Source organism: Micromonospora sp. B9E7, assembly GCF_039871815.1.
Taxonomy (GTDB): Bacteria; Actinomycetota; Actinomycetes; order Mycobacteriales; family Micromonosporaceae; genus Micromonospora.
This window is the reverse complement of record NZ_JBDPLX010000015.1, coordinates 1-57,671: the sequence shown is the minus strand read 5'-3', so window position 1 is coordinate 57,671 and position 57,671 is coordinate 1. Positions and strand designations below refer to the sequence as shown.

General features: G+C 70.5%; 48 protein-coding genes and 2 pseudogenes. 20 read left to right on the top strand and 30 right to left on the bottom strand.

From position 1 onward, the window contains the following. The first annotated feature begins 112 nt into the window (after nucleotides 1–112). The 3 genes from ABGB10_RS22620 (at nucleotide 113) to ABGB10_RS22610 (ending at nucleotide 2,634) form a co-directional block, all read left to right on the top strand. Entirely contained in the window at nucleotides 113–424 is a 312-nt protein-coding gene (locus ABGB10_RS22620) for a hypothetical protein (protein ID WP_347662894.1), read from the top strand. A gap of 107 nt (nucleotides 425–531) precedes the next feature. Then, nucleotides 532–1,188: a response regulator transcription factor gene (locus tag ABGB10_RS22615; protein ID WP_088990531.1), complete on the top strand. Its 657-nt coding sequence runs from the start codon at nucleotides 532–534 to the stop codon at nucleotides 1,186–1,188. Nucleotides 1,189–1,197: 9 nt separating this feature from the next. Beyond that, on the top strand, nucleotides 1,198–2,634 hold the full coding sequence (locus tag ABGB10_RS22610) for a HAMP domain-containing sensor histidine kinase (protein ID WP_347662893.1): 1,437 nt from the start codon (nucleotides 1,198–1,200) through the stop codon (nucleotides 2,632–2,634). A 10-nt stretch (nucleotides 2,635–2,644) separates the two neighbouring features. Here the strand turns inward: ABGB10_RS22610 and ABGB10_RS22605 are convergent, their stop codons facing one another. From ABGB10_RS22605 to ABGB10_RS22590, 4 genes are all read right to left on the bottom strand, one after another. Next, on the bottom strand, nucleotides 2,645–3,550 hold the full coding sequence (locus tag ABGB10_RS22605) for a TAXI family TRAP transporter solute-binding subunit (protein WP_347663019.1): 906 nt from the start codon (nucleotides 3,548–3,550) through the stop codon (nucleotides 2,645–2,647). 240 nt (nucleotides 3,551–3,790) lie between these two features. Then, entirely contained in the window at nucleotides 3,791–4,501 is a 711-nt protein-coding gene (locus tag ABGB10_RS22600; protein ID WP_347662892.1) for a hypothetical protein, read from the bottom strand. Nucleotides 4,502–4,607: 106 nt separating this feature from the next. Continuing rightward, nucleotides 4,608–5,405 carry a peroxide stress protein YaaA gene (yaaA, locus tag ABGB10_RS22595; RefSeq protein WP_347662891.1) on the bottom strand — a complete coding sequence of 266 codons (798 nt, stop codon included), beginning with the start codon at nucleotides 5,403–5,405 and terminating at the stop codon, nucleotides 4,608–4,610. Between the two features lie 52 nt (nucleotides 5,406–5,457). Then, nucleotides 5,458–7,113 carry a hypothetical protein gene (locus ABGB10_RS22590; protein ID WP_347662890.1) on the bottom strand — a complete coding sequence of 552 codons (1,656 nt, stop codon included), beginning with the start codon at nucleotides 7,111–7,113 and terminating at the stop codon, nucleotides 5,458–5,460. A 121-nt stretch (nucleotides 7,114–7,234) separates the two neighbouring features. Here ABGB10_RS22590 and ABGB10_RS22585 point away from each other — a divergent pair, with 121 nt between their 5' ends. The 4 genes from ABGB10_RS22585 (at nucleotide 7,235) to ABGB10_RS22570 (ending at nucleotide 9,777) form a co-directional block, all read left to right on the top strand. Continuing rightward, nucleotides 7,235–8,275, top strand: coding sequence for a phosphatase domain-containing protein (locus ABGB10_RS22585; protein ID WP_347662889.1), 1,041 nt, complete (start codon nucleotides 7,235–7,237; stop codon nucleotides 8,273–8,275). 223 nt (nucleotides 8,276–8,498) lie between these two features. Next, the gene (locus ABGB10_RS22580) at nucleotides 8,499–8,888 is read left to right on the top strand and encodes a hypothetical protein (RefSeq protein WP_347662888.1); all 390 of its coding nucleotides are present in this window, start codon (nucleotides 8,499–8,501) and stop codon (nucleotides 8,886–8,888) included. Between the two features lie 11 nt (nucleotides 8,889–8,899). After that, nucleotides 8,900–9,421 carry a hypothetical protein gene (locus tag ABGB10_RS22575; protein WP_347662887.1) on the top strand — a complete coding sequence of 174 codons (522 nt, stop codon included), beginning with the start codon at nucleotides 8,900–8,902 and terminating at the stop codon, nucleotides 9,419–9,421. 11 nt (nucleotides 9,422–9,432) lie between these two features. Next, entirely contained in the window at nucleotides 9,433–9,777 is a 345-nt protein-coding gene (locus tag ABGB10_RS22570; protein WP_347662886.1) for a hypothetical protein, read from the top strand. Nucleotides 9,778–10,411: 634 nt separating this feature from the next. Here the strand turns inward: ABGB10_RS22570 and glgB are convergent. Both glgB and ABGB10_RS22560 read right to left on the bottom strand, forming a co-directional pair. Continuing rightward, entirely contained in the window at nucleotides 10,412–12,514 is a 2,103-nt protein-coding gene (gene glgB, locus ABGB10_RS22565; protein WP_347662885.1) for a 1,4-alpha-glucan branching protein GlgB, read from the bottom strand. Then, nucleotides 12,502–14,727 carry a maltotransferase domain-containing protein gene (locus ABGB10_RS22560; RefSeq protein ID WP_347662884.1) on the bottom strand — a complete coding sequence of 742 codons (2,226 nt, stop codon included), beginning with the start codon at nucleotides 14,725–14,727 and terminating at the stop codon, nucleotides 12,502–12,504. The genes glgB and ABGB10_RS22560 overlap by 13 nt, the downstream gene beginning before the upstream one ends. Before the next feature lie 281 nt (nucleotides 14,728–15,008). Between ABGB10_RS22560 and ABGB10_RS22555 the strand changes: the two genes are divergently transcribed. After that, complete coding sequence (locus ABGB10_RS22555; RefSeq protein ID WP_347662883.1) at nucleotides 15,009–15,197, top strand: hypothetical protein; 189 nt, start codon at nucleotides 15,009–15,011, stop codon at nucleotides 15,195–15,197. Between the two features lie 55 nt (nucleotides 15,198–15,252). Here the strand turns inward: ABGB10_RS22555 and ABGB10_RS22550 are convergent, their stop codons facing one another. Continuing rightward, nucleotides 15,253–15,822 (bottom strand): TetR/AcrR family transcriptional regulator, encoded by a 570-nt coding sequence (locus tag ABGB10_RS22550; RefSeq protein WP_347662882.1) that lies wholly within the window; start codon nucleotides 15,820–15,822, stop codon nucleotides 15,253–15,255. Between the two features lie 99 nt (nucleotides 15,823–15,921). Between ABGB10_RS22550 and ABGB10_RS22545 the strand changes: the two genes are divergently transcribed. After that, nucleotides 15,922–16,338 carry a nuclear transport factor 2 family protein gene (locus tag ABGB10_RS22545; protein ID WP_347662881.1) on the top strand — a complete coding sequence of 139 codons (417 nt, stop codon included), beginning with the start codon at nucleotides 15,922–15,924 and terminating at the stop codon, nucleotides 16,336–16,338. Then, nucleotides 16,335–17,165 (top strand): ergot alkaloid biosynthesis protein, encoded by an 831-nt coding sequence (locus ABGB10_RS22540; protein ID WP_347662880.1) that lies wholly within the window; start codon nucleotides 16,335–16,337, stop codon nucleotides 17,163–17,165. Before ABGB10_RS22545 ends, ABGB10_RS22540 begins: the two co-directional genes overlap by 4 nt. Before the next feature lie 19 nt (nucleotides 17,166–17,184). On the opposite strand, the gene ABGB10_RS22535 is transcribed toward ABGB10_RS22540, so the two are convergent. Next, entirely contained in the window at nucleotides 17,185–18,435 is a 1,251-nt protein-coding gene (locus ABGB10_RS22535; protein WP_347662879.1) for a DUF222 domain-containing protein, read from the bottom strand. Nucleotides 18,436–18,543: 108 nt separating this feature from the next. On the opposite strand from ABGB10_RS22535, the gene ABGB10_RS22530 reads away from it, so the two are divergent. Then, nucleotides 18,544–19,488: an inositol-3-phosphate synthase gene (locus tag ABGB10_RS22530; RefSeq protein WP_347662878.1), complete on the top strand. Its 945-nt coding sequence runs from the start codon at nucleotides 18,544–18,546 to the stop codon at nucleotides 19,486–19,488. Here the strand turns inward: ABGB10_RS22530 and glgA are convergent. Next, on the bottom strand, nucleotides 19,460–20,692 hold the full coding sequence (gene glgA, locus ABGB10_RS22525; RefSeq protein ID WP_347662877.1) for a glycogen synthase: 1,233 nt from the start codon (nucleotides 20,690–20,692) through the stop codon (nucleotides 19,460–19,462). The genes ABGB10_RS22530 and glgA overlap by 29 nt on opposite strands. A 72-nt stretch (nucleotides 20,693–20,764) precedes the next feature. Here glgA and glgC point away from each other — a divergent pair, with 72 nt between their 5' ends. Both glgC and pgm read left to right on the top strand, forming a co-directional pair. After that, nucleotides 20,765–21,997, top strand: coding sequence for a glucose-1-phosphate adenylyltransferase (gene glgC, locus ABGB10_RS22520; protein ID WP_282261160.1), 1,233 nt, complete (start codon nucleotides 20,765–20,767; stop codon nucleotides 21,995–21,997). 31 nt (nucleotides 21,998–22,028) lie between these two features. Further along, a complete protein-coding gene (pgm, locus tag ABGB10_RS22515; protein WP_347662876.1) occupies nucleotides 22,029–23,672 on the top strand; it encodes a phosphoglucomutase (alpha-D-glucose-1,6-bisphosphate-dependent) in 1,644 nt (547 codons plus the stop codon). 28 nt (nucleotides 23,673–23,700) lie between these two features. Here pgm and ABGB10_RS22510 read toward each other — a convergent pair whose 3' ends face one another. The 4 genes and pseudogenes from ABGB10_RS22510 to ABGB10_RS22495 form a co-directional block, all read right to left on the bottom strand. After that, nucleotides 23,701–24,636 carry an NAD(+)/NADH kinase gene (locus tag ABGB10_RS22510; RefSeq protein WP_347662875.1) on the bottom strand — a complete coding sequence of 312 codons (936 nt, stop codon included), beginning with the start codon at nucleotides 24,634–24,636 and terminating at the stop codon, nucleotides 23,701–23,703. A gap of 91 nt (nucleotides 24,637–24,727) precedes the next feature. Next, nucleotides 24,728–27,832 carry a M14 family zinc carboxypeptidase gene (locus tag ABGB10_RS22505; protein WP_347662874.1) on the bottom strand — a complete coding sequence of 1,035 codons (3,105 nt, stop codon included), beginning with the start codon at nucleotides 27,830–27,832 and terminating at the stop codon, nucleotides 24,728–24,730. 379 nt (nucleotides 27,833–28,211) lie between these two features. Then, entirely contained in the window at nucleotides 28,212–28,370 is a 159-nt protein-coding gene (locus ABGB10_RS22500; protein WP_347662873.1) for a hypothetical protein, read from the bottom strand. Next, nucleotides 28,370–28,701: pseudogene (locus ABGB10_RS22495) on the bottom strand (hypothetical protein); the annotation flags it as partial. The pseudogene ABGB10_RS22495 and the gene ABGB10_RS22500, both read right to left, overlap by 1 nt. 352 nt (nucleotides 28,702–29,053) lie before the next feature. Here ABGB10_RS22495 and ABGB10_RS22490 point away from each other — a divergent pair. After that, on the top strand, nucleotides 29,054–30,283 hold the full coding sequence (locus ABGB10_RS22490) for a hypothetical protein (protein ID WP_347662872.1): 1,230 nt from the start codon (nucleotides 29,054–29,056) through the stop codon (nucleotides 30,281–30,283). Continuing rightward, the gene (locus tag ABGB10_RS22485) at nucleotides 30,280–31,536 is read left to right on the top strand and encodes a hypothetical protein (protein WP_347662871.1); all 1,257 of its coding nucleotides are present in this window, start codon (nucleotides 30,280–30,282) and stop codon (nucleotides 31,534–31,536) included. Before ABGB10_RS22490 ends, ABGB10_RS22485 begins: the two co-directional genes overlap by 4 nt. Nucleotides 31,537–31,559: 23 nt before the next feature. Here the strand turns inward: ABGB10_RS22485 and ABGB10_RS22480 are convergent, their stop codons facing one another. The 6 genes from ABGB10_RS22480 to ABGB10_RS22455 are packed head-to-tail and all read right to left on the bottom strand — an operon-like array spanning nucleotide 31,560 to nucleotide 38,120. Further along, nucleotides 31,560–32,639, bottom strand: a complete 1,080-nt coding sequence (locus ABGB10_RS22480) for a DegT/DnrJ/EryC1/StrS family aminotransferase (RefSeq protein WP_347662870.1) — start codon at nucleotides 32,637–32,639, stop codon at nucleotides 31,560–31,562. Between the two features lie 40 nt (nucleotides 32,640–32,679). Next, complete coding sequence (locus ABGB10_RS22475) at nucleotides 32,680–33,891, bottom strand: glycosyltransferase (protein WP_347662869.1); 1,212 nt, start codon at nucleotides 33,889–33,891, stop codon at nucleotides 32,680–32,682. Further along, a complete protein-coding gene (gmd, locus tag ABGB10_RS22470) occupies nucleotides 33,888–34,901 on the bottom strand; it encodes a GDP-mannose 4,6-dehydratase (RefSeq protein ID WP_347662868.1) in 1,014 nt (337 codons plus the stop codon). Before gmd ends, ABGB10_RS22475 begins: the two co-directional genes overlap by 4 nt. Next, complete coding sequence (locus ABGB10_RS22465) at nucleotides 34,889–35,689, bottom strand: acetyltransferase (RefSeq protein ID WP_347662867.1); 801 nt, start codon at nucleotides 35,687–35,689, stop codon at nucleotides 34,889–34,891. Before ABGB10_RS22465 ends, gmd begins: the two co-directional genes overlap by 13 nt. Before the next feature lie 27 nt (nucleotides 35,690–35,716). Then, entirely contained in the window at nucleotides 35,717–36,790 is a 1,074-nt protein-coding gene (gene wecB / locus ABGB10_RS22460; RefSeq protein ID WP_347662866.1) for a UDP-N-acetylglucosamine 2-epimerase (non-hydrolyzing), read from the bottom strand. Between the two features lie 25 nt (nucleotides 36,791–36,815). After that, on the bottom strand, nucleotides 36,816–38,120 hold the full coding sequence (locus tag ABGB10_RS22455) for a glycosyltransferase (RefSeq protein WP_347662865.1): 1,305 nt from the start codon (nucleotides 38,118–38,120) through the stop codon (nucleotides 36,816–36,818). Nucleotides 38,121–38,310: 190 nt separating this feature from the next. Between ABGB10_RS22455 and ABGB10_RS22450 the strand changes: the two genes are divergently transcribed. From ABGB10_RS22450 to wecB (ABGB10_RS22440), 3 genes are read left to right on the top strand one after another with little or no spacing between them, the layout of a single operon-like run. Then, the gene (locus tag ABGB10_RS22450) at nucleotides 38,311–39,351 is read left to right on the top strand and encodes an SDR family NAD(P)-dependent oxidoreductase (protein ID WP_347662864.1); all 1,041 of its coding nucleotides are present in this window, start codon (nucleotides 38,311–38,313) and stop codon (nucleotides 39,349–39,351) included. Beyond that, complete coding sequence (locus ABGB10_RS22445) at nucleotides 39,345–40,484, top strand: capsular biosynthesis protein (protein ID WP_347662863.1); 1,140 nt, start codon at nucleotides 39,345–39,347, stop codon at nucleotides 40,482–40,484. Before ABGB10_RS22450 ends, ABGB10_RS22445 begins: the two co-directional genes overlap by 7 nt. Further along, nucleotides 40,481–41,605 carry a UDP-N-acetylglucosamine 2-epimerase (non-hydrolyzing) gene (wecB, locus tag ABGB10_RS22440; protein WP_347662862.1) on the top strand — a complete coding sequence of 375 codons (1,125 nt, stop codon included), beginning with the start codon at nucleotides 40,481–40,483 and terminating at the stop codon, nucleotides 41,603–41,605. The genes ABGB10_RS22445 and wecB (ABGB10_RS22440) overlap by 4 nt, the downstream gene beginning before the upstream one ends. Before the next feature lie 206 nt (nucleotides 41,606–41,811). Here the strand turns inward: wecB (ABGB10_RS22440) and ABGB10_RS22435 are convergent, their stop codons facing one another. The 4 genes from ABGB10_RS22435 to ABGB10_RS22420 form a co-directional block, all read right to left on the bottom strand. After that, the gene (locus ABGB10_RS22435) at nucleotides 41,812–43,686 is read right to left on the bottom strand and encodes a nucleoside-diphosphate sugar epimerase/dehydratase (RefSeq protein WP_347662861.1); all 1,875 of its coding nucleotides are present in this window, start codon (nucleotides 43,684–43,686) and stop codon (nucleotides 41,812–41,814) included. Nucleotides 43,687–43,937: 251 nt separating this feature from the next. Continuing rightward, nucleotides 43,938–45,188, bottom strand: coding sequence for a glycosyltransferase family 4 protein (locus tag ABGB10_RS22430; protein ID WP_347662860.1), 1,251 nt, complete (start codon nucleotides 45,186–45,188; stop codon nucleotides 43,938–43,940). 99 nt (nucleotides 45,189–45,287) lie between these two features. After that, entirely contained in the window at nucleotides 45,288–46,391 is a 1,104-nt protein-coding gene (locus tag ABGB10_RS22425; RefSeq protein WP_347662859.1) for an NAD-dependent epimerase/dehydratase family protein, read from the bottom strand. Further along, the gene (locus ABGB10_RS22420) at nucleotides 46,360–47,367 is read right to left on the bottom strand and encodes a hypothetical protein (protein WP_347662858.1); all 1,008 of its coding nucleotides are present in this window, start codon (nucleotides 47,365–47,367) and stop codon (nucleotides 46,360–46,362) included. The genes ABGB10_RS22425 and ABGB10_RS22420 overlap by 32 nt, the downstream gene beginning before the upstream one ends. Before the next feature lie 176 nt (nucleotides 47,368–47,543). Between ABGB10_RS22420 and ABGB10_RS22415 the strand changes: the two genes are divergently transcribed. After that, entirely contained in the window at nucleotides 47,544–47,759 is a 216-nt protein-coding gene (locus ABGB10_RS22415; protein WP_347662857.1) for a hypothetical protein, read from the top strand. Here the strand turns inward: ABGB10_RS22415 and ABGB10_RS22410 are convergent. Next, a complete protein-coding gene (locus ABGB10_RS22410) occupies nucleotides 47,731–48,156 on the bottom strand; it encodes a hypothetical protein (RefSeq protein WP_347662856.1) in 426 nt (141 codons plus the stop codon). The genes ABGB10_RS22415 and ABGB10_RS22410 overlap by 29 nt on opposite strands. A gap of 407 nt (nucleotides 48,157–48,563) precedes the next feature. Beyond that, a complete protein-coding gene (locus ABGB10_RS22405) occupies nucleotides 48,564–50,987 on the bottom strand; it encodes a Tex family protein (protein WP_347662855.1) in 2,424 nt (807 codons plus the stop codon). Nucleotides 50,988–51,142: 155 nt separating this feature from the next. Here ABGB10_RS22405 and dgt point away from each other — a divergent pair, with 155 nt between their 5' ends. Beyond that, a complete protein-coding gene (gene dgt, locus ABGB10_RS22400; protein WP_347662854.1) occupies nucleotides 51,143–52,654 on the top strand; it encodes a dGTP triphosphohydrolase in 1,512 nt (503 codons plus the stop codon). 69 nt (nucleotides 52,655–52,723) lie between these two features. Here the strand turns inward: dgt and ABGB10_RS22395 are convergent, their stop codons facing one another. The 5 genes and pseudogenes from ABGB10_RS22395 to ABGB10_RS22375 form a co-directional block, all read right to left on the bottom strand. After that, on the bottom strand, nucleotides 52,724–53,866 hold the full coding sequence (locus tag ABGB10_RS22395; protein ID WP_347662853.1) for an MBL fold metallo-hydrolase: 1,143 nt from the start codon (nucleotides 53,864–53,866) through the stop codon (nucleotides 52,724–52,726). Nucleotides 53,867–53,978: 112 nt separating this feature from the next. Then, a complete protein-coding gene (locus tag ABGB10_RS22390; protein ID WP_347662852.1) occupies nucleotides 53,979–54,983 on the bottom strand; it encodes a serine hydrolase in 1,005 nt (334 codons plus the stop codon). 113 nt (nucleotides 54,984–55,096) lie between these two features. Next, the gene (locus tag ABGB10_RS22385; protein WP_347662851.1) at nucleotides 55,097–56,026 is read right to left on the bottom strand and encodes an SDR family NAD(P)-dependent oxidoreductase; all 930 of its coding nucleotides are present in this window, start codon (nucleotides 56,024–56,026) and stop codon (nucleotides 55,097–55,099) included. Between the two features lie 55 nt (nucleotides 56,027–56,081). After that, on the bottom strand, nucleotides 56,082–57,266 hold the full coding sequence (locus ABGB10_RS22380; protein WP_347662850.1) for a zinc-dependent alcohol dehydrogenase: 1,185 nt from the start codon (nucleotides 57,264–57,266) through the stop codon (nucleotides 56,082–56,084). Between the two features lie 286 nt (nucleotides 57,267–57,552). Beyond that, a pseudogene (locus ABGB10_RS22375) lies at nucleotides 57,553–57,671 on the bottom strand (IS30 family transposase); the annotation flags it as partial.

Sequence of the window (57,671 nt, the reverse complement as noted above, 5' to 3'; positions counted from 1 at the left end):
TCGGCAGCCTACGGTGCTGGTGTGGGCGCGCTGAGCGGTTTTCGTCGGTACCGCCGCGCTCGTCGCCCCCGGCCGGGCATGCTCAGGTCAAGGGCCGCGGAGGGGATGGGCGATGCAGAGCTACGACGACGACTGGACCGACAGCCAGCGCGCGCTGTACGACGAGTGCTACCGGGCCGGCGGTGAGTGGGCCGAGGACCCGGACACTCCGTCCGACGACGTCCAGTATGTGATCAACCTGGCCGAGGCGGACGACGACGCCTTCCAGGATGCCGAGATCGACTATCCGCCCCTGGTCGACGCGGTCACCCAGGCCAGCGGCGTCACCGTCACCAGCGTGCCGGCCAGCCACGAGGACCCGGGCTTCCGCGGCTTCACCGACGGCGTCCGGGACGCCACCGCCGACGACGTCTTCGGCCTCTAGGGTCTGCGTCGGAGCCCTTGGCCGGCACATCGCGGTAGGCGGCCTCCCACTTCGCGCACGCTTCTGCCACCATTCGCAGAACGGCGTTGCGACGGACGGGGGCACGGGTGCGGATCCTGCTGGTGGAGGACGACCGCCGGGTCGCCGGTGCGCTCTCCTCCGCCCTGACCCGCCGTGGGTACGAGGTCGAGCACGCGGCCACCGTCGCGGCCGCGCTCTCCGCTGCCCCGTGCGACCTGGTGTTGCTCGACCTGACCCTGCCCGACGGGGACGGCACGGACCTGTGCCGGGAGCTGCGCCGCCGCAGCAGCCAGCTCGGCATCATCGCGGTGACGGCGCGGGGCGAGGAACGGGATCGGGTGCTGGGTCTGCGCCTCGGCGCGGACGACTACGTCGTCAAGCCGTTCTCGATGGTGGAGTTGCAGGCCCGGATCGAGGCGGTGCTGCGTCGGGCCGCGAACGCCGCACCGGAGCGGCACCTCATCGAGGCCGGGTCGGTGCGCATCGACGTGGCCGCCCGGACGGTGACCGTGGACGGTCGCGCCGTCACGTTGACCCGCAAGGAGTTCGACGTGCTGCTCTCGTTGGCCCGCCAGCCCGGGGTGGCGGTGCCGCGCGATCGGATCCTGCTCGACGCGTGGGGCACCACCTGGGCCGACCGGCACACGGTCGAGGTGCACGTCGGGTCACTGCGCGGCAAGCTCGGTGACGCCCGCCTGGTGGAGACCGTCCGCGGCGTCGGCTACCGACTGCGCGACGCGTGAGGGGCTGACGTGCGCCGCCGACTGGTGATCAGCTACCTCCTGCTGATGGTGCTCGTCCTCATCGCGTTGGAGACACCGCTGGCCGTCACCATGGCCAGCCGGGAGACCGAACGGGTCCGTGCCGACCGGCTCGCCGACGCCACCCGGTTCGCCTCGCTGGCCGGGCCGGCGTTGCGCGACGGTGGGCCGGGCCCGATCGAGTCGGAGCTGACCAGCTACGACAACCTGTACGCGATCGCCGTCGCGGTCGTCGACCGGGACCGGAGCACCCCGGTCGCGTCGCCGAGGTGGCAGCCCGCCCCGGAGACGGCGACGGTTCTGGACATCGCGCTGTCCGGGCAGCAGACCAGCGCGCCCGAGTCGGTCTGGCCCTGGACGACCGGCCCGGTGGTGGTGGCCGCCCCGATCAACGACGGTGGTGAGGTGCTCGGCGCGGTGGTGATCGTGACCCCGTCCGACCAGATCCGCCGAGCTGTCGTCGCGTGGTGGCTGCTGCTCGCCCTGGCTGGTCTGCTCGCCGTGCTGGCCTGCGTGCTCACCGCGTTCGGGTTGGCCGGTTGGGTGCTGCGCCCGGTCACCGAACTGGACGCGGTCACCCACGAGATCGCCGAGGGTGACCGGGGGGCCCGGGTCCAGCACCGCCTGGGCCCTCCGGAGCTACGCCGCCTCGCGGCCAGTTTCAACCACATGGCCGACGTGGTGTCCGACGTGATGGATCGGCAGCGCGCCTTCGTCGCGCATGCCAGCCACCAACTGCGCAACCCGCTCACCGCGCTCCGGCTGCGGGTGGAGGAGCTGGGCCCCAGCCTCACCGACCCGGACGGCCGGTCCGAGCACCGGCTGGCTCTGGAGGAGACCGACCGGTTGGCGTTGGTGCTCGACGCGCTGCTCACCCTCGCCCGGGCCGAACGGGAGGAGAACGAGCGGGTCACCGTGGACGCAGCCGCCGTGGCCGCGTCCCGGGTGGCCGCGTGGGCGCCGCTGGCCCGGCACCGTTCGGTCGCGTTGCGGTTGGCCACGACCGACGCCCCGGCGTACGCCCAGACCGTGCCGACCGCCGTCGACCAGGCGCTGGACGCGTTGATCGACAATGCGGTGAAGTTCAGCGGGGCGGGCGGGGCGGTGACGGTGACCGTGGCCCGCCGCGACGACGGGGTGGCGCTGGAGGTACGCGATTCCGGCCCCGGTATGACCGAGAGTCAGCTCGGCCAGGCGACCGAGCGGTTCTGGCGAGCGCCGGACGCCCAGAACGTGGACGGCGCGGGGCTGGGCCTGACCATCGCCGCCGTGCTGGTGGACGCGTCCGACGGGCGGCTCACCATGCGCCCGGGGGAGTCACGTGGGCTGGTCGCCGCCCTGTGGTTCCCGGCGGCGGAGCCCGACCCGCCGGTGGAGCCCCTGGACGAGGAGTCGACTGCCGACCTGCGGCCCGCCCCGGCGCGGTGACGGCAGGTCGTCAGGGTTTCGCCGCGCGGTACCAGGCGGCGGCTCCGGGGTGCAGCGACAGCGGCGCGGTGACGATCGCCGAGCGGGGGCTCATCCGCCCCGCCGCCGGATGGGCGGCGGCCAGTTCGGCCCGGCGTTCCATCAACAACCTGGTCACCTGCCGGACCAACCGCTCCGGCAGGTTGGCCCGGACGATGAGGTAGTTCGGGTCGGCCACAGTGGTCACCGCGTCCACCCCGTACACCGAGCGGGGGATGTCCCGGGAGACGTAGACCTGGCCGTAGCGGTCGCGCAGCGGCTCGGTCCACTCGCTGAGGTCCACGATCCGGGTGGCGCTGCGCCAGGCCAACTCCTCGATGCCCCGCACTGGCAACCCGCCGGAGAAGAAGAACGCGTCGATCCGCCCGGAACGCAGCGCCGCCACCGAGTCGTCCAGCCCGAGCCGCTCCCGACGCACCTCGTCGCCGCCGAGCTGGGCCACCTCCAGCAGCCGGGTCGCGGTGATTTCGGTGCCCGAGCCGGGCGCGCCGACGGAGACGCGACGGCCGCGCAGGTCGGCGACCGTGCGCACCGGACCGCCACCGGTGCTGACCAGGTGCAGTTGGTCGTCGTACACCCGGGCGATGGCCTGGACCGTGGGGTTCTCCGCCGTGGTGGTGGGCAGCACGTCGGCCTGGGTGAAGCCCAGCTCGGCCGCGCCGGAACCGACCAGTTGGACGTTCTCCGCCGACGCGGCGGTGACCACCACGCTGGCCCGCACGTCGGGGAGTTCCCGGTTGAGGATCGCCGCCAGCGACTGGCCGAACGCGTAGTAGACGGCGGTGGGGCTGCCGGTGGCGATCCGGATCGTCGTCGGTGCGGTCGGGGCGTCCCGGCAGCTGGAGACGGCCAGGTTCGCGACCAGCAGCACCGTCATCAGGGCGGCCGGCCCCGCGCGGTGGTGGCCGGGCCGGCTGGACGAGGTACGACTCACGCGGTGCACTGTGCGCCGTCGCACCGGCGCGCGCAAGCCCCATGTGCGCCGTCGCACCGGTACGCGCAGGCTCCTTGTGTGCGCCGTCGCGCGGGCGCGCGCAGGCTCCTTGTGCGCCGTCGCGCGGGCGCGCGCAGGCTTCTTGTGCGCCGTCGCGTCGGGCGGGTGTGGCCGGCGCCCCGGTCAGCAGGCCGGCCGACGTGCCGACGGCGCGACCGCGCCCCGTGCCGTCGCCGGCCCGCGCGCCGGCTCCAGCGCCGCGCTGCTCAGGATCCGCGCCCGGTCCGGGCCGTCGGCCACGCTGACCAGAAAGCAGCCGGTGCCCGGGCGGAGCCGGGCCGGCACGTCGAGCACGGCGGCGCTCCGGATCAGCACCGCGGCCAGCTCGCGGTCGGTGAGCCGTACGCCGAGGATGTGCCGGCGGACGTGCCGCCCGGCGGCCAGCAGCGCCGACCGCCACGCCGCCGCCGCGAGCCGGCTCACCAACCGTCGCCGTGCCGGCGAGGCACCGGGCAGCGGCCCGCCGAGCAGCTCACGCCGCCCCTGCCACCAGCCCGCGTCCAACACCCGGGTGTACGCGTCCTGGTGCTCCTGCGGCACCCAGAGCCGGTGCAGCTCGTAGCGGCGGCGCAGACCGCCGACGACGACCTCGTGGGTGACCGGGACGTCCAGTCGGGCGAGCAACTGCCGCATCCGTTGCGCCGCGTCCTCCCGGTTGAACTCCACCCCCGGTGCGTGCGCCGGGCGTGTCGCGGTCGGCCGGGCGGTGGTCGGGGGTGGCGTGCAACGCAGCAGGCAGGCGGCCTCGAACGCGTCGCCCAGGGTCAGCCAGTCCAACGGAGGTGGCGGCGCCGGGGAGCGGGGCCGGTCGAGCAGGGCGGGTTCGGGGGTCAACGGAGGCTCCCTTGTCGGAGTCTGGGTGTCCCTACCGTGGCCCCTGCACCGTCGTTACGGAACTGCTCCGGCCCAGGCTTGAGCAAATCTTGCGGCTGCCGACCCGTCAGAGGTCGGTGACCACCAGATCCACCTGCCGGATCCGGCCCGGCGCGGTGGCCTGCTCCACGACGGTGTACTTCAGCTCGCCCAGCGTGCCGATCAGCTCGTCGGCGGTGCGGGGTCGGGCACCGGCGACGAGCAGGTCGCGGACCAGACGCCCCTTGGTCGCCTTGTTGAAGTGGCTGACCACCGAGCGGACCGGCACCCCGTCGACCTCCCGCTCGTGCAGCACCCGCACGGTGACGGTCCGCTCGGCCAGCGTCCCGCGCGGCGTCCAGGTGGCCGCGTACGCGCCGGAGCGCAGGTCCAGCACCGGACCTTTGCCGGCGGCGGCGTCCAACACCGGCGTCAGCTCCGTGCGCCAGTACGCCGACAACCCCCCGACACCCGGCAGGCGAGCGCCGATCGGGCAGCGGTACGGGGGGATCCGGTCGGCCAGGCGGACCACGCCCCACAGCCCGGAGCTGATCATGATCGACCGACGGGCCGCCCGTTGTCCTGCGGCCGGCAACGAGGCCAGGTCCAACGCCTCGTAGAGCACCCCGGTGTAGAGCCGCTCGGCCGGCGCGGTGGCCGCCTCCCGCAGTCGGGCGTTGCGGCGCAGCTCGCCCCGCTGACCCTCGCTGAGCCCGAGCGCCGCCCGTCCGGCCTCCTCGTCCGGCCCGGCGCAGAGCGCCACCAGCGCGTCCAGCACCCGCTCGCGGGCCGGGTTCAGCTCGGGCAGCGAGACCCGGTCCGGGGAAAAGCGTCGTCCGGTGCCGGCGTCGGCCTTCCCCTCGGAGGGCGGCAGCAGGATGAGCATGGGTCTCCTCGACGGTGCAACGGCGGCGGCCCGGCCAGCGTACGACCCGCCCCTACCGCCAGGGTCGTACCGGGGTGTCGGGGTGGTACACGCGATAGCCACCGACCTCGCGCACCGGTGCGGCGTCCGCCCGGTCGGCGAGCAGTCGGCGCAGCCGCCGATCCATCGGCGAGTCGACCTCCACCACGTAGCCCGGCCGTTCGGCCCGCCCCACCTGCCGCCAGTACGGCAGGTAGCGGTTCTGCCCGGGGGACAGGTCTCCGTCGAGCACCCCGCAGACCACCGTCTCGTCCGTGTTGAAGATCAGCCGGTTGCAGGTCCAGTAGTCCCCGTACACCTGGTGGGGGCCGTCGGCGCGCAGCGCGGCGGCCAACTCCCGGGCCTGGCGCTCCTCGGTCCGGGACGCCTCGGTGCCGGTTGCCGCGAAGAGCGCGGTGATCGCCAGCGCGGTCGCGGTCAGTGCGACCAGCACGGCGGTGGACAGCGCCCCGGTGAGCCGGCCGAGCGCGCCGACCGTGCCCCGCCAACCGGCCACCGCCACCACCCAGAGCGGCCAGAGCACCGCCGGCAGCGACAGTTGCAGCACCGACAGGTACCGGGCGTTGTCCAGTGGGCTGGTCGCGGCGAGCGGGCTGCGCACGTACGACAGCAGGGTCAACGCGGCACCGACGACCAGCGCGAGCTGCACGACCGGCCCGACCCGCGCCCCACGCGGTGCCGCAGCCGCCCGTCCAGCCCGCTCCCCGCGCGACGCCCCGGCTGCCCGGCGGTACGCGAACACCGCGAACACCGCGCCGGCCACCAGCAGCACCGGATACAACACCCCGAACCACTGCTGCCATCGACCGCAGCCGTCCACCGGGCAGAGCCCGTGCGCCAGCGGCACCCCCTCCAGCAGGCCGCCCCGGACCCGGTCGGACCACGGCGGCAGCGGCCCAGCCTTGGTGCTGATCTCCCGGAACACCGACAACGAGTCGTCACCCGGACCGGCCCGCAGGTTGTCGACGAGCATCGGCGCCACCCCGACGACGGCCCCCGCCACCAGCAGCAGACCGGACCAACCGAGCAGTTCCCGCCGTACCGCCCACACCAGGGCCAGACCGGCCACCGCCAGGTACGGCAGGATCAGCCAGTCCGACCAGAGGGACAGCCCGACGAGCAGGCCGAACGCCGCGACCGCGAGCCGCCGGCGATGGACCGTGCCGGCGGCCAACCCCACCGTGATCAGCAGCATCAGCAGCACCGCCGGCTTCACCTCGGGTCGGCCACCGACCACGGTGAGCTGGTCGCGCACCACCCGCTCGCCTCCGAGCACGAGCAGGCCCACGACGAAGGTGGCGAACCAGGGTGTGCAGATCCGGCGGGTCAACCGGTGGATCAGGTAGAGGAACAGCGCGTACAGCGCGAGCATCGGCAACCGCAGCACCGGCCAGCTCGGTCCGGCCACCGCCACCAGGGGAGCCGCCAGGTACGACTCCACCATCCCCATGTAGTGCTGGCCGTAGAGGAAGACCGGGCGTTCCCGGCCCTGCCCGATGTGCAGCGCGGCAAGGCCGAACGTCGCCTCGTCGCTGTTCGACACCGGCACCGTGAACAGGGTCAGGACCAGCCGGTAGACCACACCGGCCACCCCGAGCAACAGCGCGACGAGCGCCGGCCGGTCGAGTCGCGGGCGCCATCGCCCACGGTGCTGCTCTTGATCTGACACGACCACGCCCCCGTCGTCGTCCCGACGGAGTGTTTCACGTTCGGCGGGGTCGCCGGGGTGGATCGGCGCAGCCGGGACGGCTCACGTGGCCGTGGCTGTCGACGTGTGGCAGGGTTGGCCCGTGCCACCCACTCCCGCCGGCCAGCTGGCCGTTCCGAACCTGCACCGGGCTGCGCGGATCGAGGACGCCGTTCACCAGCTCGTGCAGCGTCGGCTGCGGCGCACCGGCTGGCGGGTCAACATCGTCGCGTACACCGGCTATGGCGCACCGGGCTGGGTGCGGGTGATGTGCCGGGTGCTGCTGGGGCGTCCGGACACCCGCCAGCGGGGTCGGCTGGACAAGGTCCGCGGCTGGCGCAGCTTCACCACGCTGCCCAACAAACACGTCACGGTGACCATCGAGGCGGGCGGGGTGCGGCACGAGACGCAGGCCGACCGCAGCGGCTTCGTCGACACCCTCGTCGAGGCCGACCTGCCGCCCGGGTGGGGCACCGTCCGCCTCAGCGTCCCGGACGCCGAACCCGTCGACGCGCCGGTGCGCATCCTCGACCCGGACGTCAAGTTCGGCATCCTCTCCGACATCGACGACACGGTGATGGTGACCGCGCTGCCCCGGCCGCTGCTCGCCGCCTGGAACACGTTCGTGCTCGACGAACACGCCCGCGCCGCCGTGCCGGGCATGGCGGTGCTCTACGAGCGGCTGGTCACCGCGCATCCCGGCGCGCCGGTCTTCTACCTCTCCACCGGCGCGTGGAACGTGGCCCCCACCCTGACCCGCTTCCTGTCCCGGCACCTCTACCCGGCCGGGCCGCTGCTGCTCACCGACTGGGGCCCGACCGCCGACCGCTGGTTCCGCAGCGGCATGGAACACAAGCGGTCCACCCTGGCCCGGCTGGCCAAGGAGTTCCCCGACGTGCGCTGGCTGCTGGTCGGCGACGACGGCCAGCACGACCAGGAGATCTACCGGGAGTTCGCCGCCGCCCACCCGGAGAACGTCGCCGGGGTGGCGATCCGCCGTCTCTCCCCGACGCAGTCGGTGCTGGCCGGCACCCTGCCCGCCCCGGCCGGACGCCCGTCGTCCGGGCCGGTGGGGCAGAAGTGGCTCTCCGCCCCGGACGGCGCCGGCCTCTGGCAGTTGCTGCGCGACGCCGGCCTGGTCTGACCCCGCAGCTCGCGGCCGTCAGCCGGGGGCCTGCGCGTCGCCAAGATCCGCGCAACATCAGCGTTGTTGGTGTCTCCCGCACGTCGGAGGCAGCAACATCCGGGAAGTTGCGCGGATCTCCATGCCTCCGAGCACCCAGGGACGCCGGGCAGCCTGGGGTTGCCGTACTGCGCTACGGTCCCATCCGACCCGCCGGAGCGGGAGGCGGGAAGCGGAGGCGGGGATGCTGAGGTACGCGCAGCCACGGTTGGCGTCGGACGAACGAATCCTGTTCTCCCAGCGGGGATACCTCCCCTTAGGTGCGACGCCGTTGAGCGCCCACGGGGCCCTACTCATCCTCACCACCGGGCGCTTGCTCTTCGCACCTTCTCGGATCTGGAAGATCCGCAACCCCGCAGAGGGCTGGGTCCGCGCCAAGTCGATGAGCCTGTCCGACGTGACGGCCGCAGAACCCGCATCCGGCGCGCGGTTGACGATCAGTTCCAGGTACGGCGACACCGTCTCCTTCTGCGCCATCCTCCCTACCGGCCCGGGCTTTGTCTGGCAGGTGCGCGACGCCGTTCCCTACCGGGACGAGACGGTTCGGCGGATCAGGCAGGCAATCCGCGAATGACTCTGATGCCGATGAGGAGTTGGGGTGCCTGGTTCGGTGGTCTGCTGCTGTGGGCCGTGTTCGGCTTCATGATGGTGATGTTCAGCAGGAATCCGGCGAACGGCTGGGGTGGGTTGTTGCTGGTCGCCGCGTTCTTCGTCGGCATCTGTCACCTCGTCACGCTCGCCACCATGTTCTCCTACGTGAAGGTGACTCCGGCTGCCCTTCTGGTGGTCAACCCGGGACTGTCGACCGCGATACCGTGGAGCCGCGTCCAGGAGGTGGTCGCGGAGCGTGGTCTCGTGGTCAGGGTCACCGGTGCCGAGGATGTCCACTGCTACGCGTTCCAGCCCTCCGTCGTCGGCCACCTGACGGGGTATCGAGGAGCCCATCGAGCGGTCAAGAAGATCGTCAGTTATGGGCAGCGGGTCGCCGTCGCCGCCGATGAGGGCGAGCCGGAAAGAGCGGTTACCTGGCGGCGCCACCTGCTGTGGTTGGTGGGTGGCTGGTCGGTCTTCGCGTTGCTCGTACCCTCGTTGGTCCGCGTCCTTTGAGGAGCAGGCAGATGCCTGACGAACAGGTGGCCGCGACCAGGCGGCGTACGTCCTACCGTCTGCACGTGTTGTCCTGGCGACTGGCGTTCCTGGCAGGCGTCCTTATCGCGTTGACCCAGGTGCTGAGCGCCAATCACGTCATTGGTCACCTGGCTTCGGTGATCGTGGTCGTTCCACTTGTCGCGGTCTTCTGTGGTTCCTTGTTCCTGGTGCTCGTGACCGGCGCGATTCAGGCAGCCCACTTTTCGGTCAACCCTCTCGGGAGAGGGGCGGTGCGGCGGCAGGTCCGGTTCAGTCGCATGCTTCTGGTGGATCTGGTGACCCTGCCGTGGAATCCCAATGCCCGCCGGCATTGACCTACGGCTGGGCGTCGCCGGCAGCAAGCCCACGGAGGCCACCTTGTGCGACCCGGGCATCATCGCGGGCTGGTCGATAGCGACAAGCCATGGCCTGTTCGTCAACCTCTACAGCCAGTACGTTGGTTGGCGATGGAACTTGCGTCGAGCGTGGTCCGAGGTCTCGGTCAGGTGCGCGACGTCGGCTACCTCATCGAGGTCGGGGGATCTGACGTTTGTGTACGACAGGGACTGAGCCCACGGCAGCCACCGTATGTGGACCGCCTTCCGCGTAGCAGCGCCAGTCGACCGTGTCGTCGTCCCCGGTTGCCTCAGACCCTTCTCCCCGGCGGGAGACGCCTGCGACGGTCCGGTGCACGGGGCACTCTGGCCAAGCTTTCCAGAGGACGCCCATGACGGTGTCCTGGGCGGCTTCGGCGACGACGGCGATGATCGTGGCGGCAGTGTCCCCGGGCCGGACCTGGACCGGGTCGCCGTGAAAACGGCCGTCACGTAAAGCTACGAAAACCTCGCCTCTGCTGGTGACCAGGCGTAGTCCTTCGGCATCGCCGAGGGCTGTCTGCACATCTCTCTCCACGATGGCGAGCGCGTGGTCGAGCAGCGGGTGTTCGGCCGGTGCCGGTGGCGGCATGGGTCAGCCCTGGCGGAGCCAGACGGCACCCAGCGGCGGGACCTGGAGGGCCGCCGAGGCGACCATCCCGTGCCACGGCACGTCCTCGGCCCGCACCTCACCCAGGTTGCCCACCCCCGACCCGCCGTAGTGCTGCGCGTCGGTGTTGAGCACCTCAGCCCACGTCCCGCCGGCCGGCAGGCCGATCCGGTAGTCGTGCAGGGGCTGGGCGGAGAAGTTCGCCACGCACACCAGCGTCGAGCCGTCCGGGGCGATCCGGACGAACGACACGGTGTTGTTGGCGACGTCGTCGCCGGCGATCCAGCGGAACCCGGCCGGGTCGGTGTCCTGTGCCCACAGCGCCGGGGTGTCCCGGTAGACCCGGTTGAGGTCACCGACGAGGCGCTGCACGCCGGCGCGGGCCGGGTCGTGCAGCAGGTACCAGTCGAGGCCGCGCTCCTCGCTCCACTCCCGGTCGTCGGCCAGCTCGGAGCCCATGAAGAGCAACTGCTTGCCGGGGTGCGCCCACATGTACGCCAGCAGCACGCGGACGTTCGCCAGCCGCTGCCAGGTGTCGCCGGGCATCTTGCCGGCCAGGGAGCCCTTGCCGTGCACGACCTCGTCGTGGCTGATCGGCAGCACGTAGTTCTCGCTCCAGGCGTACGCCAGGGAGAAGGTGAGCTGGTGGTGGTGGTGCTGGCGGTAGATCGGGTCCTTCGAGGTGTAGAGCAGGGTGTCGTGCATCCAGCCCATGTTCCACTTGAACCCGAAGCCCAGCCCGCCGTCGGCGGTGGAGCGGGTGACACCCGGCCAGGCGGTGGACTCCTCGGCGATCATGACGACCCCGGCGTGGTGCTTGTAGACGGTCGCGTTCACCTCCTGCATGAGCGCGATGGCTTCCAGGTTCTCCCGACCGCCGTACTTGTTCGGCTCCCACTCGCCGTGGTTACGGGAGTAGTCCAGGTAGAGCATCGAGGCGACGGCGTCCACCCGCAGCCCGTCGACGTGGAACTGGTCGCACCAGTAGAGCGCGTTGGCGACCAGGAAGTTGCGCACCTCGCTGCGGCCGAAGTCGAAGACGTACGTGCCCCAGTCGGGGTGCTCGCCACGGCGCGGGTCGGGGTGTTCGTAGAGCGGGGTGCCGTCGAAGCGGGCCAGGGCCCACTCGTCCTTGGGGAAATGCGCGGGCACCCAGTCGAGGATCACGCCGATGCCGGCGGCGTGCAGCCGGTCCACCAGGTAGCGGAAGTCGTCCGGGTCGCCGAAGCGGGACGTCGGCGCGTAGTAGCCGGTGACCTGGTAACCCCAGGAACCGCCGAACGGGTGCTCCATCACCGGCAGGAACTCCACGTGCGTGAAACCCAACCCGGTGACGTACTCGGTCAGCTGCTCGGCCAACTCGCGGTAGCCCAGGCCGGGCCGCCACGAGCCGAGGTGCACCTCGTAGACGCTCATCGGTTCCTGGTGCGGCTGCCGTTCGGCCCGCCGGGCCAACCAGTCCGCGTCGTTCCACCGGTACGTCGAGTGGTGCACCACCGACGCGGTGGCCGGCGGCACCTCCGCATACGCCGCCAGGGGGTCGGCCTTGTCCCGCCACTGCCCGTCGGCACCGAGGATCCGGTACTTGTAGCGGGCCCCGACGCGGGCGTTGGGCACGAACAGTTCCCACACGCCGGTGGAGCCGAGCGACCGCATCGGCCAGCCGTCGTCGGGCGCCCAGCCGGTGAAGTCACCGATCACCCGGACACCGCGGGCGTTGGGCGCCCACACGCTGAACGCCACGCCCTCGTCGAAGACCCGGGCGCCCAGCGCGTCCCACAGCCGCTCGTGCCGGCCCTCGCCGATCAGGTGCAGGTCCAGCTCACCGAGGGTCGGCGGGTAGCGGTACGGGTCGTCGTGCGTGGCACCGTCGACCTCCACCCGGTAGTCGAGCACGGTGCCCTCGACGGTGGCCTCGAAGACGCCCACGTCGTGCACCCGCTTCATCGGGTACCGCTCGTCGCCGACGAGCAGCACCACGTCGCCGGCTCCCCGGCGCAGCGTGCGGATCGTGGTCGAGGAGTCGGCGGGGTGCGCGCCGAGCAGCGCGTGCGGGTCGTGCGTCGCGCCGGAGATCAGCTGGTCCATCGGGCGTCCTTCGGAGCGGGAGCGGTCGGCGCGGTGGCGGACGGGCGGGTGGCCGCTCGGCGCGGCGGGGTCGGAACCGGGCCCGACCGCCGGGGCGGAGTCGGAACGGGAGTTGTCGACGCAGGAGGTGTCGGTGCAGGAGCTGTCGGGACGGGAGCTGTCGGAACGGGAGCGGTCGGCGCGGTGCCGCCCGACAGGTCGTCCGGCACCTCGGCGACGGTGAGGTCCGCCGGCTCGGCGCCGGCCGGCTGCGGGACGGTCGGCGGGGCCGGGCGGCGCACGGTCAACACGTGCGCCGGTTGCAGGTACGGGTCGAGCCGCACCGCGTTGCGTTGACCCCAGTCGTAGCTGGTGCCGGTCAGTTCGTCGTGCACGGTGAACCGCTCGTGCCAGTCGAAGCCGAGCGCCGGCATGTCCAGCGTGGTGTTGCCCCACTGCACCTCGCGCGAGTCGAACGAGCAGACCACGATGACCGTGTTGCCGGTCTCCGGGTCGTGCTTCGACCAGCACAGCAACGCCGGGTTGTCGATCTCGTGGAACCGCAGGTTGCGGAGTTGGTGCAGGGCCGGGTTGTCCCGGCGTACCCGGTTGAGGGTGGCCAGGAACGGCGCCAGCGAACGGCCCTGCGCCTCGGCGCCGGCCCAGTCCCGGGGCCGCAGCTCGTACTTCTCGTTGTCCAGGTACTCCTCGGCGCCCGGCCGGGCCACGTGCTCGAACAGCTCGAAGCCGGCGTACATGCCCCAGGAGGGGGAGAGCAGCGCGGCCAGCACCGCCCGGATCTTGAACATCGGCGGGCCGCCGTGCTGCAACGACTCGTGCAGGATGTCCGGCGTGTTCGGCCAGAAGTTCGGCCGCATGTGGTCGGCCGACGCGACCAGCTCCTCGCAGTACTCCCGCATCTCGGCCGCCGTCGTGCGCCAGGTGAAATAGGTGTACGACTGCGTGAAGCCGATCTTGCCGAGACCGTGCATGATGGCCGGCCGGGTGAACGCCTCGGCCAGGAACAGCACGTCCGGGTCGACCTTCTTCACCTCGGCGATCAGCCAGTGCCAGAAGTCGAACGGCTTGGTGTGCGGGTTGTCCACCCGGAAGATCCGGATGCCCTCGCCGACCCAGTGCAGCACCACTCGCAGCACCTCGGCCCGGATGCCCTCCGGGTCGTTGTCGAAGTTGACCGGGTAGATGTCCTGGTACTTCTTCGGCGGGTTCTCCGCGTACGCGATGCTGCCGTCTGCCCGGGTGGTGAACCACTCCGGGTGCTCGGTGACCCACGGGTGGTCCGGCGCGCACTGCAACGCCAGGTCCATCGCCACTTCCAGGCCCTGCGCGGCAGCCGCCTGGACGAAGGCCCGGAAGTCTGCCGGCGTACCCAGATCGGGGTGGATGGTGTCGTGCCCGCCCTCGGCGGCGCCGATCGCCCACGGCGAGCCCACGTCGGTCGGACCGGCGGTCAGCGCGTTGTTGCGGCCCTTGCGGTTGACCCGGCCGATCGGGTGGATCGGCGGCAGGTAGAGCACGTCGAAGCCCATCGCGGCGACACCCGGCAGCCGGTCGGTGGCGGTCGCGAACGTGCCGGACCGGCCGCCCGCCGCCCCCTCGGAGCGGGGGAAGAACTCGTACCAGGCGGAGAAGAGCGCCCGCTTGCGGTCAACCCAGATCGAGTACGCCTCACCGGCGGTGACCAGCTCCCGCACCGGGTGCTCCCAGAGCAGGTCGGCCAGGGCGAGCGCCGGGTCGACCCGCTGCGGTAGCGGCAGGTCGGTGTCCGCGAGGGCGGTGAGCGCGTCGGCGACCCGGGGTCGATCGGCGGCCGGGACGAGGTCCCGGGCGGCGGCGAGCACCCGCGCGCCCTCGGCCAGGTCGTTGGCCAGGTCGGCCGGCCCTTGCCCGGCGGCGATCTTCTTGGTCACCGCGTTCTGCCAGGTCAGGTACGGGTCCTGGAAGGCCTCGACAGAGAAGGTCCACGAGCCGACGGCGTCCGGCGTGATGGTGGCGTGCCAGCGGTCCTGGCCGGGCTCACCGGGGCGCATCCGGGTGAACGGCCGGCTGGCGCCGTCCGGCCCCATCCAGACCACGTTGCAGCCGAGCGCGTCGTGCCCCTCCCGGTAGGCGCGCGCCGACACCGGAACCGGTTCGTCGACCACCGCCTTTGCCGGGTACCGCCCGCACGAGACGACGGGGGAGACGTCTTCGATCGGGAACCGTCCAGTCACCCCGCCAACCTACTGCGCGAGATCCGTTCGCGCGCGGCCAAGCACGCTCGTCCGTCCCGCCCTCGGGCGTCGCGCGGCAAGATCCGCTCACTTTCGGGGAAGTTGCTGCTTCAAAGCTCGTCGACACAGCAGTTTCCCCGAAGTTGTGCGGATCTTCGCCATGCGAGTGGGATGAGCGGAGTCAGGCGGGCGGGTTCGGTGCCACGAACGACCCCTTGCCCTGGTGCACCTCGATCCAGCCCCGCTCATCCAAGATCCGCAGGGCCAGCCTGATCGGCATTGTGGCCCGCGCATACGCCCTGACCGGCGACGTGCTTCGGGCTGGCCGGGCGGTGCTCGACGCGGAACGCACCGCCCACAGCGAGGTGCACCACCGCCCGGCGGTACGAAAGCTGGTCACCGTCGTGTGGCGGTCCGCCGACGCGCCCGCCGGCATCGTCCAGCTCGCCACCACCCTCGGCGTCGCCTGACGGCCGCCAGCTGGTCGCCCTGACGGATGCTGGCGGGCCGGTCCGGGGGAATCAGTCAGCCCGGTGGACCTGCGGGGGATTGGCCGTCGTGGCCGAGCACGGAGCCGACCAGTGCGTTCAGTCCCGCGTGCCACCGGGATTCGGGCCAGTCGCGTAGGTGCTCGACCAGGTCGCTGCGGACGGCGGCGAGCAGGGTATGGGCCAGGTAATCCGCCGCCTGCGGTCCGCGTGCTTCCGCGACCAGGCCGGCGAGCAGGGCGTGCCAGTGGTCGTACGCCTCATTGCGGTACGGACTGCCGCCCCCGGCGCTCTCGAGCGCCAGCGTGAGCACGCGGTTGTCGAGTTTGAAGCGCAGCATGGCCCGCAGCAGTTCGACGGCCTGCTCCGCCGCCGGCCGGGTGGGTGACACCGCGAGTGAATCCCGCAACCGCAGTCCCCGTTGCTCGTAGAGGGCGCGGATGAGCCCGATGCGGTCGCCGAAGCGCCGGAACAGGGTGCCCTTGCCGACGCCGGCTGCGGTGGCGATGTCGTCCATCGACACCTGATCGGGGTCGGCTGCGGCGTCGAAGAGACGCCCGGCGGCGGCCAGCACCGACTCCCTGTTGCGTAGCGCATCGGCCCGCACCGGGCCCCCTCTCGCCAAACGGACTGACGGTCCGTATAGTTTAAGCGGACCGGCGGTCCGAATCTTATCGCGACCGTCCCGGACGACGAAAGGACGATCATGTCGGACAACCCCACCGCGGTGTTCCATCGCGGCATGGAGCTGCTGCTCGCCAAGGACATGGCCGGGTTCATCGCGCTGTTCGCCGAGGATGCGGTGCTGGAGCTCCCGTTCGCACCGCCCGGCCAGCCGCGTCGCGTAGCCGGACGCGCCGAGCTGCACGAGTACCTGATCGATTACCCCGCCCTGCTCGACGTCCGCGAGATCCGCGATCGAACCGTGCACGAGACCGGGGATCCCGAGGTCATCGTCGTCGAGTTCGTCGCCTCCGGTCTCGTCGTCGCCACGCGCCGGCCGTACGAGCTGCGCTACATCGCCGTCCTGACCATCCGTGACGGGTGGCTCGTGCACTATCGCGACTACTGGGATCCGATCGCCGCACAGGAACTGCTCGGTGGCGGCCTGGTGCGCTCATGATCCTGGTGATCGGTGGCACCGGGACCACCGGCCGTATCGTCGCCGCCAAGCTTGCTGAGCGCGGTCACCCCACCCGGATCGCCAGCCGACGCCCCTGCACCGGAGGGGTCCGCTTCGACTGGTACGACCCGACCACCCACCCGGACGCTCTGGGTGGCGTGCACGCGATCTACGCGATCCCCCCGGTCGGCGAGGTCGACCCGGCACCGATCATGCTGCCCTTCCTCGAGCGGGCACGCAGCGCCGGTGTCCGTCGGGTGGTCCTGCTCAGCTCCTCGGCCGTCCCGCCCGCCGAGCACGGACTGGGCCTGGTGCACGCACGGTTGGGTGAGCTGTTCCCGCAATGGGCGGTACTGCGGCCGTCCTGGTTCATGGAGAACTTCGTGGGTGAGCAGCCGTACGCCGTGAGCGCCCGCGATCATGGCGAGATCGTCAGCGCCACCGGCAACGCCCGGGTTGGCTTCGTCGATCCTGCCGACATCGCCGAGGTGGCAGTGCTGGCTCTCACTGACCCGACGCCGCACAACACCGACCACGTCATCACCGGCCCAGAGGCGCTGAGCTACGACGCTGTCGCCGCCGTCCTCACCGAGGTCGGTGGCCGGCCGGTCCGGCACCGTGCGATCGACGCGGCGGAACTGGCCGCACGCCACAGCGCGAGCGGCATACCGGCGGACTACGCCCACTTCCTCGCAAGCCTGGACACGGCGATCGCGGCAGGGGCGGAGGATCGGACGACGTCGACCGTCGCGGACGTGACCGGTCGTACGCCACGATCCTTCCGGGACTTCTGCCGGGACCGCCTGCGCGCCGACCGCACTGGCTGATGCTCGGTCGACTGTCCAGCTAGTTGCGCCGGTGGTAGTGGTTGCGGCGGGGGATCTGCTCGGGGTCGAGCCAGGCCGGTGGGATGAACTCCGGCTGCCCGTCGCCGCCAAGCTGGACGACCCAGTCGCCGTGGTGCACGTGTCGGTGGTGGTGGCCGCAGAGCAGCACGGCGTTGGCCAGGCAGGTTGGGCCGTCGTCGGCCCAGTGCCGGATGTGGTGGCCGTCGCACCAACGCGGTGGGCGGTCACAGCCGGGGAACGCGCAGCCCCGGTCGCGCAGCACCAGGGCGCGTCGCAGTGGACCGCTGATGAGTCGGCGTTGTCGGCCGACGTCGAGTGGTTGACCGGCGCCGCCGAGCACGGCGGGCAGGATGGCGGCGTCGCAGGCGAGCCGACGCACGGCCTCGGCGCTGAGGTGTAGGCCGGTGTCGAGCGCGCCGGTGCCCAGCTGTCCTGTCAGCTCGTCGTAGTCGGTGGTGACGACGACCTGGGCGAGGTCCCCGCCATTCTCGGGTAGCTCACCGGTACGAAGGGCGAGCCGGCACACGTCGGCCAGGGCGTCGTGGCGGCGTTGCCCCGGGGTGCGGACGTCGTCGGGCCCGGTGGGTGCGCACAGTGGGTCGATGGCGGCGCGCAACGCGGCGGCGGCTTCGGTGTCGAGGATGCCGGTGAGGCGTAGCCTGCCGTCGGTCTGCTCGCTGATCGTGACGTGCCGGTCCCGGGTGGCCCGCGACTCCTGCGCCCGCAGCGCCGCCTCGGCGGCGGCATCGGCGACGCCTGGGGCGACGTGGTCGAGGATGCGGGTGCCGAGCCGGCGCAACAGGGCGGCGTCGAACTGCGTCGCCCAGTCGACGAGAACGCCGACGGCCTTGTCGGCGGCGGCCGTGCCGGCCGTGCTCTGGACGGTCTCGACCGTCGCCGCGATGACCCGGACCTGCTCCACGTCGACCACCCCGCTGGCCAGCGCGTCACGCACCCCGGGCGGGGCGGCGTCGAGGGCCGCGGCCAGCTCGACCAGCCGACGGGCGACGCCGACCCCGAGCCGCAATCGGTCCCGCAGCCACACCGCCGTCGAGGACGCGCCCTGCGCGGTTGCGGTGCCACGACCGTCCAGCTCCCGCACGAGGGTCAGCTTGACCGCCGCCAGGCGTTGCTCGACGCGGTGCACCGCGTCCAGTGCCGCGACGAGGTCGTGCTCGCTGGAAGCCCAGGCGGGCGTGTCGAGGCAGGCCGCCACCGCAGCCTCGGCCTGCTCCAACGCATCGATCACAATTGGAGATTAGAACACCTGTACGACACTTTCCGACACCGTTGATCGCCCCGCCGCAGCCGATCGTCAGGGCCACCGGAATGCGCGGAGGCGACGTAGCCTGCCGCCATGATCAAACCGGTGAAGGTCGCGGTTGTCGGGGTCGGAAACAACACGTCGGCACTGGTGCAGGGGCTTGCGCTCTACCGCCAGAGCGGCAGCCTGGTCGGCATCCGCAGGCCGATCGTCGACGGGCTCGGGGTGGGCGACATCGACGTCGTGGCGGCCTTCGCCACCTCCGAGGAGAAGATCGGTCGGGACCTGACCGAGGCGATCTTCCTGGCGCCCAACAACTTCCCTCGGCTCAACTGCGACCTGCCCGAAGCGGGTGTGCCGGTCACGAAGGGCCTCGTCGACGCGAGCGAGGTGCAGCGGGTGGCGGCGGCGCTGGCCGGGGCGGAGGTGCTGCTCTACTCGGCACCGAGTGGCCGGCCGGCGACCGCCCAGGCGTACGCCGAGGCAGCGCTCACCGCGGGTGTCGCCTTCATCAACACCACCGCCGACCCGGTCGCCCGCGACGCACGGCTGCTGAGCGGGTTCGAAGCTGCCGGCCTGCCGTTGCTCGGCGACGACCTGGCCAGCCAGTTCGGCACCTCGGTGTTGCACAACGCGCTGCTGCGGTTACTGAAGGAGCGGGGCCTCACCCTGGTCAGCTCCTACCAGGTCAACCTTGGCGGCACCGAGGACTTCCGCAACCTGGTCGAGAACCCCGACACCAAGAAGCAGTCCAAGCTCAACGCGCTGTCGGGCGCCGACAGCGTCGAGGTGGCCCCGCTCGGGTACCTGCCGCATCTCGCGTCGCAGAAGGTGGCTCACCTCAACCTCGAGGCGCAGGGTTGGGCTGAGACCTCGGTGAGCCTCGACGTGAAACTGAAGGTGCACGACCCGAGCGGTGCCGCCGGGGTCAACATCGACCTGATCCGCATCGCCGCGAGCGCGCTACGGAACGGGCGTGGCGGTTACTCCGCCGAGGCGACGTCGCTGCTCAAGTCGCCTCCGGGAACGGCGATCTGAGGTCGGCGCCGACCGAGCGGTACACGTCGACTGTCTGCCGGGCGATGGAGTCCCAGGAGAAGTGCTCAACGGCGCGCCGGCGACCGGCCAGGCCGAACCGCTCGGTGCGCGCCGGGTCGGCGAGCAGCGTGTTGATCGCCGCCGCCAGGTCACCGACGAACTTCTCCGGCCGCAACGGGGTTCCGGACCCGTCGGTGGCCTGTTCGATGGGCACCAGCAGACCCGTCTCGTCGCCGGCCACGACCTCGGGGATGCCGCCGGTCGCGGTCGCCACCACCGCCGTCTCGCAGGCCATCGCCTCCAGGTTGACGATGCCCATCGGTTCGTACACCGACGGGCAGACGAAGACCGTGGCGTGGGTGAGCACCTGGATCACCTCGGGCTTGGGCAGCATCTCGGCGACCCAGACCACGCCGGAGCGGTTGGCCCGCAGCTCCGCGACCAGCTCCTGCACCTCGGCGGCGATCTCCGCCGTGTCCGGCGCGCCGGCGAGCAGCACGAGCTGCGTGTCCGCCGGCAACTCCCGGGCGGCCCGCAGCAGGTAGGGCAGCCCCTTCTGCCGGGTGATCCGGCCCACGTAGACCACGCTGGGGCGGGACGGGTCGATGCCGAGCCGGTCCAGCACGTCGGTGCCCTGGTCCGGGGAGTACTGCACGGTGTCGATGCCGTTGTAGACCACCCGGACCTTCGACGGGTCGATCTGCGGGTAGGCGGTCAGCACGTCGGTGCGCATCCCCCCGCTGACCGCGATCACCGCGTCGGCGGCCTCCATCGCGGTGCGCTCGATCCAGGACGAGAGCGCGTAGCCGCCGCCGAGCTGCTCGGCCTTCCACGGCCGCAGCGGCTCCAGGCTGTGCGCGGTCACCACGTGCGGCACCCCGTGCAGCAGCTTCGCGGTGTGTCCGGCCAGGTTCGCGTACCAGGTGTGGCTGTGCACCACGTCGGCGCCGGCCGCGCCGGCGGCCATCTCCAGGTCCACGCCCATCGTCCGAAGCGCGGCGTTCGCACCGGTCAGGCCGGGCGGTTCGGTGTACGCGGTGACGCCCGGCTCGGTGCGCGGCAGGCCGAAGCAGTGCACGCGTACGTCGGTGAGGTGGCGCAACTCCCGGGCCAGGTACTCGACGTGCACGCCCGCGCCGCCGTAGACCTCCGGCGGGTACTCGCGGGTGAGCAGATCGACGCGCAGCGGGGTGGGTTCCGTCATGACCCCGCACCCTAGTGCAGAAGAGTCCCCGTACGAGTGGTGAAGTCCGACGAGGGTGGATAGCGTCGTGGCATGGCTGCCAAGGTGCTCGCGATCGTCCTGGCGGGTGGTGAGGGCAAGCGCCTGATGCCACTCACCACGGATCGGGCCAAGCCGGCCGTCCCGTTCGGCGGGATGTACCGCATGGTCGATTTCGTCCTCTCCAACCTGGCCAACGCCGGCTATCTCAAGATCGTCGTGCTGACCCAGTACAAGTCCCACTCCCTCGACCGACACATCACCAAGACCTGGCGGATGTCCACGCTGCTCGGCAACTACGTCACCCCGGTGCCCGCGCAGCAGCGTCGTGGCCCGTGGTGGTTCGCCGGGTCGGCCGACGCCATCTACCAGAGCTTCAACCTGATCAACGACGAGCAGCCCGACTACGTGATCGTCTTCGGCGCCGACCACATCTACCGGATGGACCCCCGGCAGATGGTCGAGGACCACATCGCCTCCGGCGCCGCGGTGACCGTCGCAGGCATCCGCCAGCCGCTGTCGATGGCCGACCAGTTCGGCGTCATCGAGGTCGGCGAGGACGGCAAGCGGATCCGGGCGTTCCGCGAGAAGCCCACCGACGCGGTCGGCCTGCCCGACGCGCCGGACGAGATCTACGCCTCGATGGGCAACTACGTCTTCACCACCCGGGCGCTCTGTGAGGCGGTCGAGCGCGACGCGGAAGACAAGACCAGCAAGCACGACATGGGCGGCAGCATCATCCCGATGCTCGTCGAACGGGGCGAGGCGAACGTCTACGACTTCCGCGACAACGAGGTGCCGGGCAGCACCGACCGGGATCGCGGCTACTGGCGCGACGTGGGGACGCTCGACTCGTTCTACGACGCGCACATGGATCTGATCAACGTGCACCCCGTCTTCAACATGTACAACTTCGACTGGCCGATCTACACCGAGCAACCGCCGTGGCCGCCGGCGAAGTTCGTCCACCAGTGGGGTGAGCGGGTCGGCCGCGCGGTCGGCTCGATGGTCTCCCCGGGCGTGGTGATCTCCGGATCGCTGGTGGAGAACTCGATCGTGTCGCCGAAGGTGCGGGTGCACTCCTGGGCGCACGTCGAGGGCTCGGTGCTGATGGAGGGTGTGGAGATCGGCCGGCACGCGGTGGTCCGGCGGGCCATCCTGGACAAGAACGTGTTCGTCCCGGAGGGCGTCGAGATCGGCGTCGACCTGGAGAAGGACCGGCAGCGCTACACCGTCTCCGACAACGGCATCGTGGTGATCGGCAAGGGCCAGAAGGTCGAGCCGTGACCGACCCGCACTTCCCGAGGAGGATCCCGCAGTGACCCACCCCCGTGCCGGCCAGCCCGCCGAGCCCGCCGATCTGGTCGACGTGCCGCGCCTGGTGACCGCCTACTACGCCGAGCACCCGGATCCTGCGGACCCGGCGCAGCAGGTCTCCTTCGGCACCTCCGGCCACCGCGGCTCCAGCCTGCGCAACGCGTTCAACTCCGACCACATCCTGGCGGTCACCCAGGCGCTCTGCGACTACCGGCGGGAGCAGGGGCTGGACGGGCCGCTCTTCCTCGCCCGGGACACCCACGCGCTGTCCGCGCCGGCTGCCGTGGACGCGCTGGAGGTGCTCGCCGCCAACGGGGTCACCGTGCTGGTGGACAGCCGTGACGGCTACACCCCCACCCCGGCGCTGTCGCACGCGATCCTCACCCACAACCGGGGCCGCACCAGCGGCCTCGCCGACGGCATCGTGATCACCCCGTCGCACAACCCGCCCGACGACGGCGGTTTCAAGTACAACCCCACCAACGGCGGTCCGGCCGACACCGACGTCACCCGGTGGATCCAGGACCGGGCCAACGCGATCCTCGCCGCCGGGCTCAAGGAGGTCCGCCGGATCACCCACGCGCGGGCCCGGGCCGCGGACACCACCGGGGAGTACGACTTCCTCGCCCACTACGTCGACGACCTGCCGGCGGCGATCGACATCGACGCGATCCGCGACGCCGGGGTGCGAATCGGAGCGGACCCGCTCGGCGGGGCGAGCGTGGCGTACTGGGGCGAGATCGCCGAGCGGCACCGGCTGGACCTGACCGTGGTCAACCCGACGGTCGACCCGACCTGGCGGTTCATGACCCTGGACGGCGACGGCAAGATCCGAATGGACTGCTCCTCGCCGAACGCGATGGCGTCGCTGATCGCCGCCCGTGCCGACTACCAGATCTCCACGGGCAACGACGCGGACGCCGACCGGCACGGCATCGTCACCCCGGACGCCGGCCTGATGAACCCCAACCACTACCTGGCGGTGGCGATCGGTCACCTGTTCCGTAGCCGTACCGAATGGGGTCCGGCCGCCGCGGTGGGCAAGACCCTGGTCTCCTCGTCGATGATCGACCGGGTCGCCGCGGACCTGGGCCGGCCGCTGCTGGAGGTGCCGGTCGGCTTCAAGTGGTTCGTGCCCGGCCTGCTCGACGGGGCGGTCGGCTTCGGCGGTGAGGAGAGCGCGGGGGCCTCGTTCCTACGCCGCGACGGTTCCACCTGGACCACCGACAAGGACGGTCTGCTGCTGTGTCTGCTCGCCGCCGAGATCCTGGCCACCACCGGGCGCAGCCCGAGCGAGCACTGGGCGGAGCTGGCCGAGCGCTTCGGCGCCCCGTCGTACGCGCGGATCGACGCCCCGGCCACCCGCGAGCAGAAGGCCGTGCTCGGCAAGCTCTCGCCGGAGCAGGTCACCGCCACCGAGTTGGCCGGTGAGCCGATCACCGCGACGTTGACCACCGCCCCCGGCAACGGCGCGGCCATCGGTGGCCTGAAGGTCAGCACCGAGTCCGGCTGGTTCGCCGCCCGCCCGTCCGGCACCGAGGACGTCTACAAGATCTACGCCGAGTCCTTCCGGGGCCCCGACCATCTCGAGCAGATCCAGGCAGAAGCCAAAACCCTGGTAGACCAGGCCCTGACCCAGGCCTGACCCGCCCACCCCCACCCCCCGCGTGCGCTCAGCAGGGTGGGGGGTCGGCGGGTGGGGGTAGTGCTGTGCCGCTGCGTCGGCGCAACTCCTCGGGCAGCAGTTCGCGAAGCTGCTCGGGGAGGAACGGCAGGTCGAGCAGCGTCATCTTCAACTGGTTGCGCTCCTGGTAGCGCAGCGGGTCGAAGCGGACCACGAGGCCGGCGTTGCGACGGTACGAGATGTCCACCGTCCCCTCCGTCGCCGCGTCCCGGAACACCACCCCGTCCATCTCCACCACGACCGGCGACGAGTTGGGCTGCAGCTCCAACCGGATCTTCTCGTCCGGCGAGAGCACCACCGCCCGGGAGATACCGGCCATCGGCGCCGCCGGAGTGATCACCAGCGAGTCCGAGGCGGGGGAGATCAGTGGGCCACCGGCGGCGTAGCTGTACGCCGTCGAGCCGATCGGGGTGCTGACCACCACGGCGTCGCTGCGGTAGTAGCCGTACTGCTGGCCGTCGATGGCGAGCGTGACGCTGACGAAACCGGAGCCCGGCTGGCGGACCAACGCGATGTCGTTGAACGCCACGATGTCGTCACCGCAGACGTCGCAGGCGAGGCAGGCGTGCGACTCGACGGTGAAGTCCTTCGACAGCAGCCGGCTCAGCGCCTCGGGCAACTCCGGCGGCTCGATCTCGACGAGAAACCCCAGACGACCCAGGTGTACGCCGAGCACCGGCTTCGGGTCGCGGATGGCAGAACGCAGCGCGCCCAGCATGGTGCCGTCGCCGCCGACGCTGATCAACGCGTTGGAGCGGCTGGCGACCTCGTCCGCCGGCACCGGTTCGACGCAGGACGGGACGCGGTGCCGGTCCTCCTCGCGCACCACCAGCGTCTTGTGATGGCGGGTGGCCCACCGTTCGATGATCCCGACCACCTCGGTGACATCCCGGGTGGGGTGCAGCACAAGTCCCAGCCCCGACACCCGTACAGCTCATCACATCGGTGGCGGGCGCACCCGGCGTACGCCGAAGGTGCGCCGACGGTCCGTGGACCGCCGGCGCACCTCGCCGCCGTCAGGGGCGGGGTTGACCGGTGAGGTGGGTCAACGAGCGGGCGACCAGGTCATCGCGGGCCGCCGGGGAGAGGCCCTCCAACCCGAAGCCCAGGTACACCGTGTCCCCGGTGACCACCACCGAGCCCTCTTCGAACGCCTGCTGGCTGCGCGACCAGTCGTTGGCGTTGCCACCGGAGCCGGCCGGCGGCCCGGCCACCGTCCAGCCGCCCAGGTCGGCGGACTCGAACGAGGTCTCCGCCACGGTCGACCCGTCGACCACCACCCGGGCGTCGTCCAGGAAGACGCCGAGGCCCTGGGTGGCCCAGTCCGAGGTGTACGTGATCGACACCTCGACCTGCTTGCCGGCGTACGCGGTCAGGTCGACCACGAACTCCTTCCAGCCGCTCGACGTCCCGGTCGCCGCGTTCCAGCTTCCGGTGCTGCCGGTGGGGGAGCAGTCCGCGCCCTGGTAATGGGCGAGGAACGGGTGCAACTGGTCCCAACCCGAGGTGCAGCTCTCCCCGGTGACCGTGCTGGTCTTGCCGTTGACGTCCGGCAGGGTCGTCCAGTCGTCGCTGCCCACCTCGTGCGCCTCGACGAAGAGGAAGTCCCAGTTCTGCTCGATCTCGTACGAGGTGAAGAAACGAAGCTCTCCGCTGGTCGCCCCGCTGAGGTCGACCGTACGGGTGAGCCGCTTGTACGACTCGTCGGCCTGCCCGCTGTGCAGGTACCACTCACCCGTACGCGGGTCGAACGGCGCGCCACCCGGTCGGGTCCAGCCCACCGGCGCGGAGCTGGCGAACTGCGGGAACTCGTCCGGCGGCAGGAAACTCGACGTGGTCAGGAACGACGCGGTGTGCCCCTGGTTCTCCGCCGACCCAGGCGCGTTGAGCTGCCCGTCGAAGCTGGTGAACGCGCCATCGCGTCCGGCGACCGGGAACGGCTCGCCCTCCGGCGCGGTGCCGCCGTCGCTGACGTAGGTGTGCGCCCCCAACCAGTACTGCTGGAAGTCGTTCAGCAGCGGCAGGCAGGTGAGATCGTCGGCGTTGGTGCACTCCGGCGGCGCGTCCGGGTGGTAGACGTACGAACCGTTCGCGCCTTGGGCGAACAACGCGTACTGGCCGCTGACCAGGAGTTTCCCACCCTCGTTCAGGTAGTCCCGGACGGCCAGCTCGGTCTCCAGCGCGGCCTTGGCCGTGGTGCCGGCGACCTGGCCGGGGGAGCGCATGATCACGTCGTCACCGGTCTCCCACACCACGGCCTGGTAGTGCGACAGCACACCGAGCGGGTGCGGTGCCTTGCGGCCCATCGTGTCGAAGTCGTACACGTCGCTGCTGCGCCCGGCGGCGCCCAGCGATGCCGCGACCTCGTCGGCGTACTTCGCGGTGGTGCCGGTCTGCGCCGGGCTGAGGCCGGTGACGTCCTCCGCGGCGAGGACCAGCACGTCCCCGCCGACGTCGGTGTGCACCCGGTAGGTGAAGTGTTCACTCGCGACCACTCCGGACCGGGGTTTGTTACCGGTGAACCAGACCTCCACCCGGTCGCCCGGCTTCGTGCCGCCGACCGTGCCGCGAAGCTCCGCGTAGTAGTCGTCGTGCGTGCCGCCATAGCGCTCACCGCCGCGCCACTCGCGGACCGCGACGGTCTTCGGTCGCCCGCCGTTGACCGTGTAGTGCATCTTCACGTTCTTCAGCGCCCGCCGGGTGATCGCGGCGACCTGCTGGGTGCGCCCGTACGAGGTGTCGAAGGAGTCCACCACGAAGTCCGGGGTGCTCCGTCCGACCACCGAGACCGGCTCGTCCGGGTCCGCCGCCGACTTGGCCACAGCCAGCGCGAAGGGCAGGTTCTTGCTCACCTCGCCGGCGATCAACCCCTCGTCGTCGGGGAAGATGAAGCCGCTGACGCAGTCCTCCGGGCGCCACTCGTCGTCGGGGTCGACCGCCGAGGCGGCCTCACAGGTGGACATCTCCGGGGTGAAGCCCAGCGTGCCGTACCGAACGGTGGCGTGGCTGTCGGTGTCACCGTTCGTGGTGTACAGCTCGGCGGAGATGTCCGGGTCGTAACCGGGCACCGCCGGGTGCGCGTCGTCACCGGCCATCGCCTTGTAGATCTCGTCGTCCGGGGTGGGGGTGCTCACCTGCCAACCGAGGCCGTAGAGCAGCAGTTCGGCCGCCGAGTGGTAGTTGACGAAGAATTCGAACCCGACCCGCTTGAAAAGCTGGTCCAGGGCCTTGGTCTCCGGCTCCGAGTTGGGGCCCGGGCCCCGGTAGGTCTCGCTGTTCGGCTCCGGTGACGAACCCTCGTTGTCGTACCCCCACTTGTAGCTGAAGTTGCGGTTGAGGTCCACGCCATCGCCGGAGGTGATCTGTCCGTCGCCGTTGTTGTCCCGCAGGTTCTTGCGCCACAGTCGGTTGCCCGGGGTGAAGGTGTAGTCGTAGCCGTCCGGGTTGGCCACCGGCAGGAACCACAGCTCGGTCGTGTCCAGGAGTTTGGTGATCTCCTGGTCGGTGCCGTAGCTGTCCAGCACGTGGTGCATCAGTCGGCGGGTCATCTCCGGCGTGATCCACTCGCGGGCGTGCTGCGCGCCGGCGTAGAGCACGGCGGGCCGCTTCCCGTCCGCGACGGTCCGCGCGTTCTTGGTGACCTTCACGGCCAGGATCGGCTGACCCTGCTGGCTGCGGCCGATCGTCTGCACCTTGGTCAGCTTGGGATATCGGGCCGCGGTGGCGTTCAGCTCGTCCCGCAGACCGCCCGGCTCACCGTAGGGCCGGAACGCCGTCCAGCCCGCCGCCGCCTGCTCCCGCAGCGCCTGCGACGCGTCCTTGCCGCGCACCTTCTTCACCGTCAACGGGACGCCCTGGTCGGTCAGCCGCTTCGCCTGCCGGCGGCTGAGCACCGTCTCGACCGTGGTGCGCCCGGCCGAGTCGGTCTTCGCGTCGTCGCCGAGGTCGACGCCCGCCGCGCGTAGCTGGTCCCGCTGTTTCGCGTCGACCGTGCCGACGTAGACCTCCAGGCCGTCGCGGGCGCCCGGTTCGGATGCTGGCCGCGCGCTGGCGGGTGGGGTCAGTGCCAGTGCGCCGAGCAGGGTGACCACGCCGGCGATCGCCAGTCGTCTCGGTCTCATCGCGCCTCCTTGGGTGAAGGACCTGTAGGCGCGAGCTTTCGGTGTGGACTGATCGCTGTCAATCGGTCGATGGGTGTGTCGTTGCTGCCCGTGCCGGCTTCGGTGCCAGCTGTGACGGTCGGGTAGTGCTGCCCAGGCGCTGGCGGATGAGCGACGTCGACCTCGGTGGACGCCATCTCTCCCGCACGTCCTGAAGGAGTCGCTGCTGCCGCCGGTCCGAAACCTGCGTGGCCCACTCCGAGGCGTACGAGATCGACACCTCGACCTGCTTGCCGACGTAACCGGACAGATCGACCACGAACTCCTTCCAGCCACTCGACGTGCCGGTCGCCGCGGTCCAGATGCCGGTGCTTCCGGTGGGCGAGCAGTCGGCGCCCTGCTAGTGCTCGAGGAACGGGTGCAACTGCTCCACCCAACCCGAGGTGCAGCTGTCCCCGGTGACCGTGCTGGTCTTGCCGTTGGCGTCCGGCAGAGTCGTACTCGGCCGGTGACCGGGGAGGCCAGCGGGCCGCCGGCCGCGTAGCCTGTACGCGGTCAAGCCGGTCGGGGTGCTACCAGTGCGTCGCAGCGGTAGTAGCTGTAGCGCTGGCCGTCCACGGCCAGGGCGGCGTTGACGAAGCCGGTACCCGGATGGCGGACCAGCGCCACGTCGTTGAAGGCCACGATGTCGGTGCCGTCCCCGCCGATGCGGATCAAGGCGTTCACCCGCTGGGCAACTCCTTGGTGGGCAGCACCACGACGCTCGCCGGCACCCGGTGTCGGTCTCGGTGCACGTGGCGAGACCCGTTGCTCTGCCGGGCTGCCCAGGCGGCGATGATCTCGACGATCTCGGTGACGTCCCGCGTCGGGTGCAGCACCAGCCCGAGCAGGGTGCGGTTCGTGGTTGTAGCTCACCATACCTATGCCGGATCGGCAGCCGTGCCGGAAGGTGTGGCGACGGTTGAGGGTCGTTGTAGGCAGCCGGCGGGTGGGTAAACGTGGTGCCACCCGGAGCCGGTCCGTGACCTGTCCGTGATGTCCTCGTTGCGTACAGGTGAGCACATGCATGTGGGATGTCGAGGGGGCGTCGTGACACGCTTCGCTGGTGCGGTGGTTCCGAGGCTCGGGGCGGCGATCCCGATCGATGACCAGGGCCCTCGCGGTCGGCGTCCCGGTTGGACGCCGGAGTCGGGCCGCCATCGGGCCGGTGCCGCGGTCCGACGGGCGTCCGAGGGCATGCCCATGCGGCAGTACCTCAGCGCCGTGCTGCGGCGCTATCCGGTGACAGCCGTCATTCTGGCACCGTACGCCGTGCTGATCGTGCCTATGGCGGTGGCGAATGACAACCCCGAGACGGGGTTCATCCTGCGCGTGCTCGCCATGGCCCTGGCCGGGACGGTGACGCTGGAGACGGTGGCGCTGCTGGTGATGCGTCCCTCGCCCGGGTGGCAACAGGCGTTGCGGCGAGCCAACTCGCGGTTCCCCCGCATTTATCTCCTCGCCCGCCTGGCGGCGGCGGTGAGCATCGCCGCAGATCTCACCGGGGCGATCGCCGGTCGCGGCACGATCGAGAGCCAGGTGGCCAGCCAGGGGCCCTCCTCGTTGGCCAACTTGACCTCGCTGGTCGTGGGCTGGAAGTTTCTCGCCTTCGCGCTGCTGCTGGCGAGCTTCCTCGGTGGCCGCACTGGGCGCCGCGGCGTCTACGCCTGGACACTCGCCCTAGTCGGTGCCCAACTCGCGGTTGCCTCGTTCACCGCGATCCTGGCTCCGATGCTGGGATACCTCTTTTTCGTGGCGAGCGTGGGCGCAATTTGTGGTGTGTTCCGCGCTCGCCTGCTGTTGGTCGCCGCTGCGGTGCTCTTTCTTGCCTGGCCAACGATGTTCGCGTTGCGCAACGACCTCCGCGCGGACCGTGGGATCGCGGTGTCCCAGGACAGCTCGGCCACAGGGCGGCTCCGGGTCGATGCTCAACTGGCCCAGGTGGCCACCATCGACGTGCCGGTCAATCTGCGCCAGCCCGGACTGACGGACTATGTTTGGTACGGTCTCGTGCCCCGGCTGGTCGACCCGGACCGCCCGCCAATCACCACTGGATCTGACATCAACCAGTACCTGGGCGGCGGCGCTAGTTCGTCGTACAACTTCCTCGCTCTCGGTAACATTTACTTCTTCAGCGGGCCGGTTGGTGTGGTGGCCTTCCACGCTTGCTGGGCACTGCTCGCAGTGATCCTGCTGCGCTGGCGACGGGCGCCCGGACCGGCCCGGCTCTCCGTGCTGAGCTTCGCAATGGGGGGCCCGCTGCTCTGGTCGAGCACCTACCCCGACGCAATGATCGCCTTTGTGCAATACATGGTCTCGGCGTTGCCGGTGCTCGCCGTGGTCCTAGCGACCCGGACGCGCAGCGGTGGGCGGGACACACTGAGCGGGAGGACCTTCGATCACGGCGGGGTGCCAGCCTGGCCGGTGCGATGAGATTCGGGGCGTCCACCTGGCCCAGCATCCAGCGCCTGCTCCGGCGTGTGACCAGCGGACGGGCGTCCCGCGCGCTGGTCGTCGGCGGCCTCTCCAGCGCAGGCAACCTGCTGCTTTCGGTGACCGTCGCCCGTCAGGAGACGGTGGCCGGAGTCGGGTGGTTCGCAATCGCCTTCTCGTTGTACATCCTCGCCTCCGGCCTGACCCGGGCGGTGGTGACCGACGCCGTTCTGGCCTCAGGTGCGGCGACCATGGCAGCGAATGAGGGCTCCCGCCGGACGCTCGCGGTCGGCGCCGTTGCCGCGCTCCCCGTTCTGGCGGCGGCGCTCGCCACCGGCTCGCCCTACCTGCTCGTGTCCGGTGTGGCCCTGCCAGGGCTGGTGCTCTATGACTACACCAAGGCGGTCAGTCTCGGCGTCGGCCGGCCGAAACTGGCGTGTGGGCAGGAACTGCTGTGGGCCACCTTGACCGTCCTGGCAGTGTTGCTGGGTCTGTTCCGGTTCGTGGGCCCTGCGGCGGTGTTCGCGATCTGGGCCGCTGGGGGCGCCCTACTCGGCGGCCTGGCAGCGTGGCATCAGGGACACGGCATGGTGCCGGCGTGGCGGATGAGTCCTGGTGAGACGCGGCTCGCGGTGAGCTTCGGCGCGCAGTTTCTCGTCACCACTGGGTCGGCCCACCTCGCGCTGACCGTGACGGCCGCAGGCGCCGGGGCTGCCGTGGTCGGGGCGTTGAGCGCCGGCCGTACCATGCTTGGACCCGTCAACCTACTGCTCGGCACTGCGGGTGCGCTGATGATTCCTTATCTGGCACGGTCGCGGGAGGCGCCTGGCACGTTCCGGATTCGGGCGGCCGCCCGGGTGACGGCAATCGTCATCGGCTGCACCGCGCCGCTCGCCGTGGCGGTCGCGCTCCTGCCTGACGGGGCAGGCCTATGGCTGTTGGGGCGGAACTGGGAGAGCGCTCAGCCGCTGCTGGCGGCGCTGGCGTTGGAGAGTCTGCTGACTGTGGCCGCGACAGTCGCGTTCGCCGGGCACCGAGTCGAGCGTGCGGGTCCCCGCGCGTTGCTCTTCGGCACATTGCTTGGAGCGACGCGGGTTCCCGCCGTGCTCGGGGGAGCGATTTTATTCGGCGCCGGTGGCGCCGCCATCGTGATGGTGGTGATGGCGCTGGCGAGTGCGGTGATCTGGTGGTGGAGCTATGTGACGCTGCTCCGCCGGGTCGAGAGGGCTAGGCCCGTGCCGCAGCCGGCCTGAGGGGGTGGCGGGCTCCGTTCTGCTCACCCCGCCCGGGGGGAGGTGGCGAGGGCTGCCTGAACCCGCTCGACGATCACCTTGAGGTCGCTGTCTGTGAGGTCGGCGTATGTCGGCAGGTTAATCCCGCGCCGGCCTAGGTCGGTGGACACCGGCTGAGCACCGCTATCACCGCCGTAGGAAGGCAATGCCGAAACCGGTACGAAGAAGGGCCTGGTCTCCACCCCGAGCCGGTCCAGCGCCCGCGCGAGTCGGTCCCGCGCGACCTCGTCGCCTTCCGCACCGACCAGGAACGACGCCATCCATGGCGCCCGCCGCACTGCTGCGGCGACCGGCTGGCGGTGTAATGACGAACCCACCAGCTCGCGCTCATACGTGCCGATTACCTCCTCCCGCTTGCCGATGATGTCATCGGCGCGGGAGAGTTGGGCGCAGAGCAGCGCGGCGGCAAGATTGGTCATGCGGTAGTTGAAGCCGATCATTGGGAACCAGTAGCGGCGTTGCGGATCCATGCCCTGGTTGCGGAGCAGCCGCATCCGGTCGGCCAAGGCCCGGTCCGACGTGGTGATGCAGCCACCCTCGCCGCAGGTGATCACCTTGTTGCCGAAGAAGGAGAAGGTGCTCACGTCAGCCAGCGAGCCGGTAGGCCGACCGTCGAGGTACGCCCCGAACGACTCGGCCGCATCAGCGACCAGCAGCAGGCCGTGACGCGAGCAGATCTTCCGCAGCATCGGGTAATCGGCGGGATGACCATAGAGGTCAACCGCGATGACCGCGCGGGTCCGCGGGCCGACCGCAGCCTGCACCTGTTCCGGGTCGATGCACCAGGTGTCGGGGCGCACGTCCACGAGCACCGGCCGCGCGCCGCAGTAGGTGACCGCGTTGGCTGTGGCCACGTAGGTCAGAGCCGGCACGATCACCTCGTCGCCGGGACCGATCCCGGCGGCCGCGAGTACCAGGTGCAGCGCGACAGTGCCGTTGCTCGTGGCGATGGTGTCGGTCACGTCGCAGCGGGCGCTGAACTCCTCCTCCAACCGGCGCAGATACGGTCCCTGTGAGGAGATCCAGCCACTGCCCAACGCATCGAGCAAATAACGCTCCTCCAATCCGGAGAGGCTCGGGCTGGCCACCGGGTAGCGTGTTTCGTTAGTCATCCTGGCTCCCCCTGCCGGCGGTGTCGGCAATGAAGGCGGATCGGGGGATTTCGCCATGCTGGCCACCGGCGACCCACTCCAACACCGCCGCGTAATCCCGGGCCGTGTCGACCCAGGTACGTCCGGCCAGCCGGTGGCCAGCGCGCACTGAGGCGTCGGCGTAGTACTCCCGGTCGGCGAGCACGTGTCTCACCGCGTCGGCCAACGATGGAGGGTCGGTCGGCGAGAACATGCCAGCCTCGCCGTCGACGAACTCCAATTGGGCCCGCAGCGGCTCGACGTCCGCGCAGACCAGCGGCAGTCCCCAGCTGAACGCTTCGAAGGCCGGGCCGCTGGCTGCCTCCCAGAGCGATGGCATGACCATCGCGGCGGCGCGGGCGTACAGCGCGTGCAGTTCGGCGGTGGAGACGTAGCCCGGGAAGTTGACCCGACCCCGCAGGTCGGGCTCCGAGATGCGCGCGAGTAGGCGCTTGGCCTCCGGTTCGAGCAATGGACCGGGGCAGACCAACCGGTACTCGGGGAGCAGGGCCATCGCTTCCAGCAGGGTCCGATGGTTCTTGTGCGGTCCTGTGGACGACGGGTACACCAGCAGGTCGGGCTCCGGGGCGGCGAGTGACCTGTCCGGGGCCGCCTGAAAGGTCGGCGGCGGGATCAGGACGGTCTTGTCCCCTGCCTCTGGGAAGGCGTCGCGGACCTGCCGGTAGGGGTGCGGCCAGGACACCACGACGGCGGCCGCTCGGGCCACGTTCTCGCGGATTACCGCCGCGTAGCCCGGTGAGCCGAACTCGGGGTGCAGGTGCCTCAGATCGTGCACGACCACGACGTTGAGGCCATCCCCGGCCGGTACGCAGTGGAACGGGTGCAACGTCACGCCCGCGTTATCCGGATCGGTGCCCCTGGCGCGTTGTCGGATCGTGTTGAGCACGCGGCGTACGGTCAGCGAGGAGTGCACCCGTCGCGGAGTGCACCGTCGCAGCAGGTCACCGACCCGGTTGTCGGTCCGCAGGGCCAGAGTGGCCTCGGACCAGGTGAGACGGGCATCCGGAACCAGTTGGCGCCAACTGTCCACGGTGCCCCGCCGAACGGTCACCGCGAGGGCGTGGTCGGTACCTTCGGCGAGGCCGTTAAGCAGCCCGGCCGTGAACGTCGCGACGCCTGCCGAGTGGCCTGGCCGAATGGGGGTGGCCTCGACCCGGACCCTCATCGATCCACCCGGACGAGCCGACCCATCCGCTCGTCCTCGAGCAGATGCCGGTCCGCGTCCACCATGACGCGCACGAGGTCCGCGAAGAGAGTCTTTGGCGCCCAACCGAGGCTCTGCCGCGCCTTGCGGTAGTCGCCAATAAGTGCGTCCACCTCCGCGGGACGGAAGTAGATCGGGTCGGTAACCACGTACTTCTGCCAATCCAGGCCGACGTGGTCAAAGGCGGCTGCGACGAACTCGCGAACAGTGTGCCCCTCACCGGTAGCAACCACGTAGTCGTTGGGCTTGTCCTGCTGCAGGGCCAGCCACATCGCCTCGACGTACTCAGGTGCGTAGCCCCAGTCTCGGATGGCGTCCAGGTTGCCGAGGTAGAGCTTGTCCTGAATGCCCGCCTCGATCCGGGCCACCGCTCGAGTGATCTTGCGGGTGACGAAGTTCTCGCCGCGTCGAGGGCTCTCGTGGTTGAACAGGATGCCGTTGGCGCAGTACATCCCGTACGACTCGCGGTAGTTTACCGCCGACCAGTAGGCGTAGACCTTGGCGCAGGCGTACGGGCTGCGCGGGTGGAATGGGGTGTCCTCGTGTTGCGGCGGCGGGGTCGAGCCGAACATCTCTGAAGACGACGCCTGGTAGAAGCGGCAGTTCACGTCGGCCACTCGGGTTGCCTCAAGCATCCGGATCGCCCCGACACCAGTGACGTCCGCCGTGTAGCCGGGAATGTCGAAGGAGACTCGCACGTGGCTCTGAGCCCCAAGGTTGTACACCTCGTCGGGTTGGATGTCGCGCAGCAGCGAGGTCAGCGAGCCGGGGTCGGCGAGATCGCTGTAGTGCAGGAACAAGCGCGCGTCCGGATGTCGGGGGTGAAGGTCCAGCCCATCGATGCGTTCGGTGTTGAAGCTGGACGACCGCCGCTTGATCCCGTGCACCGTGTAGCCCTTGTTGAGCAGGAGCTCCGACAGGTAGCTGCCATCCTGGCCGGTGATCCCGGTGATCAGTGCTACGCGTCCCATACTGTGCCTCTCATGACTGGAATGTGACTCGATTCCGGTGTGTCGTCCTGGTTCTCGTTCGAACGCAGGAGTCGGGCCGGAACACCGACAACGACGCTGTCGGCGGGTACGTCGCGGATGACGACCGCGCCGGCGCCGACCATGGCCCCGGTTCCGATGGAGATGCCGTCGATGACCGTCGCGCCCGCCCCGATGGTCACGCCGGCTCCGATGCTGGTGGAGCCGGCCACGGTGGATCCCGGCAGCAGCGTGACGAAATCTCCGAGCGTCGAGTCGTGCCCCACGCTCGCCTTCGTTCCGATGTGGACATGCCGGCCGAGCGCGACGTCTGTGGTGAGGATCGCGCCTGGCCACAACACACATCCGTCGTCGAGCGAAGCCCGGGGGCCTACCACAGCTGCCGGGTGCACTAGCGACGACGTGCGCCGGCCGAGTCGGCAGGCGCTGCGGTCCAGCCGCGCCCGGATGCGGCCGGCGCCGATCCCGATGATGTATTGGACGGCGGCCGGTGCCTGTGCCAGCCAGTCGTCGTCGCCCAGCCACGGCGTTGGGAGAGGGCGGATCTCGGCGGGCCGGGGACCGACGCACCCCAACACCCGATACCCGCCGAGACACTCGGCGATCGAGATCACCTCCCGGGCGTGGCCCGACGAGCCGAGCACGACGAGGTCGACGCTGCGTTCACCACCAGCGGGCATTGCGGGAAGGCTGTCGTTCCTGGTCCCCATGTCTTCCTTATACAGGCTGCAATATGTACTTAACGGACTTTCATCTATAGATGCTGTCAAGATGGAGAAAATGGTGGAGCGGAGCCTTCAGAGGAAGTCAGCGATTACATCGGCGATCCGCTCGCCAGCCCGCCCGTCCCACAGCGGGGGTGTACGCGGAGCTCGCTGCTTCCGGTCGAGTGCCGCCCGCACCGATACCGCCAAGCCGGCCCGGTCTACCAGCTGGTTCGTGCCATGGGTGATTGTTACGGGTCGTTCCGTGTCGGGCCGCAGGGTCAGGCACGGGATGCCGAGCACCGTGGTCTCCTCCTGGACGCCACCGGAGTCCGTGATTACCGCGGCTGCGCCCCGCACCAGGCTGAGGAACTCCACGTAGCCCATCGGATCCACCACCCGCACCCGGGGATGGTCGAACATGCCCGACGCCGCGAGGCTGGCCCGTCCCCGAGGGTGCACCGGCATGACGACCGGCAGCAGGTCGGCTGAGGCATGTACCGCCTTCGCGAGTTCAGCGGCATCGCCAGCATCGTCCACGTTGCTTGGACGGTGCAGCGTTGCGACGAGGTATTGCTCAGGCAGCCGCAGTGCCGCGCGGATTCGGACCGCGTCTAACCGGTCGAGGTTGACCATTAGAGTGTCGATCATCGGGTTGCCGACGAAGTGAATCCGGTCGGCGGCCACACCCTCGCTCGCGAGGTGCGCCACCGCGTCCGGGCTGGTGGCGAAGAGTATCTCCGCCAGCCGGTCGGTCACCAGGCGATTGATCTCCTCCGGCATGGCCCGGTTGAAGCTGCGTAGGCCGGCCTCGACATGCGCGAAGGGGATTCGTAGCTTGGCGGCGACGAGTGCCGCCGCCAGAGTGGAGTTGACGTCTCCGTAGACCACGACGAGACGGGGCTGCTCCTGCGACAAAAGGCTCTCGAGGCCGGCCATGATGGTTCCGGTCTGGACGGCGTGACTGCCCGAGCCCACACCAAGATTGACGTCCGGCTCTGGCAGGCCGAGCTGTCGGAAGAAGACGTCGCACATCTGCTCGTCGTAGTGCTGGCCGGTGTGAACCAACCGCTGGTCGACGCCGTGCTCCCGCAGGGCGCGGACGACCGGTGCGGCCTTCGGGAAGTTCGGCCGCGCGCCGGTGACGTGCAGGACCTGAACGGACATGCAGATCTCCTCGGTGTTGGTGCCGTCAGGCGCCGATCAGACGCTTCTGCAGCGGCAGTGTCTCGATCTCCCAGACAAACTCCGTCCGACCGACTTCGTGACAGTGCTCAGCATGGGCACGGACGGCCGGGATGTCGGCGGCCAACCGGATCAGCAGGTCCCGGATTGGGGCGACCTCCACGGGAATGGTCCAGCCCAGCCGGTGGCGCTCGACCAGCGCGCGGTTCTCGGCGAGGTTCCCGGCGATTACCGGCCGGCCGGCCACCACACCCTCGAAGATCTTGTTCGAGAGCGAATCGTTGGCCGCATCGATTGCCTCGTACAGCGCGGTACCGATGTGCGAGCGCTGGTAGCAGGTAGGCACCTCGTCGGTGGCGCAGGCCTCCTCCAGGGCAATGTAACCACCGGCCTCTGCGGCGTCGATCCGATCGCGTAGCAACTGCCGGTACTCCCTGCCCGCCGGTCCGGTGATGGTGAGTCGCACCGGCGCGCCGGCCGCCCGGGCGGCGACCACGGCGTCGATCAGCACCTCGATGCCCCGCCCCGGGTAGAGGCTGCCGACGCAGGCGAGGCGCAGATCGGCGCCTGACGGCGGCGATGTGTAGCGCGGCGCGAAAGAGGCTAGGGGCACGTTCCGGACCACAAGCACGTCCTTGACGCCGAGCTCGCGAAACCGGTCGGCGTGACTGTCGCAGACCGCCACTACGGTGAACTTGTGTCGACGCGCGGCGCGGCGGAGCATCCACGGTTCGACCCGGGAGAACCACGTGGCCAGCGAGCCCTTGGTGCGTACGCCGCCGGGCAATTCGCGGCTGCTGATGATCACTTCGCTGCCCCAGCGGCGGCGGTGAGCGATGCCGAGCCAGAACAAGGCGATTTGGCCGACGAAGATCGTCCGGGCCGGGGTGGCGAGGACCCGTCGGCGCAGCCGCCAGATCGCTGGTAGATACCTGAGTAGGTTCCGGACGGAGGCGGTGAGGTTCCGCCGGTCGTCGATCTCTCGAACCGGCAGATTCTCCACGTCGACGCCGTCGATGCAGGATCGGCCCGGGGTGTCGCTCATGCCCAGCCGGCCCACTCGGGCCAGAGTGACCGCGCGAACCTCGCCCGGCCTGCCGGGCGCGACGGTGGCCGCGATCTTCCGGGTCCTGGTGGAGTGGCGGTATGGCACCAGGTCGCACAGCAGCACGGTGGTTCGGGTGGGTGTTGTCATCGTGATTTCTAATCCTGTCAGGGGGTTACGGCAGTTCAACGCCGTTGGCGCCGGCGCGCCCGGTTCGTTCAGCGACTGCCAGGGGGTTAACGAGATACCACCGAACAGGTCACGCAACGTGATGTCTCGGGTGCTCATGGCATCCGAACTTCGAGTGGGCGGATAAACGTCAGGTAACCACCTGGAGTGGCAATTTGACCGGATTTACCGTTCCTCCATGCGCCCCTGGCTCGTTGCCCGAGTGGAGGCAGGTGGCCCGAGCTCGTGTGGCCTGGCCGTTACCGCCGCACCGACGAACGGAGCTTCAGTGACTTCATCGACCACCGGACGCCGCGTGCTCATCACCGGCGGTACGGGTTCCTTCGGCCAGACCATGGTTCGCCGGCTCCTCGCACGCGGCGTCGGCGAGGTGCGCGTGCTCAGCCGCGACGAGGCCAAGCAGGACGCGATGCGACGGCTGCTCGGCGACGAGCGGGTCCGCTACCACGTCGGGGACATCCGGGACTACGACTCGGTGCTCAAGGCCAGCCGAGGCATCGACTACATCTTCCACGCCGCCGCGCTCAAGCAGGTGCCGTCGTGCGAGTTCTTTCCCCTTGAGGCGGTACGGACGAACGTGCTGGGCAGCAGCAATGTCGTCGAGGCCGCCGAGCGTAACGGTGTCGGCTCGGTGGTGGTGCTCAGCACCGACAAGGCCGTCTACCCGGTCAACGCGATGGGCATGAGTAAGGCGATGATGGAGAAGGTCGCCCAGGCGCACGCCCGGAACAACCCGACCAGCGCCACCACGGTCTCCTGCGTCCGATACGGCAACGTCATGTACTCGCGTGGGTCGGTGATCCCGCTCTTCATCGAGCAGATCAAGGCGGGCCGGGCGCCTACCGTGACCGACCCGGGAATGACCCGGTTCGTCATGTCGTTGGCCGACTCGGTCGAGCTGGTCGAGCACGCCTTCCAGAACGCCCGGCCCGGTGACATCTTCATTCGCAAGGCTGCGGCGTGCACTGTCGGTGACCTGGCCGAGGCGGTGTGTCAACTCTTCGACGTGCCCGCCAAGCTCGATGTGATCGGCATACGGCACGGCGAGAAGCAGGCCGAGACGCTGGCCAGCCGTGAGGAACTCGTCCAGGCCGAGGACTTCGGGGACTTTCTCCGGGTGCCGCTGGACGGTCGTGATCTCAACTACGCGCTCTACGTCTCCGAGGGCGAGTTCGGTGCCGGGCTGACCGAGGACTTCAACTCGTCGAACGCGCCGCAGCTCGGCGTACCCGAGCTTGTCGAGTTGCTGAAGACGCTGCCCGAGGTGCGCGCGGAGTTGGCGCTGAGGGACCCGGTGTTGGCGTGCTGAAGCTTGCCGTCACCGGCGGCGGAGGCTTTCTCGGCTGGCACGTCCGGGTGCTGCTGCGCGTGCTCCGCTGGCCGGAGCCGACCGTGCTCAGCCGCGCCGACCTGGCCGACCCCGGCGTGATCGCGGCGAAGGTCGCCGGCCACGACCGCCTGCTGCACCTGGCCGGCGTCAACCGGGGAGAGCCGGCCGAGGTCGCCGCCGGCAACGTCCAGCTCGCCACCCAGCTCGCCGATGGGCTCAAGCACTGCGCGAACCCGCCGGCGCGGGTGGTCTACGCCAATTCGGTGCAGGCCGGCAACGGCACGCCGTACGGCGACGCCAAGGCCGCTGCCGCGCGGGTGCTGGCGGACACCGGCGTTGACCTCGACGACGTGTTGCTGCCGAACCTGTACGGCGAGCACGGACGGCCGTACTACAACTCGGCGGTGGCGACCTTCTGCCGGTTGCTCGCCGAGGGTGGGTGGCCCGAGGTGCACGCCGATCGTGAGCTGAGCCTGGTGCACGTCACCGACGCTGCCGCCCGGCTCATCGGGGTGCCCAACGGTGGATCGTGGGATCCGGCCATGCCGGCGCTGCGTATCGGCGTCCAGGCTCTGGCGGACCGGCTCACCGGGATGGCCGCGACGTACCGGACCGGGGAGATCCCGTCCCTGCTGAGCCGGCACGACGTGCGGCTGTTCAACACGTACCGGTCGCACTGCTTCCCGGCGCACTACCCGATGGCGCTGCCCCGGCGAGCCGACGCCCGCGGCGAACTGGTCGAGACGGTCAAGGCGCACGGAGGGGCAGGGCAGTCGTTCTGCTCCACTACCCGGCCCGGCATCACCCGGGGAGAACACTTCCACCTGGCAAAGGTGGAGCGGTTCGTGGTGCTGCGCGGCTCGGCCGAGATCAGCCTGCGCCGGGTCGGCGACTCCGAGGTGCTGCGGTTCCCGGTGAGCGGCGCCGAGCCAGCCCTCATCGACATGCCCACCATGTGGGTGCACAAGCTGGTGAACACCGGTGCGGACGAACTGGTGACGATGTTCTGGACCAACGAGCTCTTCGACCCGGACCGGCCGGACACCTGGGCGGAGCCGGTGGAGGCGGCCCGGTCGGCGCCACTGGTGGCAGCAGCGAGAGGACGGGCATGACCCGGATCATGACTGTGGTCGGCACCCGACCCGAGATCATCAGGCTCTCCCGGGTGATCGCTCGACTCGACGACACGGTGGATCACACGCTGGTGCACACCGGGCAGAACTGGGACAGCAACCTGTCGGACGTGTTCTTCAAGGAATTGCGCCTGCGGGAGCCGGACCGCTTTCTCCGCGTTGATACCTCATCGCTGGGGCGGGTCCTCGGTGGAGTGCTCGTTGGCATGGAGGCAGCGATCGCCGAGGAGCGACCTGACGCGTTGCTGGTGCTCGGTGACACCAACAGCTGCATCGCCGCGCTGATGGCCCGCCGGATGCGGGTGCCGGTCTACCACATGGAGGCCGGCAACCGGTGCTTCGACCTGAACGTGCCGGAGGAGACGAACCGACGCCTGGTCGACCACGTGGCCGACTTCAACCTCGTCTACACCGAACACGCCCGGCGCAACCTGCTCGCCGAGGGCCTGCACCCACGCCGCATCCTGCACACCGGCTCGCCCATGCGGGAGGTGCTGGAGCACTACCGGACGCCGATCGCCAGCTCGAACATCCTGCGTCAACTGGAACTCGCCCAGGGCCGCTACTTCCTGGTGAGCGCGCACCGGGAGGAGAACGTGGACCGCCCCGAGCGGCTCCAGCGGCTGCTGGACTGCCTGGTCGCGGTTCGCGACCGGTGGGGTTTCCCGGTGCTGGTCTCCACCCACCCGCGCACCCGTAAGCGGCTGGAGGCGCTGGCCCCGGATGCCACCGCACTGGACGGCATCGCCTTCCACGACCCGTTCGGCTTGCTGGACTACGTGCATTTGCAGACGAAGGCGTTCTGCACCCTGTCGGACAGCGGGACGATCAGCGAGGAGGCCGCCGTCCTCGGCTTCCCCGCGGTGACGCTGCGCGAGTCGATCGAACGCCCTGAGGCGCTCGACGCCGGCGGCATCATCATGACCGGCCTCGACCCGCAGGGCGTGGTCGAGGCGGTCGAGGTGATGGTGGCGCAGGTCGCCGCGCAAGGTGTGCCCTGCCCGGTCGACTACCAGGTGCCCGACACCTCCCGACGGGTAGTGGATTTCATCCTCTCCACCGTGCGCCGGCACCACGACTGGGCGGGCATTCGCCGCTGATCAGCTGGGCACCAGGGCTGGCGATCACGAACCCGTGATCGCCAGCCCTGGTCTCTGTGCGTCCGGACCCTGCTGGAGTTCTGGCCCCCGGCCGCGCGCACGGGATGCGCCGTGACAGAGGGGCACCCTCCCCGGGTGAACGGAACGGGGTGACGCCGCGCGGCGTCACCCCGTTCGTCGCCGCCGCAGCGGCGGGTTCGATCAGATCAGTGCGACTGCAGGGGTACGCCCCGCGGGCCCTTCACCACCGGACCGACCGGCTGGGCGCAGAGCAGTGCGAGATGCTCGACGATCTTCGCCGCGTCGTCGTACGGGTCCAGCCCGCTGACCTCCATCGGGTCGAGCGGCGGCACGGCCACGTGGGACACCAGGGGATGGAACGGTCGGGTGTCGACTTCACCAATCCCGAGCAGGTCCTCGTGCAGCTTCTCGCCGGGCCGCAGGCCGGTGTAGACGATGGGCACGGAGCTGGCGGCCTGCTCGGCCATCTGACGCGCCAGGTCGACGATCCGGACCGGTTCGCCCATGTCGAGCACCAGTGCCTCGCCGTCACGGCCGATCTCGGCGGCCTGAAGCACCAGGTGGACGGCCTCCTGAACGGTCATCAGATAGCGGGTGACGTCCGGGTGGGTGACGGTCAGCGGCTTTCCGGCCTCGATCTGCCGCTGGAAGGCCGTCACCACCGAGCCGCGGCTGCTCAGCACGTTGCCGAAGCGAACGCTGAGGAACGTACCCGGGAACCGGGACGCGGCGTGCGTGGTCAACTGTTCGGTGATGCGCTTCGAGTAGCCAAGGACGCTGATCGGGTTGGCTGCCTTGTCGGTGGAGATGTTGACGAACTTCGCCACATCCTGGCAGGCGTCCAGCACCGACAGGGTGCCCCAGACGTTCGTCTTGACCGCCTCGCCCGGGTGTCGCTGCAGCAGGGTCAGGTGCTTGAGCGCCGCCGCGTGGAAGATGACCTCCGGTCGGCGCTCCCGGATGATCCGCCGAATACCCTCGTCGTCCCGCAGGTCGGCGAGGATCAGCTCGGGGCCGTCCAACATGGCCCGGCCGGCGAGCGACATCTGGAGGCTGTGCAGGGCCGACTCGTCCCGGTCCAACATCATCAGTTCACCCGGGTTGGCCTTCATCACCTGGCGGCAGAGTTCGGAGCCGATCGACCCGCCGGCGCCGGTGACGAGGATCCGCCGCCCGGTCAGGCTGTTGGTGCTCAGCGGCAGGTCACCGACCACCTGACGGCGGCCGAGCAGGTCGTCGATCTGCACGTCCCGGACGTCGGTGACGGTGATCCGGTGGTCGACCAGGTCCCGCACCGGGGGCAGCACCTTGAAGACCGCGCCGGCCTCAAGGGTGGCCTCGCGGATCTGGCGGATCAGCGCGGCGTCCGCGTTGGCCACCGAGAAGATGACGGCGGTGGCGCCGGTACGCCGGACCGAGGCGGCAACATCGAGCCGTCCACCCAGCACACGCACCCCGCCGATGCGCAGGTCACGCTTGTCGGGGTCGTCGTCGAGCGCGCCGACCGGTAGGTACCGGCCGCGCGGGTCGCTGAGCATGGCGCGGAGCAACCCCTGACCCGCGTCACCCATCCCGAACAGCAGCACCGGCGTTGACGACCTGACATTCGGGCGCATGGCGAGGTCGCGTCGGTGCCGGTACATGAACCGGGTGCCGAGCATGAGCAGCAGCGCGAGTGCGCCGCCGACCACCGGGGTGCTCGCCGGAACTGGCCGGTCGCCGGACGGCAGCAGCCCGAGCAGCAGGATGGCCGCCGTGGTGATGGTGGTGCCGGCGACGCCCTGGACCTCCTGAAGGCTGCCCAGCGGGTGCCGTCCGGAGTAGAGCCGGCGCAACGCCGCCACCGCCACGTGCAGGATCGCCGCAGCCAGTCCGACCGCTGCGGCCCGGCCGAGCTGGCCCGGAGGGAGCTGGAACTCGAACCGGGTCCACGCGGCCGCTACCAGACCGCCGACCCAGGCGATGGTGTCGGCCGCGAGAAATCCGATGGCGCGCCGGCGGGCCCTGGCCCGCCGGGTGCGCTGGTCCGGCCGCTCCGTGTGCTCCGTGTCCTGGGGCATGTACTGGCTCCCTGTCCCGTCTTCCGACTACTTCCGCCGCCCGGCAGAAGGAGCTTTGTGCTCCTTGTCCTTGTTACAGGGCTAAGCGGCTCTGTAGGCCGTTTTCGGGTTATCTGAGCCGAAGGTCCGGCTATCCTGTTGGCCGCCCAGTGAGCCTGGCCGCTGTCGCGGTCAGAGCTGCCGCCGTCCGGTTTCGCCCACGGGTTCCGCCGGGTGAGTTGCCGGGTTCGGTGGCGCCACCGGCGCGGTGGTCACCGATCGGCCGGGACGTGGTCCCGGACCGCCTTCTCCAGGTGCCGGGCGAGGGCAACGCTGCCGACCCGCTCCGAGAGCCGTTCCAGGTAGAACTGCCGGCCGCTGCGGCCCAGCTCTTCACGTTTCTCGGCGCCCAACTCGTACATTCGACGGATCGCGTCGGCCAGGGCGTAGGGGTCGCCGGGTGGAGCGACGAACCCGGCGCCGGACTCGTCGACGAGTCGGGCCGCGTCACCCGCCAGGGCAGCGACGATGGGACGGCCGCACGCGAGGGTGCTCTGCACCTTGCTGGGCATGACCGAGCGGAGGAAGGGCTGGTCGCGCAGGGAGATCAACTGGACGTCCCCAAGTGGCATCAGCTCGACCATCCGCTCGAGCGGCTGCTGGCCGAGGAAGACCACCCGGCCGGGTGCGTACCGCGCGGCCGATTCGCGTAGCCGGCGCTCTTCCACGCCGCTGCCGGCGAACACGAGCGTCAGGTCCGGGATGTCGGCGAGATGCTCCAGTGCGTCGACGGCGACATCGAGCCCCTGGAGGTTTCCCATGCTGCCCGCGTACATGACGACGAAGCCCTGCAGTCCGAGGGCGGCCGCCATCTGCGGATCGGGCTTTCTCGGGCGGAAGACCCGCTCGTCGACCCAGTTGTAGACAACGGACAGTTTGTCTCGCGGGACTCCGCGGCTGTTCAGGATGTCGGCCATGCCCGGGGTGATGACGGCCACCGACGACGCGTTCCGATGCGCCGAGTCGCAGAACCGGGTGAGCAATCGGACTATCAGGTCGGTGCGACGGCCAGGGCGGACGTAGTCGCTCTCCGCCAGGGTGTCCGGCCAGAGATCCTCCATGAGGATCACGTACGGGCGTCCGTGCAGCCAACGGGCCATCATCGCGGGCAGCGCGACAGTCGCCGGCGAGGAGTAGACCAGCCACACGTCGACTTTGCGGAGCAGGTCCAGCCGGGCCGCCGCCGAGGCCGCGAAGCTGAGATAGTTGGCGGCCCTTCTGACTGCTGACCGGTCGTGGCTGGGTACCAGCGGCACCCGGTGCACCGAGACTCCGTTCATCTTCTCGAACCGGTACGGACGGATCCGGTACCCCGGAGCCAGCTGGCCGGACGGATAGTTCGGGAAGCCGGTGAGCACGTGCACCTCGTGCCCAAGTGCGACGAGCGACCGACTGATGATCCCCGGCAGAACGGCAGAGCCACCCTCGGGGTCGTACCACTGCGTGATGATCCCGATTCTCACCGCGATGTCACCGCAGCTGGAGCAGCCAAGGAACCGATCAGGCCAGCCGAGCCCGACACGAGGGCGAGAGTCATGGAGAACCTTTCTGTTGAAGCGGATCTACTTCGTCAGATACCGGTTGGCCGCGTCCGCTCCGCTGGCGTCGTGCGGTTGCGAGTCACCTGTTCTCGGTCGAGCGAGGGCCTCGGCGCTCGATGACGAGGCGGGTGCCGGCCCGGTCCCGGAGTTCCTCAGCCGCTCCCATGCCTCGGGGCGCAGCTGGGGCGCCAGCCCTTGGTCGGCGAGCCAGCCCGGCGTCTGCCGCTTACCGAACAGGAGCATCTCCACGCGACGGGCATGCGCGTTGGCGTTCAGACTCGTCCGCCCGTACGCGGTGAAGCAGCGCGTCGCGTACCGCGCCACCCGTGGTGGGAGGTGCAGTGGCTCGCGACCGCCGAGAAGGCGGAGCAGGAGCCCGGTCGTCATGCCGTTGTAAGGCTGGAGAACGATGGGCGGCACTGGTCCGTTGAGGAGCCCGAGATGGGTGATCGCTGCGGCGACATCGTCGATGAGAACCTGGGGCGTTGGTGCGGTGCCGTCCCCGGCGACGCAGCTCGCGCGCGACTGTGCGAGCCGGATAAGCGCGCGGGTGTTCGGCCGATCCACGTCGTGCACCCAGGTCGACCGGTAGATGACCGCATCGATGCAGTCCTCACGCTGAAGCAGGCGTTCACCCATCGCCTTCGAGCGAGAGTACGGCGAGAAGGGCATCGTCAGCGATGTTTCGTCGAGCTCCATCGCGCCCTGCGCCGCCGCGGAACTGACGTGGACCAGACGCCTGGCGTTGACCAGAGCACTGGCTCGGGCGACCAGGGTGGGTAGCAGCGAGTTTCCGCCGTACAACTCCGCGCTGTCCGGGGCGGACCCGTTCGGTAGCCCGGCCGTGTTGATCACGATCTGGGCGCCGTCGAGCTGTGCGGCGAGTGCGTCGACGACATCCTCGTGGAGACCTGCCGGCACCGAATCGGTACGGAGAGCCTGGGTGAGCGGCCACGACAAGCGCGGCGTGGCGACGGGCTGGACCTTGACGCCTCTGTTGCGCAACTCGGCGACGACCGCTCGGCCGACGAAGCCGCTGCTGCCGAGCACCGCGACCTTGTTGATCGGCCGGCTCCCCGAGTGGCCGGCAAGGTCACCGGCTCGTTGAGCTGACAGTTCTGGCATGGATCGTCCTTCCTTCCGACGAAGGCTGGCGCCGCTGGGCGGCCAGCCACGCGGGGGCAGCGAGGTAGGCGGCGAGGATCGCGACGGCCGTGGCGTCCAGTGCGGCACGGGCGATTGGCCCGCTGAAGGACGCGGCAACCAGGCAGCCGGCCACGGCCGCCGAAGCGACGGCCGTCGCCACGGTGACCCGCTGATGTGACCATCCGCCGTCGGTCAGCCGTTGGTAGGCATGGTGGCGGTGCGGGCGATGCCAGGCCTCGCCGTTGCGGATACGGCACAGGAGCGTCCAGCCCGTGTCGGCGAGATAGAGGGCGAGTGGCGCCGCGGCTGCCTCCGGCGGGGTGCCGCGAACGACGGCGTAAGCGGCAATCGTGGCGAGCGCGCCGCCGAGGGCGTACGACCCGACATCACCGAGAAAGACCTTCGCGACCCAGGCGTTCCAGGGCAGGAATGTCAGGGATGCGGCGGCGATCAGACTGCCGGCCGCGGTCAGCAGCGGAAGGTCCGTGAGCACTCCGAGCACGGCGTACACCATTCCGCCGAGGATCGCGTGCATGGCCGAGATGCCGTTGATGCCGTCCATGAAGTTGAAGGCGTTCACATACGAGGTCAGCCAAGCCGCCAGGGCGAATACCAGAAACGCGTGGACGTACCACGCCTGCCCAACGGGCACCAGGACCAGGGCCGTGCCCACGCCGGCGACCAACTGCAGAAGCAGTCGGCTGCGGATCGGGACACCCCGGAGATCCTCCAGGAGCCCGATCGCCGCGAAGAAGAGCAGCGGTACGGCGATGGATCGGGCGTGCTCGTTCAGGAGAAGTGCGAGGCCTGCCGCCGCGGCGACTCCCACGCCGCCGCCGCGCGGGATCGGTGTGCTGTGCGAGGACCGCTCCGACGGTATGTCGAGAACTGCGGCCGCTCTCAGCAGGTGAAGGATCACTGGCTGCAACAGGGAGCCGACGACGAGGGCGAGCACGACTCCGCCAGCGAGCGGAACACTCAGCATGGCGTGGTTCCTGACGAAAAGAAGTGAGGATCCTCTTGAATATGTACGAGATTCACCACTTGAGCCTTTGGGTTGAACCGGTCATAGATGGATGAATCAATCATAGGAGGTCGCTACTATGGACAAACGACTGTTGCCGGTATTCGGTGTGGAGCACGCAGCTGAAACCGCTCGCGGTGCCGCCGAAGACACCCGGGCAGCCGGTGCGGGCGCTGACCTCGTCAGTCACCCTGCCGGCTGCGGCGGACGTGACGGTGGCCGCCTACCGCGTCTGGGACGAGGTGGTCGGCCTGCTCACGCTCGTGGTGCGGCGGGTCTGGTGGTGGAGCCTGGTCAGGCCCCGTCGTTCAGCAGCCGGGTGAGCAACGTCCGCAACGGGATCGACTCACCGTCGCGGCCACCCGCCCCGACCACCAACGGCGCCGGGCTGGGCTGCGGGTCGACGCCGAAAAGCCGAGCCCGCAGACCGCCCGGCACGGTCAGCAGGTGGAACCGGCCATCCACGTCCACCGCCCGGGTCTCGGCCCGGTCGACGTACCAGCCGGTCAGCCTGGTCCGGTAGCGCCCGCGCCCGTCGTATCCCCGGGCGACCAGCCGGGTGGTGCGTAGCCCTCGCTGGGTCGCCTCGGCCACGAACCAGGCCACCAGCTTCGCCGCCTCGGCCTGCTCGGCGGCCCGCTGCCGCGCGGCCGCGTCGGCGTGCGCCCGCACCGCCTGCCGCTGCCGATCCCGCCACTCCCGGCCGTCGCCCTCACCCACGACGCCGACGGTACGCGACCCGACTCAGTCGAGTACGGCCCGCAGGGTGCGCCGCGCGGTCAGACGACCGTCGCGGACCAGCAGGTTGCCCGGCATCAGGTCGAAGTGGATCCACCTGTCGGCGGGATCGTCCCGGCGCACGTGCCGGCACCGGTCCCACACCCGCCCCCAACCCCACCAGCACGCGAGCCGGTTTCATCCTCGCGCTGCACTGGTCGCTTCCGCCGCCGGATCGCTCCGGCCGCCCTTTGGAGCTGAATCGTTGGCGACATCAACCCGCGATTCGTTTACGGCATCAGCTCCAAAGGGCCGGCCACCCCGCCGTCGGCCCCCGGGCCACCCGGCCCCGCGATCGAGGGCCGAGGGGCCGAGGGGCCGAGGGCCGAGGGGCCGAGTGGGCTGATCGGTCAGGCCAGCCCGGCGCGGCGCAGGGCCTCGGCCATCGCGTCGTTGGCCGGCGCCGGCCCGCTGCCGCGACCCTGCTGACCGCCGCGTCGGCCCTGGCTGCCGCGCTGGTCCTGGCCGCCGCGCTGGTCCTGCGAACCACGTCCGCCCGGCTGCCCGCCGCGACCGCCCTGCGGTCCGCGCTGCGCCGGGCCGCCGCGTCCCTCCTGGCTCGTCCGACCACCACCACCGGCGGTGGCCGGCTCGTCCTCCAGGCGCAGGGTCAGCGAGATGCGCTTGCGGGGTACGTCCACGTCGAGCACCCGGACCTTGACCACGTCACCGGACTTCACCACCTCGCGGGGGTCCTTCACGAAGGTCCGCGACATGGCCGATACGTGCACCAGCCCGTCCTGGTGCACCCCGACGTCGACGAACGCACCGAACGCGGCCACGTTGGTGACCACGCCCTCGAGCACCATGCCCGGCGTCAGGTCGCCGATCTTCTCCACGCCCTCCACGAAGGTGGCGGTGCGGAACTCCGGCCGTGGGTCCCGGCCCGGCTTCTCCAACTCGGCGAGGATGTCGGTGACGGTGGGCAGGCCGAACCGATCGTCGACGAAGTCGGTGGCCCGCAGCCCTCGCAGGATGCCGCTCCTGCCGATCACCGAGCGCAGGTCCTGACCGGTGCTGGAGAGGATTCGGCGCACCACCGGGTACGCCTCCGGGTGCACGCTCGACGAATCCAGCGGGTCGTCGCCGTCCGGGATGCGCAGGAAGCCGGCGCACTGCTCGAACGCCTTCGGCCCGAGCCGGGCCACCTTCTTCAGCTCGGTACGCGACCGGAACGGCCCGTTGGCGTCCCGGTGCAGCACGATGTTCTCCGCGAGCCCGGCCCCGATTCCGGAGACCCGGGTCAACAGCGGCGCGGAGGCGGTGTTGACGTCCACCCCGACGGCGTTGACGCAGTCCTCCACGACTGCGTCCAGCGACCGGGACAGCTTCACCTCGGAGAGGTCGTGCTGGTACTGGCCGACCCCGATCGAGCGCGGGTCGATCTTGACCAGTTCGGCGAGGGGGTCCTGGAGGCGGCGGGCGATGGAGACCGCGCCGCGCAGCGACACGTCCATCCCGGGCAGCTCCTGCGAGGCGTACGCGGACGCGGAGTAGACCGAGGCGCCCGCCTCGGAAACCATCACCTTGGTCAGGTTGAGCTGCGGATGCCGCTTGATCAGGTCGCCGGCCAGCTTGTCGGTCTCCCGCGAGGCGGTGCCGTTGCCGATCGCGATCAACTCCACCCCGTGCGCCCCGGCCAACCGGGCCAGGGTCTCGATCGAGGCGTCCCACTGCCGACGTGGCTCGTGCGGGTAGATCGTGTCGGTGGCGAGCACCTTGCCGGTGGCGTCCACCACGGCCACCTTCACACCGGTCCGCAGGCCCGGGTCCAGACCCATCGTGGGCCGGGTACCGGCTGGCGCGGCCAGCAGCAGGTCACGCAGGTTGGTGGCGAAGACCCGTACCGCCTCCTCCTCGGCCGCCTGCCACAGCCGCATCCGCAGGTCCGCGCCGAGGTGGATGAGGATCCGGGTACGCCACGCCCAGCGCACGGTGTCGGCCAGCCAGCGGTCGGCCGGGCGACCGGCGTCGGACACCCCGAACCGGCCAGCGATGGCCGCCTCGTACCGGGTCGGGCCGGTCGGTACGGCGTCCGCCTCGCCGGCCTCCTCCGGTTCCATGGTCAGGTCGAGCACGCCCTCCTTCTCGCCCCGGAACATGGCCAGGATCCGGTGCGAGGGCAACTTCGGGTACGGCTCGGAGAAGTCGAAGTAGTCGGCGAACTTGGCGCCGGCGGTCTCCTGGCCGTCGCGTACCCGGGAAGCCAGGCGGCCCCGCGACCACATCTGCTCGCGCAGCGTGCCGATGAGGTCGGCGTCTTCCGCGAAGGTCTCGATGAGGATGGCCCGCGCGCCCTCCAGCGCGGCGGCGGCGTCGGCGACGCCCCTGTCCTCGTCGACGAACCCGGCGGCGGTGGCCCGTGGGTCCTGGGTGGGGTCGGCCAGCAGCGACTCGGCCAGCGGGGCCAACCCGGCCTCACGGGCGATCTGCGCCCGGGTCCGTCGCTTGGGCTTGTACGGCAGGTAGATGTCCTCCAGGCGGGACTTCGAGTCGGCGGCCATGATCTGCGCTTCCAGGGCCTCGTCGAGCTTGCCCTGGGTGCGGATCGACTCCAGCACCGCGGCCCGTCGTTCGTCCAGCTCGCGCAGGTAGCGCAGTCGCTCCTCCAGGGTGCGCAGCTGGGTGTCGTCGAGCAGGCCGGTGGCCTCCTTGCGGTAGCGGGCGATGAACGGCACGGTGGCGCCGCCGTCGAGCAGCTCCACGGCCGCCCGCACCTGACGCTCGGCCACGCCGAGCTCGTCGGCGATCCGCTGATGAACAGACTGGGTCACGATCTCGATCCGCCTTCGGGAGTGGGTACCGTCTGCATTCTGCCGGGCGGCCCCGGTCGCTGTCGCCGCGCCCGGCCGGGGCGGAGGACCGAACCGGCGCGCCCGGCCGGGTGACCCGGCGGCGGTCCCGCCCGGCCTGCGCTAGCGTGGCGATCATGGAAACACCTGCGGAGCCGCGCGCCCGGCGGCTCTTCGGCGGCAGCGCCCGGGCCCTCGGCGATCTGACGGCCAACCCGTTCCGCGCCGACCGGGACCGGATCGTCGGCTCGCCGTTCTTCGCCCGCCTCGGCGGTGTCACGCAGGTCATCAGCCCGGTCGGCTCCGGGCTGCTGGTGCACAACCGGCTCACCCACAGCCTCAAGGTCGCCCAGGTGGCTCGGGCGATCGCCGAGCGGCTGACGGCCGATGACCGGTGGCGTGACCTGCTGGACAAGCTTGGTGGCCTCGACCCCGACGTGGTGGAGGCCGCGGCGCTCGCCCACGACCTCGGCCACCCGCCGTTCGGGCACCTGGGGGAGCGGGTGCTGGACCGGCTGGCCCGCCAGCGCCTCGGCCTGGCCGACGGTTTCGAGGGCAACGCCCAGTCGTACCGGATCGTCACCAGCACCGAGATCCGCGGCGCGGCCACCACCGGGCTGGACCTGACCGCCGCGGTCCGCGCGGCGATGCTGAAGTACCCGTGGACCCGGCTGGACCACCCCGACCCGCACCCGCGCACGATGGACCCGCCGCCGCGCGGGGCCACCCCGCCACCGGACGACCCGGAGAGCGGTTCGTCGAAGTTCGGCGCGTACCGGACCGAGCTGGACGACCTGCGTCAGGCTCGGGAGCCGTTCGCCAGCCGCATCCCGGACTGGCAGCAGACCGTGGAGGCGTCGGTGATGGACACCGCCGACGACATCGCGTACGCCATCCACGACGTGGAGGACTTCTACCGGGTAGGTGTGCTCCAACAGGGGTCGGTGTCCGCCGAGTTGATGGCGTGGCAGCGCGAGAGTGGGCACTTCCGGGCGATCACCGACGCGGCGTTGGCCACGGCGGCGCGGCGACCCGGGGCGGCGATCGAACGGTTGCGTCGACAACTGCACCGCAAGGACGCCTGGATCGCCGACGACGACGCGTTCGCCGCCGCCGTCGAGCACGTCCGGGAGGAGCTGGTCGACGGGCTGCTGGCGATGCCGTTCGACGGCTCGATCGAGGCCGAGCAGTACGTGGCGCGGTTCTCCGCCCGTTGGTCCACCCGCTTCGTCGAGGCGATCACCGTGACCGACCAGCCGTCGGTGCGTTCCGGGTACGTGCTGCTGGGCTGCGCGCAGTGGCACGAGGTGCAGGTGCTCAAGTTCGTCCACCACCGGTTCGTGCTGGCCCGCCCGGATCTCGCCCTGCACCAGCGCGGCCAGGCCCGGCTGCTGGGCACCCTGGTCGAGGCCCTCTGGGAGTGGCTGCTCGACTCGGAGGAGGAGTCCCGGCTGCCCCGCCGACTGCACGACCTGGTCGAGTTGGCCGAGGCCGAGCTGCACCCGCGGATCCCGGACCGGATCGGCCGCGCCCGGGGGCGGGCCATCGTGGACTTCGTCGCGCAGCTCACCGACGGGCAGGCGGTGGCCATGCTGGACGCGCTCTCCGGCCGCTCCGGCGCCCTCTGGACCGACGCCTTCGTGCTCTGACCCAAGCTGAGCTGAAAGGAAGGGCCCCTTATTAACGCCAGGCGTTAATAAGGGGCCCTTCCTTTCAGCTCAGGCGACCGACTGCCACCAGCCGTCGACGGCGGGCGGCTCGTCGACCACCACCCGCTCGCCGGGGCGGGGCACGGCGAGGCGTACGTCGCGGGCCTTCGCCTCGGCCCACAGCCGGTCGACCGGCTCGGACCAGTCGTGCAGGGCCAGGTTGAACGTCGCCCAGTGCACCGGGACGAACAGCCCGCCGCGCAGGTCGACGTGGGCGTCGACCGCCTCCTCGGGGAACATGTGGATGGTCGGCCAGGCCCGGTCGTACGCGCCGATCTGCATCAGCGTCACGTCGAACGGCCCGTGCTCGGCGCCGATCGCCGCGTACCCGTCGAAGTAACCCGAGTCGCCGGTGTAGAAGACCTTGCGGCGGGCCCCGGCCACCACCCAGGAGCTCCAGAGCGTGCCGTCGCGGCGCAGCCCCCGGCCGGAGAAGTGCTGGGCGGCGGTCGCGGTGATCTCCAACCCGGCGACCCGGTGCGACTCGGACCAGTCCAGCTCGATGATCCGCTCGGCGGGTACGCCCCAGCGGTCCAGGTGCGCCCCCACCCCGAGCGGGACCAGGAACGGTGCGGACTGCCCGGCGAGCAGCGCCCGCACGGTGGGCATGTCGAGGTGGTCGTAGTGGTCGTGCGAGATCAGGATGGCGTCCAGCGGGGGCAGTTCGTCGATGCCCACCGGTGGTTCGTGCAGCCGGCGAGGACCCACCAGCCCGGAGGGGGAGCACCGCTCGCTCCACACCGGGTCGAGCAGCACCCGCCGGCCCTCGATCTCGATCAGCGTCGAAGCGTGGCCGTACCAGACGATGTTCAGCTCGTCGGCGGTGTCGACGTTGTGCGGTGCGCTGGGGCGCAGCAGCGGCACGGATGTGGTCGGGCGCCGCTTCTGCTTGCCGAAGATCAGCTCGCGGAGCAGGTTGCGGCCCGGCTCGGCGACCATCGTGCGGGTGCCGGCCTGGTTGTGGAAGGTGCCGTCGCGAAACTGGGGCGAGCGGGCCGCGCGTTCGGCCCGGGCCCCGCTGAGCCGGCCGCCGAGCGCCGCCGGCACATCCCGGGCAACCCAGGCCAGGCCGGCCAGCGCCGCCAGCCCGGCCGCCCCCCGCATCCGCCGCCCGAGCGACCGTTCGACATCCGTGCTCTGCGCTCGTGCCATTGCCGTCCCTCCGACGTGTCCGCCCTACACGGTAGTCACCCGGACCGACCCGTGCCCCGGCGGTCGCCAGGCCGGGTCGGTCGCGCCAACGGCGACCGACCCGGAATCGCGGTCAGCCGCCGTTACTGGGCCGCCGGGCGGTGATCCGGAACGTCCTGCCCACGCCCGCGATCCGGTCCACCGCGGCCAGGAACTTGGGGCCCATGGCTGCCCGGGCCTGCACCGCCGGGTGGGTGGCGCCGAAGTCCTCCGGGTTGGCCTGCCCGTCCGCGAAGAGCGCGTAGGTGAGCACCGCCGCACCGGAGCGGTCGAAGATCACGCCGGCCTCGTGCCGGGCGTCGGCGAACCAGCCGGCCTTGGTGGCGATCCGGGCCCGCTCGTCCGAGGACATGGTGCGCCGGATGCCGTCGGTGAACGCCACCGGCGAACGCAGGAGGCCCAACAGGTACGTGGTCGAGGCGGGGGAGAGCAGCGTGCCGGCGACCAGGGCGCGCAGCAGGTCGTGCGTCTCCCGGGGGGTGCTGGTGCCGAGGAAGAACCGGTTCGGGTTGGCCACCGGCTGGACCTGGGTGTTCGGGAAACCCTTGGCGACCAGGATGGAGTTGATCTCGGCGGCCGGCGCGACCAGACCGCACAGCCGTACCGCCGTGTCGTCCGAGACGGTCAGCAGGTTGGCCAGCACGTGCCCGAGAGTCACCAGGCTGGGGTACGCCCCGTCCAGGCTGAAGATGCCGTCACCGCCGGGCACGACGATCGCCGCGCTCACCTCGACCTGCTGGTCCAGGGTGAGCAGCCCCCGGTCGACCTTGTCCAGCACCGCCGTCGCGACGGCGATCTTGTTGACGCTGTACGCCTCGATCCGTCGGTCCGCGTCAGCCTCCACCGCGACCACCGGCGTACCGGCCGGGTCGGCGACGCTGACGTACGCCTGCCAGTTGCCGCCGGCCTCGGCACTGTGCTTGCTGAAGACGGTGGCGACCCGACGGGCGGCCCGAGCGGGGGTTGTCGGTGCGGCCTCGGTGGCCTCGGCGGCGCTCGCCGGGGCGGCAGCGCCCAGCACCGTGCCGGCGGTGGCCACCGTGCCCAACCCGAGTGCCGTCCTACGGTTCAGTCGCATGGTCAATCGTCTCCCCCATCGTGGTGCGCCAGAGCGCTTGCTGGCCCACCACCCTAGGCGAGTTGATCGATGCACGATGCCCCCGAACACAGTCCCGAACAGTTCCGAACAGGTCAGCCGAACCGTCGACGCAGCACGGCGCCGACCGGACCGGACACGTGGCGGACGAGCTGCCGCAGGTCAGGCAGGTGTCCGCCGCGGACCGCCTCTCCGGCCGGGTTGGGGGCGAAGACACTACCGTCGTGCGCGGCGACCGACCGTCCACTCAGGCCGGCCAGTCGCATCAACGGGCCGACGAGGACGTCGTAGACCCCCGGCAGGACGGTGAAGCCGGCCCGCAGCACCACGTTGAGCCGGCCCACGGAGACCTCCCGGCGGGGCCGGTCCACACAGTCCACGATGGCCCGGGCCACCCGCTGCGGGCTGGCGACCAGCGGCGGAGGTCGCCCGACCCAACCCAGATAGTTGGCCGCCTGCTGGTACACGGGAGTGTCCACGCTGCCCGGATTGACCAGACACAGCCGGATCTCCGGGCTGTCGCGCAGCTCCTGCTGCACCGTCCGGACCAGACCCTGCAACCCCCACTTGCTCGCCACGTACGCGCTCATGTACGGCGCGGTGACATGCCCGAGCAGCGAGCCGGTGAGGATCACCGTGCCCGCCCCGGTCGCCCGGAAGTGCCGCAGCGCCACCCGTACCGAGCCGGCGGTGCCGAGCAGGTCGGTGCGCACCACCTGGTCGAAGACCCGCCCGGGCAGCTCGTCGAAGCGACCGTAGGCCATCACCGCCGCCGTGTGCACCCACACGTCGACGCGACCGAAGCGGTCCAGTGCCGCGTCGGCGAGCGCGTCCAACGCGCCCGGCTCGGTGACGTCGGTCGGCACGGTCAGTACGTCGACGGCGGCGCACTCCCCGCGTACCTCGGCCAGGGTCGTGGCGGCGCGGGCGGCCAGGACGAGGCGGTCGCCGCGCTCGGCGAACGCCCGGGCCGTCGCCCGGCCGATCCCGCTGGTCGCGCCGACGACCACCACCACCTGACTCACGGCACCGGCTGTATTCGTGACTGCGGGGCTCGCAACCCCGGCTCACTCCTCGCACTCATGGTTCGAGCACGACCTTGATGCAGCCGTCCTCCTTCTTCTGGAACATCTCGTACGCCTGCGGCGCCCGGGCCAGCGGCAGCCGATGGGTACGCAGGTCCTCGACGCCCAGCGGATCATCGTCGCGGGCCAGCAGCGGCAGGATCTCGTCGGTCCACCGGCGAACGTGGCACTGCCCCATCCGCAGTTGGATGCCCCGGTCGAACATCTCCATCAGCGGCATCGGGTCCGCCTCGCCGCCGTACACGCCGGAGACCGACACGGTGCCACCGCGGCGGACCCCCTTGACCGCGGCATGCAGAACGGACAGCCGGTCCATGCCGACCCGGTCGGTCATCGTCTGGGCCAGCTTGTCCGGCAGCAGCCCGACGGCGGCGTGGGCCAGTTTGCCGCCCGGCGAACCGTGCGCCTCCATCCCGACCGCGTCGATCACCGCGTCCGGGCCGCGCCCGTCCACCAGGTCGATCAGCGCGCCCGGCACGTCGGACAACTCGCGGACGTCGAGCACCTCGATGCCGTGCCGACGAGCCAACTCCAGCCGCTCCGGCACCAGGTCCAACCCGATCACCCGGCCCGCCCCGAGGTGACGACCGATGCGTGCGCAGAACTGCCCGACCGGGCCCAACCCGAAGACGGCCAGGGTGCCCCCGGGCGGGGTGTCGGCGTACTTCACCGCCTGCCAGGCGGTCGGCAGGATGTCGGACAGGTACAGGTAGCGCTCGTCCGCGCCGGTCTCCGGAATCTTGATCGGCCCGAACTGGGCCTGCGGCACGCGCAGGTACTCGGCCTGCCCGCCCGGCACCGACCCGTACAGCGACGTGTAACCGAACAGGGCCGCACCCTTACCCTCGCCGGTGACCTGGGTGGTCTCGCACTGGGCGAAGAGCTGACGCCGGCACATCCAGCAGCTCCCGCAGGAGATGTTGAACGGCACCACCACCCGGTCGCCGGGCTCGAGCCCGGTCACCTCCGACCCGACCTCCTCGACGATGCCCATCGGCTCGTGGCCCAGCACGTCACCAGGCTTCAGGTACGGCCCGAGCACCTCGTACAGATGCAGATCGGAGCCGCAGATCGCGGTCGACGTGATCTTCACGATCGCGTCGGTCGGCGCCTCGATCCGAGGGTCCGGCACCTCCTCGACCCGTACGTCCCGCTTGCCCTGCCAGGTCAGTGCCTTCATGTCCCTCATCCCTTCTCACCGCCGTCTCGAAAGACTGCTACCCGGGCTCGGGCACTTGAACCGGCCGCCCGTCCCTGGCCTGTCTCAAGGGCTTGCCGCAGCTTCAGCGGTGGGTTGCGGTGAGGGCTGGGGCGCTGAGGGGCTGGGGGCTGGGGGCTGGGGTGACCGTCCCCAGGGTCTTGGCGGTCAGGCTCATCCCTACGCCGGTGACGGTTGGGCCGTCTCTGCCGAGATTGAGTTGATCCACTCGCGTTCCTTGAAGTCGCGGCATCCGAGGCCGGCGGTTTCAAGCGGCTGTTGCAACCAGGTGTTTGTGGAGTACCTCGGCTGGATTCTGCCAGTCGAGAGTTTGGCGTGGTCGTCCGTTGAGTTCGCGGGCGACCGCGTCGAGGTCGTCCTGGGTCC

What these genes read in the sequence shown, in the direction of transcription:
- gmd (WP_347662868.1), bottom strand. Translation starts at nt 34,901, where the DNA reads ATGGGACGCGTAGCACTGATCACCGGGATCACCGGCCAGGATGGCAGC.
- ABGB10_RS22390 (WP_347662852.1), bottom strand. Translation starts at nt 54,983, where the DNA reads ATGCGACTGAACCGTAGGACGGCACTCGGGTTGGGCACGGTGGCCACC.
- ABGB10_RS22505 (WP_347662874.1), bottom strand. Translation starts at nt 27,832, where the DNA reads ATGAGACCGAGACGACTGGCGATCGCCGGCGTGGTCACCCTGCTCGGC.
- wecB (WP_347662862.1), top strand. Translation starts at nt 40,481, where the DNA reads ATGACCCGGATCATGACTGTGGTCGGCACCCGACCCGAGATCATCAGG.
- ABGB10_RS22395 (WP_347662853.1), bottom strand. Translation starts at nt 53,866, where the DNA reads ATGGCACGAGCGCAGAGCACGGATGTCGAACGGTCGCTCGGGCGGCGG.
- glgB (WP_347662885.1), bottom strand. Translation starts at nt 12,514, where the DNA reads ATGGACCAGCTGATCTCCGGCGCGACGCACGACCCGCACGCGCTGCTC.
- ABGB10_RS22575 (WP_347662887.1), top strand. Translation starts at nt 8,900, where the DNA reads ATGAGGAGTTGGGGTGCCTGGTTCGGTGGTCTGCTGCTGTGGGCCGTG.
- ABGB10_RS22620 (WP_347662894.1), top strand. Translation starts at nt 113, where the DNA reads ATGCAGAGCTACGACGACGACTGGACCGACAGCCAGCGCGCGCTGTAC.
- yaaA (WP_347662891.1), bottom strand. Translation starts at nt 5,405, where the DNA reads ATGCTCATCCTGCTGCCGCCCTCCGAGGGGAAGGCCGACGCCGGCACC.
- wecB (WP_347662866.1), bottom strand. Translation starts at nt 36,790, where the DNA reads ATGTCCGTTCAGGTCCTGCACGTCACCGGCGCGCGGCCGAACTTCCCG.
- ABGB10_RS22570 (WP_347662886.1), top strand. Translation starts at nt 9,433, where the DNA reads ATGCCTGACGAACAGGTGGCCGCGACCAGGCGGCGTACGTCCTACCGT.
- ABGB10_RS22380 (WP_347662850.1), bottom strand. Translation starts at nt 57,266, where the DNA reads ATGAAGGCACTGACCTGGCAGGGCAAGCGGGACGTACGGGTCGAGGAG.
- ABGB10_RS22475 (WP_347662869.1), bottom strand. Translation starts at nt 33,891, where the DNA reads ATGAGGGTCCGGGTCGAGGCCACCCCCATTCGGCCAGGCCACTCGGCA.
- ABGB10_RS22435 (WP_347662861.1), bottom strand. Translation starts at nt 43,686, where the DNA reads ATGCCCCAGGACACGGAGCACACGGAGCGGCCGGACCAGCGCACCCGG.
- ABGB10_RS22490 (WP_347662872.1), top strand. Translation starts at nt 29,054, where the DNA reads ATGCGGCAGTACCTCAGCGCCGTGCTGCGGCGCTATCCGGTGACAGCC.
- ABGB10_RS22545 (WP_347662881.1), top strand. Translation starts at nt 15,922, where the DNA reads ATGTCGGACAACCCCACCGCGGTGTTCCATCGCGGCATGGAGCTGCTG.
- dgt (WP_347662854.1), top strand. Translation starts at nt 51,143, where the DNA reads ATGGAAACACCTGCGGAGCCGCGCGCCCGGCGGCTCTTCGGCGGCAGC.
- ABGB10_RS22580 (WP_347662888.1), top strand. Translation starts at nt 8,499, where the DNA reads ATGCTGAGGTACGCGCAGCCACGGTTGGCGTCGGACGAACGAATCCTG.
- ABGB10_RS22530 (WP_347662878.1), top strand. Translation starts at nt 18,544, where the DNA reads ATGATCAAACCGGTGAAGGTCGCGGTTGTCGGGGTCGGAAACAACACG.
- glgC (WP_282261160.1), top strand. Translation starts at nt 20,765, where the DNA reads ATGGCTGCCAAGGTGCTCGCGATCGTCCTGGCGGGTGGTGAGGGCAAG.
- glgA (WP_347662877.1), bottom strand. Translation starts at nt 20,692, where the DNA reads ATGACGGAACCCACCCCGCTGCGCGTCGATCTGCTCACCCGCGAGTAC.
- ABGB10_RS22425 (WP_347662859.1), bottom strand. Translation starts at nt 46,391, where the DNA reads ATGCCAGAACTGTCAGCTCAACGAGCCGGTGACCTTGCCGGCCACTCG.
- ABGB10_RS22540 (WP_347662880.1), top strand. Translation starts at nt 16,335, where the DNA reads ATGATCCTGGTGATCGGTGGCACCGGGACCACCGGCCGTATCGTCGCC.
- ABGB10_RS22485 (WP_347662871.1), top strand. Translation starts at nt 30,280, where the DNA reads ATGAGATTCGGGGCGTCCACCTGGCCCAGCATCCAGCGCCTGCTCCGG.
- ABGB10_RS22605 (WP_347663019.1), bottom strand. Translation starts at nt 3,550, where the DNA reads ATGACGGTGCTGCTGGTCGCGAACCTGGCCGTCTCCAGCTGCCGGGAC.